Origin of the sequence: Rathayibacter festucae DSM 15932 (assembly GCF_004011135.1) — a bacterium.
Classification (GTDB): Bacteria; Actinomycetota; Actinomycetes; order Actinomycetales; family Microbacteriaceae; genus Rathayibacter; species Rathayibacter festucae.
In genome coordinates this window covers 2256627-2312685 of sequence record NZ_CP028137.1, presented here as the reverse complement: position 1 = coordinate 2312685, position 56059 = coordinate 2256627, and the positions used below count along the sequence as shown (strand labels likewise).

Genomic DNA, 56059 nt, shown 5'->3' with positions numbered 1-56059 from the left:
TCTTCGGCCAGGGTACGGTCGCCTCGGTCGCGGTGGTCGGCGGCATCGTCGTGCTCTTCCCGGCGCTGGTCACGATCGCCTTCGGCCTCAACAACGCCTCGCCGCAGATGCTCGACGTCGTCTCGGTCTACGGCGGTTCCACGCTCACGGCGATCCGCAAGGTCGCCATCCCCGGTGCGCTGCCCTCGCTCTTCGCGGCGATCCGCGTCTCCGTCCCCGGAGCGATCACCGGCGCGCTGCTGGCCGAGTGGCTCTCGACCGGCGACGGCATCGGCGGCGGCATCGCCGGCTGGACCGCGCAGGCCCGCTTCGACGACATCTGGTCGGCCGTCGTCCTCGTGACCGGCGTCTCGCTGATCCTCTACATGGTCGTCCAGGTCATCGAGACGTTCGTCCTGTCCCGGATGTCCCTCTCCCTCTCCTGACGCACGTCCGCTCCCCTCCGCGAGATGCCACTTGGGTACGCGACACGCCGTGTCGTGCGTACCCAAGTGGCAGCTCGCGGGACGGGGGAGGGACGGGTCAGACGGTGACGATCGCGTCGATGCGGCGCGGGGACAGCAGGTCGCGGCCGCCGAGGCCGTCGAGCTCCATCACCACGGCGATGCCCTCGAGGGACCAGCCGGCGCGCTCGATCAGGCGGCAGCTCGCGTCGAGGGTGCCGCCGGTGGCGAGCACGTCGTCGACGAGCAGCAGGCGCGCGCCCTTCGGCACCGCGTCCTCGTGCACCTCGAGCTGCGTGCTGCCGTACTCGAGCGTGGCCTGCTCGCGCAGCACGGTCCGCGGCAGCTTCCCGGGCTTGCGGATCGTCACGACTCCGAGGCCCGCGGAGTAGGCGGCCGCCGCGGCGAGGAGGAAGCCACGCGCCTCGACCCCGGCGATCGCGTCGATCCGGCCGCGATACGGCTCGATCAGTGCGTCGGCGACCGCGCGGAGCGCCTCACCGTCGCCGAAGACCGGCGTGAGGTCGCGGAAGAGGATGCCGGGCTTCGGGAAGTCGGGGACGACCTCGGTGAGGCGCTCGACGAGGGCGGCGGCGGTGCTGGTCACGGGGTCCTCCGGTGGGGCGGGAGCGGATCGGCGGCCGTGCGGCGCGGCTGCCGTCAGGGCCCTGGGAGTCTACCGACGCCTCGCGGACGCCTCCCGTTCCGAGGCGGTCAGTAGACTCCTTCCCGACCGCTCCCGCCCTCCGGGAGCCCACCCGTCAAGAGGAGATAGTTGTGGCCCTTATCGAGGCAGTCGTCGCCCGAGAAATTCTGGACTCCCGTGGCAACCCCACGGTCGAGGTCGAGGTCCTGCTCGAGGACGGCGCGTCCTCGCGAGCGGCCGTCCCCTCCGGTGCCTCCACCGGCGCCTTCGAGGCCTACGAGCTGCGCGACGGCGACGCCGAGCGCTACCTCGGCAAGGGCGTGCAGAAGGCCGTCGACGCCGTCATCGACGAGATCGGCCCGGCCATCGAGGGCTTCGACGCCACCGACCAGCGCCTCGTCGACGCCGAGCTGATCGAGCTCGACGGCACCGAGAACAAGTCGCGCCTGGGCGCGAACGCGATCCTCGGCGTCAGCCTCGCGGTCGCCAAGGCCGCCGCGCAGTCGGCCGACCTCGACCTCTTCCGCTACGTCGGCGGCCCGAACGCGCACACCCTGCCCGTCCCGCTGATGAACATCATCAACGGCGGCGCGCACGCCGACACCGGCGTCGACATCCAGGAGTTCATGGCCGTCCCGCTGGGCGCCGAGTCCTTCTCCGAGGGCCTGCGCTGGGGCGTCGAGATCTACCACGCGCTCAAGGCGCAGCTGAAGAAGGCCGGCTTCGCCACGGGCCTCGGCGACGAGGGCGGCTTCGCCCCCGACCTGCCCACCAACCGCGAGGCGCTCGACTTCATCCTCAAGGCCGTCGAGGCCGCCGGCTTCACCCCCGGCAAGGACATCGGCCTCGCGCTCGACGTCGCCTCCTCCGAGTTCTACGAGGACGGCAAGTACACCTTCGAGGGCAAGAAGCTCTCGGCCGAGGAGCTCTCCGCCTACTACGCCGACCTCGTCGCCAACTACCCGCTGGTCTCGATCGAGGACCCGCTGGACGAGGACGACTGGGCCGGCTGGACCCACCTCACCGCCGAGATCGGCGACAAGGTGCAGCTCGTCGGCGACGACCTCTACGTCACCAACCCGGTGCGCCTGGCCCGCGGCATCGCCGAGAAGGCCGGCAACTCGATCCTGGTCAAGGTGAACCAGATCGGCACGCTCACCGAGACGCTCGACGCGGTGGCCCTCGCCCAGCGCAGCGGCATGACCGCGATCCTCTCGCACCGCTCCGGCGAGACCGAGGACACCACCATCGCCGACCTCGCGGTCGCGGTGGACGGCGGCCAGATCAAGACCGGCGCCCCGGCGCGCTCGGACCGCGTCGCGAAGTACAACCAGCTGCTGCGCATCGAGGAGATCCTGGGAGGCGCCGCGACGTACGCGGGTCGCTCCGCCTTCCCGCGCTTCACCGCGTAGTCTCTTCCCGCCGGAGCGGCCCCGGAGCCCAGCACCTCGGTGCGGGCACCGGGGCCGCTCCCGTTCCGCCCTCATCCGATCCACCGCTCGAGGAGGCACCCGCCCATGGCCCGACCGCCCCGCCGGCCCTCCACTCCCGGGAGCGCGCCCCGCCGCCCGGCCGCCGCCGAGACTCCGGACTCGACCGCCTCGGTGCCCGGGTCGTCGAAGACCGCTGCCGCGAAGCCCGCCGCGTCGAAGCCGAGTGCCTCGAATACGTCCGCATCGAAGAAGCCGGCGTCGAAGCCCGCCGGCTCGTCGTCCGCCGCCTCGAAGCGCCCCGGCGCGAAGCCCGGCTCCTCGGCCCCGAAGTCCTCGCGCACCCCTCGCGCGAAGCAGCCCCCCGTCACGCCGTCCTCCGCCTGGGTCGCCGGCGTCCGCGGCTCCGGCTTCACGCTGCTCGTGATGGGCATCATGATCCTGGCCGTCGTCGTCCTGGCGCCCAGCGTGAAGAACTTCGTCGAGCAGCGCGCCGAGATCGCCGAGCTGCAGCGCTCCGTCGACGCGGCGAAGACCCAGTCGCAGAACCTCGACGAGCAGCGCGTGCGCTGGTCCGACCCCGCCTTCATCCGCGCCCAGGCCCGCGAGCGCCTGTACTTCGTGATGCCGGGCGAGGTCAGCTACCTCGTCCTCGACGACATCGCCGTCGCGCAGCAGGCCGCGCAGCCGGCCTCGAACTCGGTGCAGAAGACCCCGAGCGACTGGGCGGGCTCGCTGCTCTCCTCGATCGCGGTCTCCGGCCTCGGCGACCCGACGACGGCGGAACTCACGCCCACTCCCTGACCCCGGCCCCCCCGCCCGGCCCCCGCCTACACTGGAGAGTTCCCTCCGGTCCCCGCGCCCCCTGGAGTCCTCCGTGACCACGCCCCCGTTCGACCCGCCCACCGAGCACGACATCGCCGTCGTCTCCGCCCAGCTGGGCCGCCCCGCCCGCGACGTGGTCGGCATCAGCGCGCGCTGCATCTGCGGCAACCCGACGGTGGTCTCCACCAGCCCCCGGCTGAGCGACGGCACGCCGTTCCCCACCTTCTACTACCTGACCCACCCCGCCGCGACCGCCGCGATCTCGCAGCTCGAGGCGACCCAGGTCATGGTCGAGTACAACGCGCTCCTGGCCGAGGACGAGGCGCTGCGCGACGCGCACGCGGCGGCCCACCGCGCCTTCCTCGCCGACCGCGAGAGCATCGCCGTCGTCCCCGAGATCGCCGGCATCTCCTCCGGCGGCATGCCGACGCGCGTCAAGTGCCTGCACGCCCTGGCCGGCCACGCGCTCGCCGCGGGCCCCGGAGTGAACCCGATCGGCGACCTGGCGCTCGCCCGCGCCGACTGGTCGCCCGAGCGCTGCGAGTGCCGGCCGCTCGAGGTCTGACCGACTCCGCGGACCGGCGGGTCGACGCGATTCGACGCGCGGTTCGCTAGGCTGATTCACAGTCGGGGTCAGTGCTGCCACCCGCATCGAGAGCGGGCACTTCGCGAGTAGCAGGGTGTTCGCATTGTCCATCCCTCTGGAGTGTTCACCGTGCCCAAAATCCTGATCGTCGGAGGCGGCTACGCCGGCTTCTACACCGCGTGGAAGCTGGAGAAGTACCTCCGCGCCAACGAGGCCGAGGTCACGATCGTCGACCCGCTGCCCTACATGGCGTACCTGCCCTTCCTCCCCGAGGTCGCCGCCGGCTCCATCGAGCCGCGCCACGCGATCGTCTCGCTGCGCCGCCACCTCAAGAAGACCGCGATCCTCGCCGCGAAGGTCACCAAGATCGACCACGCGTCCAGGACCGCGACGATCACCCCCACGGTCGGCGAGCCCTACGAGTTCGTCTACGACCAGATCGTCGTCACCGCGGGCTCCGTCTCGCGTACCTTCCCGATCCCGGGCGTCGCCGACAATGCGATCGGCCTCAAGACGATCGAGGAGGCGACCGCGATCCGCGACCGCATCCTCACCAACTTCGACAAGGCCGCGACCCTGCCGGCCGGCCCCGAGCGCTCGCGCCTGCTGACGGTCACGGTCGTCGGCGGCGGCTTCGCCGGCATCGAGGTCTTCGCCGAGCTGCGCTCCTTCGCGAGCGCGCTGCTCAAGCGCTACCCCGAGATCGACTTCGAGGAGACCAAGTTCCACCTCGTCGAGGCGATGGGGCGGATCATGCCCGAGGTCGCGCTCGAGACGAGCCACTGGGTCCTGAAGAACCTCGACCAGCGCGGCGCGACCGTGCACCTCGACACGCAGCTGAAGTCCGCCGAGGGCGGCGTCATCGAGCTGTCGACGGGCGAGACCTTCGAGTCCGACCTGATCATCTGGACCGCCGGTGTCATGGCGAACCCGTCGATCAAGAACTCCGACCTCCCGATCGAGGAGCGCGGCCGTCTGCGCGTGCGCGCCGACCTTCGCGTCGGCCACGACGACGTCATCGTCGAGGGCGCCTGGGGCGCCGGCGACGTGTCGGCCGTCCCCGACCTCACCGGCGGCGGCGTCGGCGGCTTCTGCGTGCCGAACGCCCAGCACGCCGTCCGCCAGGGCAAGCTCATGGCGACCAACATCATCGCGGTCCTCCGCGGCGAGGCGCCCAAGGACTACTTCCACAAGAACGCGGGAGCGGTCGCCGGTCTCGGCATCGGCATCGGCGTCTTCCAGTCCGGCAAGATCGCGATCAAGGGCTTCCCGGCCTGGGTCATGCACCGCGGCTACCACGGTCTCGCCATGCCCTCGTGGGAGCGCAAGTTCCGCGTGGTCTGGGGCTGGTGGAACAACCTCTGGCTCGGCCGCGACATCGCCTCGATCGAGGCCCGCGAGTACCCGCGTGGCTCCTTCGAGACCTACGCGTCGCGCCCCCGTCCGGCCGCTCCGGCCGCCGAGTCGGCTCCGGCCGGCACCCCCGGCCCGGCCGGCGCGCCGGTGACCGTGGGCGGCGAGCCCGCCAAGGCCTGACAGCACCGTCGGGTGGTGCGCGAGAGCGCGCCGCCCGGTGGTCGCCCCCATAGCCCAATCGGCAGAGGCAGACGACTTAAAATCGTCTCAGTCTGGGTTCGAGTCCCAGTGGGGGCACTCTCTCCGCGGCTGTTACGCCGCGCGCGCGTGCGCGGCCTTCTCGAGCGCCGCAGCCGGCAGCGCCCCTTCGAGGCTCGCTTCGTCGAGCAGGGCCGCCTCGAGGGCGGCGGTGATCTCGCCGGGGGCGCACTCGGCGCAGAGGACGACGAGCTCCTCGGAGCTCACACCCTCGGAGTCCTCGCCGCCGGAGCGGTCCAGGACGACGGCATCGGTTCCGCAGCTTCCGCATTCGATCATGCGGGTACCGTACGTCCGACCTCCGACATCGCCGCGATGCGCGGACGGTGAGTCGCGCGGGAGTGCAGGAGTTCCGATCCGGGCCATCCGGTCGTGTCCGTTCCTGTCAATCGCTACGCCGGCGCCCGCCCTCGCATAGAGTCGTGGCCGGGCGGTCCTCGCCCGGACGGAGCGCCTGCGCCACCGTCCCGGGGGCGGTCGGCCCGGTGGCGCCTCGTGGCGTCTCCTTCTTCTCGTGCCCTCGGGCACTGTCATGCATCACCCGGCGACGGGTGGTCGGGAGGCCTCCATGGGGAAGCTGCTCTACGGAGCCTCGGGTGTCGAGATCGAGTTCGACGACCGCACGCTCACGCACGTCCAGATCGTCATCGCCAACAAGCTGCGCCGCCGCGAGAGCTTCTTCTTCTCCTGGCGCGACGACCCCGCTGTCGGCGACGGCCGCTCCAGCATCTGGCTCGACCCGTCGGTCCCGCTCTACTTCAAGTACTTCGGCGGCCGGGTTCCGTCGATCAACCGCACCTGGATCGACCTGCTGACGGTCTCCGCGAACTCCTCCGGCGGGCTGCAGCTCGTGCAGGAGCCGGACGCCGCTCCCACCCCGCCGCCGAAGGGCGAGCAGGGCGCGTGAAGCGCGACGTCTCCGCCCGGCTGACCCTCGACGTCGCGCGCCCCGCGACGCTCGTCTTCTCGATCGCGGTCGCGGAGGCCTACGGGGCTCCGGAGCGGCTGTCCCTCGAGCTGGACGGGCGCGAGGTCGCCGCACGCGAGGTGCTCGACCAGCACGGCACCCGCCTGCACGTCCTCGAGGCGGGCGTCGGACGCCTCGTCGTCGACTACACCGCGAGCGTCGACGGCGTGCTGGAGCCGCTGCCCGGCGAGGAGGTCGACCGGCTGCGCTACCTGCGACCCAGCCGCTACGCCGAGTCGGACATCCTCTGGGCGACCGCGCGCGCCGAGTTCGCGGGCCTCGAGGGCGCCGCCCTGCTCGCCTCGGTCAGCTCCTGGGTCGGCACCCGGCTCGCCTACGTGACCGGCTCGAGCCTGCCCACCGACGGCGCGGAGCGGACGCTGCTCGCCCGCCGCGGGGTCTGCCGCGACTTCGCCCACCTCGTGGTGGCGCTGCTGCGCGCGCTCGACGTGCCGGCCCGGCTCGTCGCGGTCTATGCACCGGGGCTCGCGCCGATGGACTTCCACGCGGTCGCCGAGGCCTGGATCGAGGGCTCCTGGCGGGTGGTCGACGCGACCACTCTGGCGCCGCGGTCCAGCCTGGTGCGGATCGCCACCGGCCGCGACGCGGCGGACACGGCGTTCCTCAGCGTCTACGACGGCATCGCGACGCTGACCGACATGACCGTCGGCGCCGTGGTCGACGTGCTGCCGGACGACGACGTGCGCGAGCTCGCCGCGATCGGCTGAGCCCGGACCCTGGTCGCCGGGGCGGAGACCGCTCCGGCGCTACTCGCCGACGTCGACGAAGCGCCGCCAGGCCCAGATCGACGTGCAGACGACCGTGAAGGCGACCACGGCGAAGAGCGCCGGACCGCCGCCGCCGTCGGTCGCCCAGGCGGCGATCGTCGGCGTGAGGAGCAGGAAGAGGACGGTGCTCGCCAGCAGCGTCAGCCCGAGCCAGAGCACGGGCGACCAGCGCAGGATGCTCTGCCCCGCGGGCCGGCCGACCGGGAAGAGCAGCACGACGCTCGAGCCGACCGAGAGCAGCGTCGTCGCGCTGAGGATCTCGGTGGTGAGGACCGCGGCGAAGGAGCCGTCGGCGGGGACGGCCGCGGAGGCTCCCCAGGCGACGGCGGCGAGACCGAGCAGGGAGACGACCCGCACGGTCGCGAGCTTGGCGCGTGCGACGGTCGAGGCGCCCTCGGGCAGGACGAGCCCGATCACCACTCCGAAGAGAAAGGCCGGGTCGAGGCCCGCGAAGCGCGACAGGAGTGCGGCGCCGGCCACCAGCAGCAGCGCGCGGGGCGAGGCGACGATGCGGATGCCCGGCAGGCCGAGGCGGTGCCCCACCAGCGCGGGAATACCCGCGGCGACGGCGTTCACGACGGCGACCGCGACGATGACCGCGATCAGCAGGCGGAGGTAGGCGGGCTGCCCGTCGACCCGGCCGGAGAGCAGCACGAGACCTGCGGCGCAGCCGATCATGCCGACGACCATCGTCCGGGCCGAGAGCGGGGCGGGCTCGGGCCGGTCGTCGTACTCCACGCTCGCGCGGTTGCGGCCGGTCAGGCGCCAGGTGCGCGGCTCGCGCGGCACCCGGCCGGCGACGGCCAGGCGGGCGGGGACGACGAGCAGGGCGAGGGAGGCGACCGCCAGGGCGAGGGAGCGCATCCAGTCGGCCATGGTGCCGAGGGGTGCACTGGAGGAGAGCGCGGTGGTCATCCCGGTGGCGGCGCTCCAGCCGCCGGGGACCGAGCCGCCGTCCGGGGCGGGTGCGGCCGGCGGCGGGTCGCTGGGAGCGGCTCCGGGTGCCGGGGCGGCCGTGGCGCCGTCGGTCGGCAGGGGCTCGGGCGCGGGCGCCGTCTGCCCGGGTCGAGTCGGCGCGGCGGTCGCGGTGCTTCCCGGCGTCGTCGGCCGCGCGGTCGGCGAGCCGGGCGCGGTGGTCGGCGTGCTCCCGCCCGGAGTCGCCGCGCTCGTGCCGGGAGCGGTCGCGGTGGGGGAGGCGGAGGGAGTCGTGGTCGCCGCCGAGAAGGTGGCGTCGATCCACGGGCTGCGCGAGCTGTAGTTGCCGGCCGCGTCGCCCGCGATCGCCGACACGCGGTGCGCTCCGGCCGTCACCGTGCCGCCGGTGCAGCTCCAGGCACCGCCGGTGATCAGCGCGTCGCAGGTGTTGACGAGGTCGACGTAGACGTAGACCCGCGTGCCCTCGGTCGCGGTGCCGGAGTAGACGGCGCCGGTGAGCGGCAGTGCGGCGCCCGGGCCGGGGGAGGCGAGGGCAGGCGCGACCGGAGCCGCGGTGTCCACGACGAGCGAGACGGCCGCGCTGGCCGGCGAGACGGTGCTCCCGGCGAAGGAGGCGGACTGGGTCGCGGTCACGCGGTAGCTGCCGGGGGAGGGGGTGGGCGCGAGCTGGCAGAACCAGCGGCCCGCGCCGTCGGCGGTGGCGAGGCAGGAGGCGCCGCCGTCGGAGGTGACCGCGACGCTTGCTCCCGGGTAGGCGGTGCCGCTCACCGATCCGGCGGACGTCGCCGAGCCGTCCACCGACTCGATGACGGGTGCGCTCAGCACGGCGATCTCGGTGCGGGCCGAGGTGGTGCCGCCGGCGGCGAGGAGCTCGACGGCGGTCAGGCGGATCCGGCCGTCGTCGAGGTCGAGCGCGCAGCTCCAGGTGTCGTCGGCGCCGACGGTGGTGATGCAGAGCGGCTCGCTGCTGCCGGTGAGGCCGATCTGGATCTGATCGCCGGCTGTGCCGGTGCCGGTCGCGGTGACCGCGCCGCTCGGCAGTACGGTGCCGGAGGCCGGGGAGGTGATCGCGAGGGGCGCGGCGGCCTGCGCGCTCGGCGCGGTCAGGCCGGCGGCGGCGCCCAGCGCGACGAGCAGCACGAGCAGGAGGGCGGCCGGACGGCGGCGCGACGAACGGGGGGAGCGGCGAAGGCGACCTGACGGCACGGCCGACGGACCCCTCGTCGCGGAACCCCCCGGAACAGACGCGGCGACACTCGGAATCACGGTGCGTCCATTGCACGGGGGCGCACGGGTGGTGTCAAGCGCGGCGCGCACCCGTTGCCGGATGTACACCGAAGGGCGGAGCGGGCCTCCTCCGAGCGGGGGAGTGGCTGGTCGGAGCGGGAGAGCGCTTCCGCGACAATATACCCATCGACGAGTCGGAGGAAAGATGAGCGAGGACGCAGCGCGCGGACGCGATCGGCAGCAGGTGCGCGCCGAGACCGCGCGCTTCGACGACCCGCGGGAGCTCGGGCGGCTGCTGCCTCCGGGACTGCGGATCGGGCTCGCACAGAGCGCCTTCCAGACGGAGGGCTCGCTCGAGGCCGGCGGTCGCGGCCGCTCCGTCTGGGACGACTTCGCCCTGCGGCGCGGCACGATCGCGGAGGAGGCGACGCCCGAGTTCGCCACCGACTTCGTCCTGCGCTGGCGCGAGGACCTCGCCCTGCTGGTCGACCTCGGCGTCGACGAGCTGCGGCTCTCGATCTCCTGGACCCGGCTGCAGCCGGACGGGCGCGGACCGATCGACCGCGGCGGCCTCGGCTTCTACGACCGCCTGCTCGACGAGCTGGCGGGGGTCGGGCTGCGGATCGCGCTCACCCTGCAGCACCGCGACACCCCCTCCGCGCTCAGCGGGGGCTGGATGAATCGCGACACGGCCTTCCGCTTCGGCGACGTCGCCTTTGAGATCGGCTCTCGGCTCGGCGACCGGGTCGCGGACTGGATCACGCTGGATCAGCCGTCGACCGTCTTCCTCGAGGGCTACGCGCTGAAGAACCAGGCCCCGGGAGCGGGGCGGCTGTTCAGTGCGCTGCCCGCTCTGCACCACCAGCTGCTCGGGCACGCCGTCGCGGTCGAGGCGCTCCGCTCCGCCGACCTCGCCGGGCGCATCGGGCTCGTCGACGCGCAGGCCGTGGTCGAGCCGGCGAGCGAATCGGAGCGGGACGGCGCGTGGGCGGCGCTCGCCGACGTCCTGCAGAACCGGGTGGTGGCGGATGCCGTGCTCACCGGCGTCTATCCGTCGGGGCCGGAGGAGCTGCCGCCGTTCCTCGCGCCGCTCGCGGGCGTCGACCCGGTGGACCTCGCCCGCATCAGTGCCCCGCTCGACTTCTACGGGGTCGCGCCGCTGGCCCCGCAGCGGATCGCCGCCGGCCGCGATCCGGCGCTGCCGACCGGGCCGGGTGCTCCGCCGGCTCTGCCGTTCCACGCCCGGCCGTGGCCGGAGCTCGACCGGACCGGTGACGGCTCGCCGTTCGCGCCGTGGGCGCCGGTGGCGGTGCTGCGGAGTCTCGTCGAGCGCTACAGCGACGCGCTGCCGCCGCTGGTGCTGACGGAGCTCGGCGCGAGCTACCCGGATCTGCCGGACCGGCAGGGCGCGATCGTCGACACGGAGCGGATCCGCTGGCTGGGGGCGCACCTCGGGGCGCTCGCCGAGGCCGTGCACGAGGGCCTGCCGCTGGAGGCCGTCCAGCTGTGGACGCTGGTGGACGCCTTCGAGTGGCAGCACGGCTACACCCGGCCGCACGGGCTCGTGGCGCTGGACTCCCGCAGCCGCGACCGCGTGCCGAAGGCCTCGTTCGACTGGCTGCGGCGCGTGCTGGACGAGCGCTCCTGACGGCGACTGCTCACCGAGCGGCGGGGGCGGCCGCATGCTGATCGAGTAGCCCGCGGCGCGGGCGTATCGAGATCCACCACCGTCGGAACGCGAGTCTGCAGACCCGCCCTGCGGGGGATGGTGGGTCTCGATACGCCCCTGCGGGGCTACTCGACCAGCATGGTCTGCACGCTGATCGAGTAGCCCGCGCAGCGGGCGTATCGAGATCCACCACCGTCGGAACGCGAGTCTGCAGACCCGCCCTGCGGGGGATGGTGGGTCTCGATACGCCCCTTCGGGGCTGCTCGACCAGCATGAGGCGGGCCTGCGGGGCTGCTCGACAAGCAGGAGGCGGGGCTGCTTGAGCAGCAGGGGGTCCGGTCCGGCGTGGGAGACTGCCGCGATGCGCAGCCTTCTCGCCCTCGCCTCGATCCTGCACGCGGAGCCCGCCGTGGTGCTCGCCGCGCTCGCCGACGTGCTCGCGGCCGACGACGGGCCGGCGTTCGAGCGCTCGGCGGACGAGCTCGAGCGGCGGCTGCCGGTCGTCGGCGTCGAGCAGTGGCGGGTGCTGGCGGACGAGGAGGGCTCGCGGGTCGAGTGCGAGTTCGTCGCGTCCGGCGCCTCGTCCGCGCTCGCGGGGGTGCTGGCCCGACGCCGGATCCGGGACGCGCCGGAGCGGTTCCGACGCGTCGTCACGGCCGTGGCGGACGCGGTCGAGCCCCGAGCCTGAGTGCCCCCCGCACGGGGAATGTGCGGGCCTCGCGCGCTGTTGTCTTGAACAGCGGGGTGGGGCCCGAGTGCCTCGCCCATCGGATCGCTCGGAGGAGCTCGAGGCAGATGGCAGGAACAGGAATGAGCAAGGGACGGGGAGTGCGCGGCGCCGACGAGGAGATCGTCTACCGCCGTCACGCGAACGGACGCGGCATGGTCGCTCCGGGATCGCGCGTCTCCGCGTCGGCGTACGTCGAGACCGGCGCCTACGTCGAACCCGGCGCCACCGTCGGGGAGCGCGCGTGGATCGGCGCCGGCAGCTGGGTCGACCGCGACGCGATGATCGGGCACAGCGCCTTCATCGGCGCGAACGTCCACGTCGGCCCGGAGGCCATCATCGGCCCCGGTGCCCGCATCGGCAGCTACTCGCGAATCGGCGGCTCGGCCGTCGTCGCGACCGGCGCGCGGGTCGACCGCGACACGGTCATCACCCCGGGCAGCCGGTTCGGCACCGACGACGGCGTCCGCGAGATCGGCCGCCGCGCCGCGTAGGCCCGCACGACCCCACGACCCTGTTCCGCCCGACCTCGGCGCTCCCAGAGCGGCACCGAGGCGGCGGAATAGGGTCGTTCCATGTTCGAACTCCATCACCTCAGCGCCCAGGAGCAGTGGGACTGGCTGCAGCGCGGCGAGATCACACCGCTCGAGCTGACCGAGCACTACCTCGCCCGGATCGAGCGCTGGAACGGGGAGCTCGGCGCCTTCACCACCGTGACCGCGGACGCGGCGCGGGCCCGGGCGGCCGCGATCGACTCCGTGCCGCGCACCGCGCTGCTCTGGGGGCTGCCGAGCGGCGACAAGGACCTCTGGCGCCGGGCCGGCGTCCGGACCACCTTCGGCTCGCGGCTGCGCGAGTCGTTCGTCCCCGACGCCTCCGACGAGATCGTCCAGGTGCTCGACGCGGCGGGGGCGATCAGCCTCGGCAAGACGGCTGCGCCCGAGTTCGGCATGCCCTCCTACACCGAGAACCTCGTCGGATTGCCGACGGTCACGCCCTGGGACACCTCGCGCGGCGCGGGCGGGTCCAGCGGCGGCGCGGCGAGCGCGGTCGCGGCGGGACTGCTCCCGTTCGCACCCGGCTCCGACGGCGGCGGCTCGATCCGCATCCCCGCCGCCGCCTGCGGTCTGGTCGGTCTCAAGCCCTCCCGCGGCCGGGTGCCGGCGCTGTCCGGAGTGGGGGGAGTGGGCGGCCTCGTCGTCGCAGGTCCGCTGACGCGCTCGGTGGCGGACGCCGGGATGCTGCTGGAGGGGATGCTCGAGCGTCGCAACGGCGTCGTCCCGCAGCGCACGGCGCTGACCGCGCCGGGCGACGGCGACGGCTCCTTCCTCGGTGCCGCCGTGCGCGGCGAGGGCCGGTTCCAGATCGGCGTGCTGACGGCCTCGCCGTGGGACGAGGAGTACGACATCGGTCTCGCTCCGGAGGCGCGCGCCGCGCTGGACGAAGGCATCGCCGCGCTCTCGGCGCTCGGCCACGGTCTGGACGACGCGGTGCTGCCGCCGTCCGCCGCCTACCCCGATGCGTTCCGGCTGCTCTGGCAGAGCGGGGCGTCGACGCTCCCGATCGAGGGCGACGAGCTCGACCTTCTCGAGCCGCTGACGCAGTGGCTGATCCGCGAGGGGCGGAAGCGCTCGGCGCGCGAGATCGTGGAGGCGGCGGGCGTGCTGTCGGCCTACGAGCGCGCGGTGATCGCCGCCTTCTCGCCGTTCGACGCGATCCTGACCCCGTCGATGACGATGACGCCGCGGCCGGTCGGCTGGTACGACGCCGAGGATCCGGAGCTCAACTTCGAGCACCAGGTGCGCTACACGCCGTACACCTCGTTCGTGAACGTGAGCGGCCTGCCCGCGATCGCGCTGCCGCTGAGCGTCACGGCGGACGGCCTGCCGATGGGGATCCAGCTGATCGGGCGCCCCGGCGGTGAGGCGGTGCTGCTGTCGATCGGTGCGCAGCTGGAGCGCCGGGCGCACTGGCAGCGGCGGCACCCGCCGCAGTGGTGAGGCAGGGGGAGCCGGGCGCCGCCGACACCCGGCGAACGGGCAGCTCCGCACCCTTGGCCGGTCAGGTTAGGCATGCCTATACTTACTTCCGATGTGCATGTTCGAGGGACGAGACGGCTCGGAGCCGGTCGACGTCAAGCAGTTCCTGATCGCGGGTGACGAGACCGTCGTGCCCTGGATCCAGAGCATGCTCGACGCGCTCCCCGCGAACGCCCGGGGCCAGGTCTTCGTCGAGGTCGACGACGCCCGCGGCCTGCCGCCGCTCTCGGCGCCCGGCCGCGTCTGCGTCACCTGGCTCGGCCGCTCGCAGCGCTCCGGCGCTCCCGGCACCGGCCTCGCCTGCGCGCGCGGCGTCGCGCTCGACCGCGCGGTGCGCGCCTGGATGGGCGAGATGTCCGTCGTCGACGGCGACTACCCGTGGGCGGACGACCGGCACGACTTCTGCGCCTGGATCGGCGGAGAGGGCGCCGTCGTCGCGGAGCTCGCCGCCGATGTCGACGCCCGCCTGCGGGTCTCCGCGGAGCACGCCGCTCGCTGAGAGCCACTCAGGATTAGGTAAGGCTTACCTTCTCTGCGAGACTGGACAGGTGCCTCCGCTGACCGAAGCCCCCGCCCGCCCGGCCTACCGGCCGTATCTCGCGACCGTCGCCCGCGCGACCCGGATCGCGCCGCACTTCATCCGGATCACGCTGACCGGTGACGACCTCGGCTCGGTCGGCTGCACCGGCCCGGACCAGCGGATCAAGCTGGTCGTGCCGACGCCGACCTCGAGCGCGCACGACTTCATGGCTTCGGTCGCGGACGAAGACGGGCCGGACGGCCTCGCCCCCGACTGGTACACCCGCTGGCGCGAGCTGCCGGACGCGCTGAGGAACCCGCTGCGCACCTACACGATCCGCGCGACCCGCCCCGAGCTGGCCGAGGTCGACGTCGACTTCGTCGCGCACGGCGACACCGGCCCCGCCTCCGCCTGGGTCGAGTCGGCCCGCGTCGGCGCGCAGGTCGTCATCATCGCGCCCGACACGCGCTCGGAGCTGGCCGGCGGCGGCGTCGAGTGGCACCCGGGTGCGGCGACGACGCTCCTGATGGCGGGCGACGAGACCGCGGTCCCCGCGATCAGCGCGATCCTCGAGAGCCTCCCGGCCTCGGCGACCGGAGCGGCCTTCCTCGAGGTGCCGAGCGCGGCGGACGTCCTGTCGCTGCAGCACCCCGTCGGCGTCCAGGTGCACTGGCTGGTGCGCACCGGGACGACCCCGGGTGCGCACCTCGGCGACTCCGTCCGCGGCTGGGCGACCCGCTTCCTCACGGCGCATCACCGCGGGGTCGAGGTGTCCGACGTCGACGTCGACAGCGAGATCCTCTGGGAGGTGCCCGCGGAGCGCACCGACCCCGGCCTCTACGCCTGGATCGCGGGCGAGGCCGGCGCGATCAAGCTGATCCGGCGCTGCCTCGTCACCGAGCTCGGCGTCGACCGGACGCGCGTCGCCTTCATGGGCTACTGGCGGACGGGACGCTCCGAGGCCAACTAGCCTCGCGCCGCGTCCCCTCCGCCCTCAGAGCGCGGCGGGGACGCCGACCAGGCGGCTCGAGAGCGTCCAGAGGTCGCGGCCGAGCTGCCGGTTGCGGGCCTGTGCGGCCACCGCGCCGCCGGGCCGGAGCCCGTCGAAGTAGCTGCCGCTCGCCGCGCCGACGTCGGGCTCGGACGCCAGCGTGATCAGCGGGACGGCGCCCGCCTCGGCGGAGATGCCCGGCGACCCGCTCAGCGACAGCAGCGACATCAGCCGCGAATCGGTGCCGAAGCCGGTCGCGACGACGCCCGGGTGGAACGAGTAGGCGTCGACGGCGGTCGGCAGCAGGCGCTCGGCCAGCTCGCGGACGAAGAGGATCGTGGCGAGCTTCGAGGTGCCGTAGGCGCGCCAGCCGCCCAGCCACGGGCCCCGCCGGCGGTCGAGGTCGTCGAGCGAGAGCCGGCCGATCCGATTGGCGGCGCTCGCGGTGGAGACCACGCGGGCACCGGGGCGCTCGCGCCCGGTCTCGATCAGGCGGGGGAGCAGGAGCCGCGTCAGCAGGAACGGCGCCAGGTGGTTGCTCTGGATCGTCCGCTCGTGCCCGTCGACCGTCTCGCCGCGGTGCGAGACGAGCCCGCCCGCGTTGTTCGCGAGCACGTCGATGCCGTCGTAGCGGGCGAGGAGCGCGTCGGCCAGGTCGCGGACGTCGTCGAGACGGTCGAAGTCGGCGAGGAACGGATCGCCGCCGATCTCCGCCGCGACCGTGCGGGTCCGCTCCGGGTTCCTCCCGACGACGGCGACGCGGGCTCCGGCCGAGGCCAGCGCGCCGGCGGCGACCCGTCCGATGCCGGAGCTCGCCCCGGTGAGGACGACGACGCGCCCCGTCTGATCAGCGACCACGGACGTAGCCGCCCTTCTCGAGGCCGGCCTCGATCTCGAAGCGGTTCCGCAGCGGGTCGCGGCCGGCGACGAAGTACATCAGCGGGAACCACATGCCGAAGGTGCGCCACTGCACCTTGTGCACGGCCTCGTGCTCGAGCACGCGGTCGGAGACGTTGCTGTCCGTCAGATAGCTCGTGCCGACGCAGGAGCCGCCGCGGCCGAAGGCCCACGAGGGCAGCCCGGTGAAGACGACGAGCCCGTTGCGGCGCTCGATCGGGCCCGTGCTCCAGAGCGCGCCCCAGGCCAGCCCGACCGCGCAGGCGAAGAGGTAGCCGGGCCGGGTGATCGCCGGGTCGAGGGCGACGACCGCGACCGCGCGCCGCAGGGCGCTCACGCGCTGTCGCGCCCGTAGGTCTCGAGCAGGCGCAGCCAGACCTCGCTGATCGTCGGGTAGGAGGGGACCGCGTGCCAGAGGCGGGACAGCGGGACCTCGCCGACGACGGCGATCGTCGCGGAGTGCACGAGCTCGCCGACCTCCTTGCCGACGAAGGTGACGCCGAGCAGGACCTTGCGGTCCTCGTCGACGACCATCCGGGCTGTGCCCTTGTAGCCGACGGCGGCGAGCGAGGCGCCGGCGACGGAGCCGATCTCGTAGTCGACGACCCTGGTGCGGTAGCCCGCCTTCTCGGCCGCGGCGGCGGTGAGGCCGACGGAGGCGACCTCCGGGTCGGTGAAGACGACCTGCGGCACGGCCTCGTGGTCGGCCGTGGCGACGTGCGCGCCCCAGGGTGCGTCCTTCACCTCGCCGCCGGTGCTGCGGGCGACGATCACGTCGCCGGCGGCGCGGGCCTGGTACTTGCCCTGGTGGGTGAGCAGCGCGCGGTGGTTGACGTCGCCGACTCCGTAGAGCCAGGGCGAGCCGGAGCCGACCGGGGAGCCGTCCTCGCCGAGCACGAGCATCGTGTCGTCGACCTTCAGAGAGTCGCCCGGCTCGAGCCCGACGACCTCGAGGCCGATGTCGCGGGTCTGCGGGGCGCGGCCGGTGGCGGCGAGGATCTCGTCGGCCTCGACGACGTCGCCGCCCTCGAGGGTCACGGCGACGGTGCCGTCGGCGCGGCGCTCGACGGACGCGGGGGAGCCGCCGATCCGCACGTCGACGCCCAGCTCGCGGAGGGCGTCGCCGACCAGCTCGCCGGCGAACGGCTCGAACGGGGCGAGCAGCCCGCTCCGGGCGAGCAGGGTCACGGTGGCGCCCATGCCGGCGTAGGCCGTCGCCATCTCGCAGGCCACGACGCCGCCGCCGATGACGACGAGGCGGTCGGGGACGATCTCGGCGCTGGTCGCCTCGCGGCTGGTCCACGGCGAGGCGGCGCGCAGCCCCGGGATGTCGGGGACGACGGCGCTGGTGCCGGTCGCCACGGCGACGGCGCTCCGGGCGTGCAGGACGCGGACGGAGCCGTCGGGGGCGGTGACGCTGACCTCGCGCACACCGCTGAGCCGGCCGTGGCCGCGGACGAGCTCGATGCCGGCGCCCTCGAGCCACTGGACCTGGCCGTGGTCGTTGAAGCCGCTGGTGACGGAGTCGCGGTGCGCCAGGAGCGCGGCGATGTCGACGCCGCCGGTGACGGCCTGCGCCGCTCCCGGCAGGTCGCGGGCGGCCCGGAGCGCCATCGGGGCGCGCAGCAGCGCCTTGGACGGCATGCAGGCCCAGTAGGAGCACTCACCGCCCACCAGCTCGCTCTCGACGATCGCGGCGGTGAGGCCGCCCTGCACGGCGCGGTCGGCGATGTTCTCGCCGACCGGCCCCGCGCCGATGACGATCAGATCGAAGGTGTCGGTCGCTGCGGTCTCGCTGGCGGCGTCGGTGCTCGGCGTGGTCATGGTGTCTCCGGATCGTTCTCGGGGGCGGATCGCCCGTTCTGTCCTGGACTCCGGCGCCGTGCGGCCCGGAGGTCGTTCTCAGTGCGCGGGCACGATCTCGGCGCGCCAGCCGTCGTAGCGGCCGCCCTCGCGCTCGACGACCTCGATCACCTGGCGGAGGAAGGCGGTCGTCGCCTCCTCGTCCACCGCGGCGTGGTGGCTCGCGACCAGCACGAGGCGCAGCCGCAGGCGCGAGATCGCGATCTCGAAGCCGGAGGCGACGAGCGCCCGGCCGGCCCGGCGCGCCCTCGAGCGGCGGGAGAAAACGGCGAAGTGGTCGACCTCGCGCAGCTCCCAGACCTGGTCGCCGTAGCGCAGGCGGACCTCGAGCTGCTGGGCCGCGCGCTCGCGCTGGGCATCGAGGACGGACAGCTGCCGGGCCGCGGGATCGGCGGTGCCGGTGGTGGTCGGGACGGACGTGGTCACGGGTGCCTGCTCGCTCATCGGCCGGTGAACTCCGCTCGCGTGCGGGATAGGAAGGCCTCCATGCCGATCCGCGCGTCGTCCGACGCGGCGAGGCGTGCCAGCTCGGCGGGCAGCGCAGCGGCGGCCTCGGCGTCGGAGGAGGCGACGGCGAGGCGGGCGCTCGCGAGCGCCGCCTGGACGGCGAGCGGGGCCTGCGCGGCGATCCGCTCGGCGAGCGCTCGGGCCGCCTCGGCGACGGTGCCGTCGGGCACCACCTCCTGGACCAGGCCGATCCGGTGCGCCTCGCGGGCGTCGAACTCGTCTCCGGTGAGGATCCAGCGCATCGCGTCGCCCCAGCCGGCCGCGCGCGGGAAGCGCAGCGTGGCGCCGCCGAAGGGGAGGATGCCGCGCGCGACCTCGATCTGGCCGAAGCGGGCCGACTCCTCGGCGAGGACGACGTCGCTCGCGAGCGCCAGCTCGATGCCGAGGGTGAGGCAGGTGCCCTGCAGGCCGATCACGACGGGCTTGGTCACCGGGCGGGTGCGGATCGCCCACGGGTCCAGGCCGCCCTCGGGCACGAAGTCCAGGCCGTCGCCGCCGAGCCGCGGGCCGATGTCGGCCAGGTCGAGGCCGGCCGTGAAGTGGGCGCCTTCAGCGAGGACGACGCCCGCGCGCAGCTCCGGATCGCGGTCCAGCTCGCCGTAGGCGGCGGCCAGCTCGCTCAGCAGCCGGAAGTCGGCCGCGTTCCGCTTCTCGGGCCGGTCGAGGACGATCTCGAGCACGTGCCCGCGCCGTTCGGTGCGCACACGTCGCCGGTCGTCGCTCATCGGTCCTCCGCTCGGGTCGCGTCCGTCCATCTTGCCCGCTGCCGCCGACACCGGGTCGCGGCGGGGCGCCGATTCGGAGTCGCCGCTCAGGCCGGCGGCGCGCGGGCCGGTGCTCGGACGCCGCGGAGTGCTCAGACGCCGCGGGTCGTCGCGCCGACCAGGCGGAGGATCGTCGGCAGGTCGTCGACCGCGGCGGTCGGCGAGGACGGCGCGAAGGAGGTGAGGCCTGCGCCCGCGAGCGGGAACCGGGCCCGCAGCGCGGCGAGGCACTCGACCAGCCGCGAGGCGGGGACGCCGAACGGCACGGGGTCGAAGAGTCCGGCGACCTCGGCCGGGTCGAGGACGTCGAGGTCGATGTGCACGTAGACCGAGCCGGCACCGGTCGCCTCGACGGCGGCGACGAGCGCCTCCGGATCGAGCGCGTCGACGCCGAGGTGGGTGGCGCCGCGCTCGAGCAGTCCCTCGAGCTCGCCCGGGTCCGAGGCGCGGACGCCGGCGAGCACGACGTGCTCGTCCGCGATGCGGTCCGCGGCCGAGGCGCTGAGCAGTCCGACGCCGCGGCCGAGGACGGCCGACAGCACCATGCCGCAGAACGCGCCGCTCGGCGAGGTCTCCGGGGTGTTCGCGTCCGGGTGCGCGTCGAACCAGACCAGCGCGACCGGCTCGGGGGAGGAGCGGACCGCGTGCCCGATCGCCGCGAACTCCACGCCGCAGTCGCCGCCGATCGTCACGATCGGCCCGGGGCGGCCGACCAGCGCCTCGTGGACCCGCTCGGCGGTCACGGCGACGGACGCGTAGCGACGGACTCCGGTGTCCTGCGCGTCGCCCGCCTCCGGCGGGACGTCGACGACGACCGTGGCGGAGGAGGGCAGATCGCCGCGGATCGCCTCGGCTCCGTCGACGAGGCGCATGGCCCGCGTCGAGGCGGACCCCTGCCACTGGGGGACGACGAGGAAGGAGGCCATGGCTCTCACTATGGCACGCGGCTCGCGGGGGTCGAGGCCTCGCCGGATCAGGCGGCCGGGAGCTCGCCGGGCGCGCCCGCGAGCGGATCCGCGGACGGCGCCTCGGGGCCGTCGAGGTCGAGCAGCGCCTCGTCCAGCGCGGAGCGGGCCCGGTCGTCGGCGGCCCTCGCCTGCTCGAGTGCGGCGGACGGGTCGGCCGCCGCGAGGTGCAGGGCGGCGTCCAGCTGGGAGCGGGTCTCCTCGGCGAGGATGCGCGGCGCGGCGGTGATCCGCTCGCCGTGCACGGCCGCCAGCAGGGCGACCGCGTCCGCCCCGAGCAGGGCGACGGTGCGGGCCCCCTCGACGAGGAGCAGCTGCCGCTCGGCCTGCGCCCGCGGCTCGCGGTAGCCCGCGACCACCGCGTCGAGGGCGGCGTCGGCCTCGAGCAGCAGGGCGAGCACGGCGGAGGGGTCGTGCCGGACGTCCGAGGCGCGCGCGTCGTCGGCGCTGAGCAGCAGGGCGGTCGCGGCGGCGCAGGCGGTCGCGACGTCGGCGGCGGAGGCGAGCTGCGCGGTGGTCCGCACACCGGTCAGGGTGGCTGCGCGGTCGAGGTCGTCGCGCACCGAGCGCTCCAGAGCGCTCAGCTGGGTCTCGGCGCGCTCCAGCAGCACCGTCTGCGCCTCGACGGCGTCGAGCAGCGCGGCCGCGGCGGCGTCGTCGCGCTCGGCGGCCGCCTCGATCGCCTCGCGGAGGGGGCGCACCTGGCGCTCGGAGGTGGTGCCCGCGAGGACGGAGACGTCGGCGCGGGAGCGGTGCAGCCGCTCCGGGAGGGACGGGGTCGGCGAGGTCACTCCGTGATCGTACGGGCCCTGTGTTACCGAGCGTGTCGTCGCGACTCGACCCGCTGCCCGCCCGTGCCCAGGATGGAGGCATGCCAGGAACGCTCGCCATCGTCGAAGTCGCCTCGACGCGCCCCGGACGCGACGAGTACCACGCCTACGTGCAGATGCTCAACGGCCGCATCCTGGGCCTCGCCCGCGAGCTCGGCTGGGAGGCGGAGCGCTTCGCGGCGGAGGACCTCGGCACCGCGCGGCTGCTCGAGCGCACGCTCGGCGCCGACGCGATCGTGCTGGCCGGCGGCGAGGACGTCGCCCCCGAGCGCTACGGCGTCGCCCGCGGCTACGCCGGCGAGGGCCCGCACGCGGAGCAGGCCGACGCCGCCCAGATCGCCCTGGTGCGCCGGGCGCTGACCCGCCGCACCCCGCTGCTCGGCATCTGCCGCGGACTCCAGATCGTCAACGTCGCCCTCGGCGGCACGCTCGTCCCCGACCTCGGCCCGGAGGCCGCGCACCTCAACGCCGACGCGCCGGTGCACGAGCGCATGCACCGCCACGACGTGGTGCTCGCCGCGGACTCGACCCTCGGCGGCCTCTTCGGCGCGGAGGCGCTCGCCGTGCAGAGCGCGCACCACCAGGCGGTCGACGCCCTCGCCCCGGGGCTGCGGGTCGTCGCCCGAGCGGAGGACGGCGTCGTCGAGGCGCTCGAGCACCGCGACGCGCCGATCGTCGGCGTGCAGTGGCACCCGGAGGATCCGGCGGCGCCCGCCGGGCAACTCGCCGTCCTGCTCGAGGGGCTCGCCCGCGCCGTCGCCCGGCAGAACCCGGCCGAGGCCGTCGCCGCCTGAGCGACACCGACCTCGACCCGGATCCGTCCGGATAGGGCCTCAACCGGCCAGCCGCGCCATCCACGCCTCGATGTCGTCGGCGGACCGGGGGATGCCGGCCGACAGGTTCTCGGCGCCGTCGGCGGTCACGAGGACGTCGTCCTCGATCCGCACGCCGATGCCGCGCAGCTCGGCGGGGACGGTGAGGTCGTCGGGCTGGAAGTAGAGGCCCGGCTCGATCGTGAAGACCATGCCGGCCTCGACGATCCCGTCCAGGTACATCTCGCGGCGGGCCTTCGCGCAGTCGTGCACGTCGAGGCCCAGGTGGTGGCTGGTGCCGTGCACCATGTAGCGGCGGTGCTGCTGGTTGTCGGCCTCGAGCGCCTCCTCGGCGCTCACCGGCAGCAGGCCCCACTCCGCGGTGCGCCGGGCGATCACGGCCATGGCGGCGGCGTGCACCTCGCGGAAGCGGATGCCGGGCCGGACGATCGCGAACGCGGCGTCGGCCGCCTCCCGCACCGTCTCGTGCACGCGGCGCTGCGCCTCGGTGTAGCGGCCGTCGACGGGGAAGGTGCGGGTGATGTCGGCGGTGTAGTAGCTCTCCTGCTCCACGCCGGCGTCGAGGAGAACCAGGTCGCCGGGGCGCACCGGCCCGTCGTTGCGGGTCCAGTGCAGGATGCAGGCGTGCGCACCGGCGGCGGCGATGGTGTCGTAGCCGACCGCATTGCCGTCGGCGCGGGCGCGGCCGTTGAAGACGCCCTCGATCAGGCGCTCGCCGCGCTCGTGCCGGACGATGCGGGGCAGGTCGGCGAGGACGTCCTCGAAGCCGCGGGCGGTGGCGTCGACGGCCGCGCGCAGCTCGGCGATCTCGTACTCGTCCTTGACCAGGCGCAGCTCGGAGAGGTCGCGCTCGAGGGCGTCGCCGTCGGACTCCGCATCGGCTGACCGCGCGTCCACGCGCGCGGTGACCACGGGGTCCGCCTCGCGGAGGACCGCGACCGGCGCCTCGCCGGCGTCCAGGACGGCGTCGAGCTCCGCGATGCCACGGGTCTCTAGTCCGAGGTCGGCCGCGACCTGCGCGAGCGAGGGGCGCGGGCCGATCCAGAACTCGCCGATCTCGGAGTTGGCGTAGAACTCGTCGGAGTCGCGGCCGGCCCGCTCGCGGAAGTAGAGCGTCGCGGTGTGGCTCTCGCCCGCGGGTTCGAGCACCAGCACGGCGCCGGGCTCCGAGTCCGAGCCCCAGCCGGTCAGCCAGGTGAAGGCGGAGTGCGCGCGGAACGGGTAGTCGGTGTCGTTGGCCCGCTGCTTCAGCCGCCCGGCCGGCACGATCAGGCGGACGCCGGTGTGCAGGGCCGAGAGGCGCTCGCGGCGGCGCGCGGCGAAGGCGGCCTGCTCGCGCGGCGCGGGGAGGGTCTCCTCGCGCTCGGCCCAGCCGGACGCGATGAAGTCGCGGAACCGGTCGGAGCCGGGGGTCGTGGAGCGGTTCGTGGTCGCGCGCGGTGCGGGGGCGGCGACGGTCTCCGGTGCGGCGGTGGTGGTCTGCTCGTCCGTGTTCGTCATGCCGCCATTCTCCTCCCTGCGCCCGACACGGCGGCCGGGGCAGGGTCAGGGGGCAGGGGTCAGGACGACTCCTTGACCATCCCGCGGACCGAGAGCTGCGCGAGCACGGGGCGGTGGTCGCTGCCGGCGTCGTCCTGGTCGTCCAGCACGTCGAAGCCGGAGACGTCCCAGCGACCGGAGAACAGCACGTGGTCGATCGGAGCGGCGAGGGCCGGCGGGAGGCTCGTCGGCCATGTGCCGACGGCCGCGGCGTTCGCGAGCCGTCCGGCGTCCGTGCAGCCGCCGAGGTCGGCGTCACCCGGGAGGGCCGACCAGTGGTCGAGCGTCGAGTTGAGATCACCCAGGACGACGAGGTCCTCCTCGGCGGTGCAGAGGTCGGCCAGCCTGGCCAGGTCGCTGCGCCACTCGGTCGCGTGGGCGGGCAGCGGGGCGGTGGTGTGCACGGCCGCGATCACCGGGCGCTCCGGGGTGTCGGGGCGGGCGACGAGGGAGGCGCTGGTCGCGGTCGGCGTGCTCGCCGCGTCGACCGAGTAGCCGCCGAGGGCGGGCGAGAGCAGCAGCGCCGTGCCGTCGCTCGGCCCGGTGCCCGGGACCAGGTGCAGGATCATCGGGCGGCCGGCGGCGGCGAGGGCGTCCCCGACCTGCTCGGCGCGCTCCTGCGACACCTCGAGCAGGGCGACCGCGTCGGCGGCGTTCGCGTCCGCGAGCGCGGCGACGGTCTCGGCGGGGACGCCGTCGTGCAGGAGGTTCCAGCTCAGGACGCGCAGGTCGCCGAGGCGGTGCGCGCGGGGCGGGGCGGAGTCGTCGCCGCGGACCGCCTGCAGGCCGCCGAGGACGAGCGCGAGGGCGACGCCGAGGGCGCCGAGGACGAGGGCGAGCCGGCGCACGGGCTCGACGAGCACCGCGACGACGACGAGGACGACGGCTCCGGCGACCCCGGCCAAGGCGGTGGCCGCGCGGAACGAGACCAGCTGCGCGAAGGGCGTCTGACCGGCGAGGCCGAAGAAGCCGGGTGCCGCGACCACCAGCAGCACGATCGCCACTGCGAGCGCCACCGCGAACTTGACCAGTCGTGTCCCCATCCCGGCCCAGGCTAGGGCATCGGTCCCGGGGAGTCCGCAGGACGCGCGTCTACGATGGCCGGATGCATGTCCCCGGAGGCGGGTACGACCTCCACACCCACTCGCTCGTCTCCGACGGCACCGAGCCGCCCGAGGTGCTCGTCCGCGCGGCCGCCTCGGCCGGTCTCGACGGCGTCGCGCTGACCGACCACGACACCACCCGCGGCTGGGCGGCGGCGATCGCCGCGGCCGAGGAGGCGGGCATCGACCTGCTGCCCGGGATGGAGCTCTCCTCGCGGGTCGGCTGGGCGAGCGTGCACGTGCTCGCGTACCTCCCCGATCCGGAGGACCCCGGCCTCGTGGCCGAGACCTCGCGGATCCGCTCGGAGCGCTCCCACCGCGCGCAGGCCATCGTCGCGGCGATAGCGGCCGACTACGACCTCACCTGGGACGACGTGCTGGCGCAGACCAGCCCCGGCACCACGATCGGGCGGCCGCACATCGCCGACGCCCTGGTCGCCCGCGGGCTCGCGACCGACCGCTCGGCGGCGTTCGCGGGGATCCTCGACTGGCGCGGGGGCTACTTCCAGCCGCACTACGCCCCGGACCCGGTCGAGGCGGTGCGGCTCGTGCGGGCCGCGGGCGGCGTGCCCGTGATCGCGCACCCCGCCACGAGCACCCGCGGCATCGCGATCGAGTCGATGCTGCCGGAGCTGGTCGACGCGGGGCTGTTCGGCCTCGAAGTCGAGCACCGGGAGAACACCGCCGCGGGCAAGCGGCGGCTGCGCGAGCTGGCCGCGCGGTACTCCCTCGTCACGACCGGGTCGAGCGACTACCACGGCACCGGCAAGCCGAACCGGCTCGGCGAGAACACGACGGAGCGCGCGACCGTCGACGCGATCCGCGGGGCGGCGCGGGCGGGCTGAGCCCTGCGGTCGGACTGGCGGGGTGGGTCTCGATACGCCGCTGCGCGGCTACTCGACCAGCATGGAGCGGCGCAAGTCAGAGGCGGTCGCGCCCGGCATGCTCCGCGGCGGTCGCTGGCAGTCGCGCCACGTCATGCTGATCGAGTAGCCCGCGGAGCGGGCGTATCGAGATCCGCCGGCGTCAGAAGCTCGCGCTGCTCAAGGCCGGGTCTCGATACGCTCCTGCGGAGCTACTCGACCAGCATGAAGCGGCTGCTACGCCGAGCCGTCCGGGCGGGGGCTGCGGCGGCGCTGGCGGGTGCGGCGGCGGGGCTCGCTGTTGCCGTCGTGGTGCTCCTTGCTCTCGCTCGAGGGGGCCTGGCCGGTCTGCACCGGCTCGCCCTCGGTCGCGGCGGGAGTGGTCTCACCGGAGTCTCCGCGGCTGCGGCGGCGCGGCTCGCGGCCGCCCTCGCGCGGCTCCCGCGGCTCGCGCTGACGGGGAGCGCGCTCGGGGCGGGCGTCCGCCTTCGCCTCGGCGGGGATCGGGGTCGGCTTCAGCCGGCCCTTCGTGCCGACGGGGATCGCCAGGTCCTCGTAGAGGTGCGGCGAGGAGGAGTAGGTCTCGACCGGGTCGGGCTGGCCGAACTCCAGCGCGCGGTTGATGAGGGCCCACTTGTGCAGGTCCTCCCAGTCGACGAAGGTGACGGCGATGCCGGTCTTCCCGGCGCGGCCGGTGCGGCCGACGCGGTGCAGGTAGGTCTGGTCGTCGTCCGGGATCGTGTGGTTGATCACGTGGGTGACGTCGTTGACGTCGATGCCGCGGGCCGCGACGTCGGTCGCGATCAGGATGTCCTTCTTGCCGGCCTTGAACGCGGCCATCGCGCGCTCGCGCTGCTCCTGGTTGAGGTCGCCGTGCACGGCGGCGGCGTTGAAGCCGCGGTCGTTGAGCTCCTCGACGATGCGGGCGGCCGCGCGCTTGGTGCGGGTGAAGATGACGGTCTTGCCGCGGCCCTCGGCCTGCAGGATGCGCGCGATGACCTCGTCCTTGTCGAGCGAGTGCGCCCGGTAGACGATGTGCTTGATGTTCGCCTGCGTGATGCCCTCGTCGGGGTCGGTCGCGCGGATGTGGATCGGCTTGTTCATGAAGCGGCGCGCGAGGGCGACGATCGCGCCGGGCATCGTCGCCGAGAAGAGCATGGTGTGGCGGGTCGCGGGGGTCTGCGCGAAGAGCTTCTCGATGTCCGAGAGGAAGCCGAGGTCGAGCATCTTGTCGGCCTCGTCGAGGACCATCGTCTGCACGCTCGCGAGCGAGAGCAGGCGCTGACCGGCGAGGTCGAGCAGGCGGCCCGGGGTGCCGACGACGATCTGCGCGCCGGCCTTGAGCTGCTCGATCTGACCCTCGTAGGCCTTGCCGCCGTAGATCGAGACGATCTTGGTGGGCCGGTTCGAGGCGGCGAGCTCGATGTCCTCGGTGACCTGCACGGCCAGCTCGCGGGTCGGCACCACGATCAGCGCCTTGACGCCGGGCTCGGGGTCGTTGCCGAGGGCCTGGATGAGGGGGAGGCCGAAGCCGAAGGTCTTGCCGGTGCCGGTCTTGGCCTGCCCGATGATGTCCTGCTTCTGCAGGGCCAGCGGGATGGTCTGCTCCTGGATGGGGAACGGCTCGAGGATGCCCTTGGCGGCGAGTGCGGCGACGATGTCGTCGTCGATGTTGAGGTCGGAGAAAGTCACGGAGTGAAGCGCCTGTCGTGTCGAACGGTCCACGCCCCTGTACGACTCGGGCGCAGGGTCACCGATCCAGCGCCGGTGACATCCCGGCGAGTCTACCGCCACGGGGGTCCTCGGGCCCGGAACCGCGGGCGGTGCGCGCTCTACACTGATCGGATGGCAGCCTGGTTCCGACGTCGACGTCCGCTCGGCGAAGCCCCCCGACTGACCCCGCGCGGAGAGTCGACGAGCAAGCGCGACCGCGTCGATCTCGCCGACCTGAGCCCCCAGCTGCTGCCCTACCTCGGTCAGGTGGCCTACCTCCAGCTCGCCGTCTTCGAGGCGCTGGCCCGCGGGGTGGCGGGCACGGACGACCTCGCCGACAAGGAGGCGATCTCCGCGGCGGCGGGCACGGCGCTCGCGAAGCACCACGCGGTCGTCGCCGAGCTGCGACGCCGCGACGTCGAGCCGAGCGAGGCGATGGCGCCGTTCCGGCCGGCCATCGACACCTTCGAGCACCTCACCCGCGGCGCCGACCTGCACGAGACGCTGCTGTCGGCGTACATCACCGCCGGGCTCCTCGACGACTTCTTCATCCGGCTCACCGGTGGGCTGCCGAACGACGTCGGCCCGCGGATGGCGCAGACGCTGGGCGCCGACACCGGCGTCGACGGACTGGTCGCGATCCTCCGCCGCGAGATCGCCGCGGACGAGCGCCTCGGCTCCCGCCTCGCGGTCTGGGGGCGCCGGCTGGTGGGCGACACGCTGCTCGTCGCGCGCTCGGCGCTGATGGGCTCCGGCAACCCCGACTCGGACGAGTCCCGGATCGAGCCGGTCTTCACCGAGTTGATCGCCTCGCACACCCGCCGGATGGACGCGCTCGGGCTGACGGCCTGAGGCCCCGGCGCCGGTGGGGGCCGGGGCTCCTACGCCTCCGGCTCGCGGAATCGCCTCCGGCTCGCGGGATTCGCCGGTTCCCGCGTGCCCGAGGGAGATCCGCGTGCCGGAGCTCGGCCTGTGCCGCGCCTCATGCTGGTCGAGTAGCCCCGGAGGGGCGTATCGAGACCCGCCGTCGCAAGCAGGGCGGGTCTGCAGAGTCGTCCTGCCGGCGGTGGTGGATCTCGATACGCCCGCTTCGCGGGCTACTCGATCAGCATGGTGTGCCCGCTTCGCGGGCTACTCGATCAGCATGGTCCGGCCGCTGCGTCAGTCGTCGATGAAGCCGGGGACGTGGGCCAGGGTGGCGACGGTGCGGGCGCGGCCCCACTCGACGTGGGCGTGGGCGACGGAGACGGCGAGCGGGGCGTCGCCGGCGGCGATCGCCTCCGCGAGGCGCACGTGCTCGTCGTGCCGGACGCCCGGCTCCGCCTGGATGTTGGCGATGTTCAGGCGGTTGCTGCGCTCGTCGAGCGGCTGCATCGTGGTGATCAGGAGCCGGTTCCCCGCGATCGCCTCGATCGCGCCGTGGATGCGGCCGCTCTCGGAGTGGAAGCGCGCGAGGTCGCCGGCGGCGAGGGCGGCGCTCGCGTCGGCGACGACGGCGGTCAGGGCCGAGGCGTCGGCGCCGCGGGCCACCGCCTCTGCGGCCTTGCGGGCCACGAGCGGCTCGAGCGCCGAGCGGATGTCGTAGAGCTCCTCGACATCGCGCCGCCGGACGATCGAGACGACGGCGGTGCTGCGCGGGCGCACCGTGACCAGGCCGGCCAGCTCGAGCCAGGGTAGCGCCTCGCGGATCGGGACGCGCGAGACGGCGAGCTCGGTGGCGAGATCGCGCTCGCGGATCGGCTCGCCCGCCGGCAGCCGGCCGTCGAGGATGCGCGTGCGCAGCTCCTCGTACACCCGCTGCGACATCGTCTGCGCGGGACTCTTCGTCGGCATCGGTGCTCCTGTCGGTCTACCCGTTCTCCGTCCTCGAAGGGTAGCGGGCGGTGCAGGAGAGACCCGTCGGCCCTTGTAACGCCGTCTTCATCTGCCCGAAACACCCTGGCGCCGGATCGGATCTACCGTGATCGACGTGCCTCGGTATACCGAGCGCCTCCCACGCCACTCCGCCGGAAGGACCCGCCCCATGAGCACCGTCACCAATCCGCCCCCCGCCACGACGATGGGCGACCGCATCGAGGCCGCCTATTCGCGCATCGGAGTCACGAGCGCGCACCTCGGCATCGTCGCGATGATCCTCTTCGGCGTCTTCTTCGACGCGATCGAGCAGAACACGGTCGGCGTCGCCGGCCCGATCCTCGCCGCCGACTGGGGACTCGCGGGCGCGCAGATCGGCCTGCTCAACACGGCGACCTTCACGGCGGTCGCGCTCGGCCGCGTCCTCGCCGGAGTGGTGATGGACCGGATCGGGCGGCGCACCCTCCTCGGCGCGAACCTGATGATCTTCGCGGTCGGCTCGCTGCTCTGCGCCTTCGCGCCCAGCTACGAGATCCTGGTCGCCGCGCGATTCCTCGTCGGCCTCGGTCTCGGCGGCGAGATCGCGACGGCCGTCATCATGCTCGCCGAGTTCTTCTCGGCCAAGCACCGTGGCACCGCCGTGGGCCTGATCAACGTCGCGGCCGCCGGTCTCGGCAACATGCTCGCCCCGCTCTTCGGCGTCATCGTCTTCTCGGTCTTCACCGGCGACGACCGCTGGCGCTGGCTCTTCGGGATCCTGGTGATCCCCGCGCTCGCGGTCGTGGTCTACCGGCGCGCGCTGCCCGAGACTCCCCGCTACCTGGCGGCCCGGGGCCGCGTCGCCGAGGCGAACACCGTGATCAATCGTCTCGCTCAGGGCCGGCTGCACCGCCCCGTGACCGACGAGGTGGACTACCTGGGCGGTGCCGCCGATCAGCCCGTCACCGCCGTCAGCACCCCGCGCTGGACCGAGCTCTTCGGCCGCCGCCACCGCCGGACCACGATCGCCCTGGGCGTCGCGGTCTGCATGTCCTACGCCGCGCAGATCTCGATGCTCACCCTCATCCCGCTGATCCTCACCTCCCGCGGCTTCGACATCACCAGTGCGCTCTGGTATACCCTCGTGATGCAGTCGGGCTCCCTGGTCGGAGCGCTGGTCGCTGCCCTCGCCGCCCGCCGGCTGCCGCGCAAGCTCACGCTCACGGTCGCGGCCCTGCTCGGGATCGGCGCCGGTCTCGGCTTCGGCTTCCTCGGCACCACCGTCGCGCTGGTGCTCGTCTTCGGCTTCCTCTTCAACTTCTCGGTGATCGTGCTCAACACCACCATCTGGCTGTTCGCTCCGGAGCAGTACCCCACGCGGATCCGCGGCCTCGGCACCTCGGTGATCCTCGCCCTCGGCTCGCTCTCCGGCGGACTGTTCCCGCTCCTCGCCGGCGCCGTGCTCGACGCCTCGGGGGTCGGCGGGATGTTCGCCCTGCTCGCCGGCCTGTTCGCGATCTGCGCGATCGCCGTGCAGTTCCCGCGCGAGACCGTCGGCCGCCCGATGGCGGAGGACTGAGCGTGCAGCGCACCGTCGTCGTCGTGAATCCGAACACCTCGGTCGCGACCACCCGGCTCCTCGTCGCGGTCGCCCGCGATGCGGTGCGCGGGGAGGACGTCCGGGTCGTGGGGGAGACGGTGGCGCAGGGGCCGTCGATCATCACGACGCCCTCCGCTCTCTCCGCCGCGGCGGCGCACGTGGTGACCGCGGCTCGACGCGCGGTGCTGCTGCACGCGCCCGACGCGATCGTGGTCGCCGCGTTCGGCGATCCGGGTGCCGCCGAGGCGGCGGAGGCCACGGGGCTGCCGGTCGTGGGCATCGGAGCCGCGGCCGTGCGCGCCGCGAGCGCGGGCGGCCGCCGGTTCGCGATCGCGACGACGACCGGCCGGCTCGAGCCGGTGCTCCGGGCGCTCGTCGCGGACGCGGGGAGCCTGGACGCCTACGCGGGCTGCTTCCTCACGGCGTCGCCGGCGGAGGAGCTCGAGGACCCGGACCGGCTGCACGGCGAACTGCACGCCGCGGTGCTGCGGGCGCAGGCGGGCGGGGCGGAGGCGGTGATCATCGGCGGCGGGCCGCTCAGTGCGGCGGCCGAGCGGCTGGCCGCGGAGTTCGCCGGGGTGCTGCCGATCGTGGAGCCGATCCGCGCGGCGGTGGCGGAGGCGCTCGCCGCGACGACCCCGGTCGGAGCGCTGCCCGCCTGAGGAGGCGGCTAGGGAACGACGAAGGCGCGGGAGTCCGGGACTCCCGCGCCTTCGCGTGGTGGTGGGCGGCGCTCAGGGAGCGACGCGGTCCGGGGCGACGCGGCCGGCGAGCATCGCCTCGAGGGCGGCGTCGTCGCGGCGGGTGCGCGCCCGGCCCAGCGCGACGTCGGCCGCGAGGACCGCGACGGCCGCGAGACCGAGCGCGAGGATCCAGATCAGTCCGCCGTCCCAGGGCAGACCGGCCCAGGTCAGTGCGACCCAGACGACGGCGGCGACGACGCCGCCGAGCGCCGGGATCAGGACCGACCCGTGCAGGTGCCGGTGCGGCAGCCCGTACCGGGCGGCGAGGCCCAGGAGGATCCCGCCGAGCGTGACGAAGAGGAGCTCCACGACGTGACCGTGCGGGAGGGGCTAGGCGACGAAGCCGACGCGGCGCGACTCCTCGGAGCCGACCTCGACGAAGGCGATGGTCTCGGTGGGGACGATGTAGATCTTGCCCTTCTCGTCGCGCAGGCGGAGGACCTTGGCGCCCGCCTCGAGCGCGGTGGTCACCGTCTTCTCGACCTCGGCCACGGACAGCGAGGACTCGAAGTTGAGCTCGCGCGGGGTGTTGACGATTCCGATACGGATTTCCACCAGCAGTGCCTTTCGGGAGGGGACGTGGCTGTCAGGATACGGGACCGCGCGGCGCGGCCGACGCCGGTTTCGCGCTGAGCGGACCCGGCTCGGGAGGGGCCGCCCGAGGGCGCGCGGCAGTGTCGGCGGTCTTCGTTAGCGTGGTCGCGTGAGCGCTCCTCGAACCCCGGCACCCGCCTCCGACGAGGCTCCCGCCCGCGACGGCTCGGCCGGCGGGGGGCTCGTCCTCGACCCGTCGCAGCGCGCGGTCCTCGCCCTGCCGGACGGCCGCAGCGCCGCCGTGCTCGGCGCCCCCGGCTCGGGGAAGACGAGCACGATCGTCGAGCTCGTCGCCGAGCGCGTGCTCGAGCGCGGCTACGAGCCGGAGTCGATCGCCGTGCTCGCCGCCAGCCGCACGGCGGCGACCGCTCTGCGCGACGTGCTCGCGCTGCGCCTGGGCGTCCCGACGCGGGGTCCGCTGGCGCGGACCGCCACCTCGCTGGCCTTCGAGGCCGTGACCGCCGCCGCCAAGGAGCTCGGGATCGACCGGCCGACCCTCCTCACCGGTGGCGAGCAGGACGTCATCCTCTCCGAGCTGCTCGAGGGGCACCTCGAGGAGGGCACCGGGCCGCGCTGGCCCGACGAGTTCAGCCCCGAGGTGCTGCGGCTGCGCACCTTCCGCACCGAGCTGCGCGAGTTCGGGATGCGGGCCACCGAGCACGGCCTCGACACCGCCGCGATCCGCCGGCTGGCCGTGGACGCGGACCGCGGCGAGTGGTCGGCCGCCGCCGCCGTGCTCGAGGAGTTCCGCGACGTCGTCGACTGGATGGCCCCGCAGGCGGGGACGAAGCTCGACGCCGCCGAGTTCGCGGCCTTCGCGGCCGAGACGATCCGCGACGGCGGCGGGGGCGAGCGGATCCGGGCGCTCCGCCTCGTCGTCGTCGACGACATGCAGGAGGCGAGCGAGTCGACGGTCGTGCTGCTGCGTGCTCTCGCCGCGCGCGGCGTCACCGTGCTCGCGTTCGGCGACCCGGACGTCGCGACGAGCGCCTACCGCGGCGCCGCCTCCGACACCCTGGGCCGCTTCGGCCCCGCGATCGGCGTGCGCGACGCCGAGACCCTGGTGCTCGGCCGTGTGCACCGGCACGGCGCCGCCCTGCGCGCCCTCGTCTCCGCGGCGACGCAGCGGATCGGCACCGCTGCGGCCGGTCGGCAGCGCGCCGCCGAGGCCTCCGCCGACGAGGAGGGGGCGCCCGCCCCGCTGCTGGTGCTGCACGCTCCGACGGCGGCGCGCGAGGCGGCGACGGTGGCGCGACTGCTGCGCGAGCGGCGGCTCCGGGACGACGTGCCGTGGCGCCGGATGGCCGTCGTCGTCCGCTCCGGCGCGGCCGTGCAGCCGCTGCTGAAGGCGCTCGCCGTCGCCGAGGTGCCCACGCGCTCCGTGCTGGCCGGCCGTGCCCTGCGCGACGACCACGCCGCCCGGGCGCTGCTCGTGCTGATCGGCGTCGCAGTGGGCGAGCGCCCGCTGGACGCGGAGCTGGCGGCGGAGCTGCTGCTGGGTCCGTTCGGCGGGGTCGACCGGCTCGGCCTGCGGCGGCTGCGGCTCGCTCTGCGCGCGGAGGAGCTCGCAGGCGGGGGCATCCGCGCGAGTGATCCGCTGCTCGTGGAGGCTCTGGAGGCACCGGGCCGCTTCGCCACGATCGACTCGGGGCCGGCCCGACAGGCCGAGCGCCTCGCCGTCACGATCGACCGGGTCCGCCGGCTGCACGCCGAGCAGGGCTCGATCGAGGAGCTGCTCTGGTCGGCCTGGGAGTCGAGCCGCGTCGCCTCCTCCTGGCGCGAGCTGGCGCTCGGCACCGGTCTCACCGCGGCCGAGGCGAACCGCAACCTCGACGGCGTCGTCGCGCTCTTCAGCGCGGCGCGGCGCTTCGTCGAGCGGGCGCCCGGTCACTCGGCGATCGGCTTCGTCACCGAGATCCTCGAGGCGGAGGTGCCGGAGGACACGCTGGCGCCGCGCTCGGTCGAGGACGCGGTGCTGATCGGCACGCCCTCCTCCGTCGTCGGTCTCGAGTTCGACGTGGTCGTGGTCGCGCGGCTGCAGGACGGCGTCTGGCCGAATCTGCGGCAGCGCGGCTCGCTGCTCGACCCGGACGGGCTGATCCGGCACGCGCGCGGCGAGGGCGACCTGCCGCTCGACGGCCGGAAGGCCACCCTCGACGACGAGCTGCGGATGTTCGCGCTCGCCGCCTCCCGCGCCCGGCGCCAGCTCGTGCTCAGTGCCGTCGCGGGCGAGGACGAGACGCCGTCCCTCTTCTTCCGGCTCACGCCGCCCGACGCGCCCCGGCTCGACGCGGCCTCGGCCGTGCCGCTGACCCTGCGCGGGGCGGTCGCGGGGCTCCGCCGGACCGCGACGACGCCGAACTCGGCCGAGGCGCCCGGCGCGATCCGCGGGCTGCGCGCACTCACGCTGGCCGAGGTGGCGGGGGCCGACCCGGCCTCCTGGTACGGCGTCCTCGAGCCCTCCACCACCGAGCCGCTCTTCGACCTCGACGATCCCGAGCGGCCGGTCTCGGTCTCGCCCAGCCGGCTCGAGGCGTTCGAGCGCTCGCCGCTCGACTGGTTCGTCGACGCCGTGTCGGGCTCGACCACGAGCACCGCGATGGGGGTCGGCACGCTCGTGCACTGGGTGCTCGAGAACGCGGCGAGCACCGAGCCGGAGGCGCTCTGGGCCGAGCTGGAGTCGCGCTGGCCCGAGCTGGTCTTCGAGTCGCCCTGGCTCGGCGAGCGGCAGCTGCGGGTGACTCGGCGCCTCGTCGAGGGCCTCGCCGCCTACCTCGCCGACTTCGAGCGCGGCGGCGGAGCAGTGCTCGGGCGCGAGCAGCAGTTCGAGATCGACGTGCCGCCGGCGCGGATCCGCGGCTCGATCGACCGCGTCGAGCGCGCGCCGGACGGCTCGGTCGTTATCGTCGACCTCAAGACCGGCCGGAGCACCCCGCGCCAGGCCGACATCGCCGAGCACGCGCAGCTCGGCAGCTACCAGCTCGCCGTGGCGAGCGGCGCGATCGAGGCGGCCGGCGCGGACGAGGGCGGCGGCGCGAAGCTGCTCTTCGTCGCGAAGGGCGTCCGCGGGTCGCTCTACCGCGAGGTGGTCCAGCCCCGCTTCGGCGAGGAGGAGCTCGAGGCGCTGCGCGAGCGGGTCCGCGCCGCCGCCCGGGGGATGGCGTCGGCCGGCTTCTCGGGGCTGCTCGACGCGGTCCCCTTCTCCCCGGGTGACGCCCTGCGGTACCGGATCCACGCGGTGCCGGAGGTCTCGGGCGACGGACGGCTGGCGCTCGACGAGGTCGAGACGGACGAGGAGGAGACCGCGGCTCCCGAGGACTCCTCCCTGGACGCCGCCGACCCCGACCCCGCCGCCGACCCCGCTCGGGCCGCCGACCCCGCTCCCGACTCCGCCGCGACCCCCGAGGAGGGACCCCGCCCGTGATCGACGCCCTGACCATCGCCGAGGCCCTCGACCTCCGCCCGCCCACCGTCGAGCAGCGCGCCGTCATCGAGGCGCCGCTCGCCCCGGCCCTCGTCGTCGCGGGCGCCGGCAGCGGCAAGACCGAGACGATGGCGAACCGCGTGCTCTGGCTGCTCGCCAACGGGCTCGCCGCTCCCTCCGAGGTCCTCGGCCTCACCTTCACCCGCAAGGCCGCCGCCGAGCTCGGCGAGCGGATAGGCCGCCGCATCGACCAGCTCGGGGCCGCGGGCCTGCTGCCGCTGCGCGAGGGCCAGACCGAGCCCGACCCGTTCGAGGCCGCCACCGTCTCGACCTACAACGCCTTCGCGAACACGATCTTCCGCGACAACGCGGCGCTGATCGGGCGGGAGGGCGATGCGACCGTCCTCTCGGAGGCGTCTGCCTGGCACCTCGCGCGGGGGGTCGTCGCCGACACCGCCGACCCGCGCATCCTCGAGGTCGAGGCGAGCATCGACCGCCTGACCGACCTCACCGTCGCGCTCGCGCACGACCTCGCCGACAACCTCGCCGACCCGGCCGAGGTGGCCGGCTTCGCGGAGGACTTCCTCCGCCTCGGCGAGCTGCCCCGCGGGTCCAGCGGCTCCGGTCTCTACCGCGAGCTCGAGAAGGCGCTGCAGGCCGTCGGCGCGCTGCCGGTGCTGACGGCGCTCGCCGAGCGGTTCCAGGAGGCGAAGGCCGAGCGCGGCTTCGTCGAGTTCTCGGACCAGGTGGCGCTCGCGCTCCGGATCATCGAGCGCGTGCCCCGCGTCGTCGACGAGCACCGCGCCCGCTACCGGGTCGTGCTGCTCGACGAGTACCAGGACACCTCCGTGCTGCAGACCCGCCTGCTCGCCCGGCTCTTCGCCGAGCAGGGCGTGATGGCCGTGGGCGATCCGCACCAGTCGATCTACGGCTGGCGCGGCGCGAGCGCGGAGGGCCTCGGCCGCTTCGCCCTCGACTTCGGCTCCGCGGCCCGCTTCTCGCTGTCGACCAGCTGGCGGAACGGACACGGCGTCCTCGCCGCGGCGAACGCCGTCGTCGCGCCGCTCACCGCGGGCAGCGCCGTCCCGGTCGACCGCCTCGCCGCCGGGCCGGGCGCGTCCGACCACGCCGTCGAGCTCACCTTCCCCGAGACGATCGAGGACGAGGCCGACGACGTCGCGCGCTGGTTCGCCGGCCGGCTCGCCGAGAGCGCCGAGCGCGGGGAGGCGCCGCCGTCGGCCGCGGCGCTCTTCCGCGTCCGCGCGCACATGGACCGCTTCGCCGCCGCGCTCTCCCGGCACGGCGTCCGGTACCACATCCTCGGCATCGGCGGCCTGCTGCGGCAGCCCGAGATCGCCGACCTCGTCGCCGCGCTGACCGTGGTGGAGGACCCGGCGGCGGGCAGCGAGCTGGTCCGCCTCCTGGCCGGAGCGCGCTGGCGCCTCGGCGTCCGCGACCTGCGCGCACTCCGCGATCTCGCCTCCTGGCTCGCCTCGCGCGACCACGCGCACCGGCTGCTGCCCGAGGAGGTGCGCGAGCGGATGCGCGCCTCGGTCACCGAGGGCGAGGGCGGCTCGATCATCGAGGCCCTCGACTTCATCGCCTCGCGACGCCCCGGCGAGGACGGCCGGCTCGACCACTCCGCGCTGTCCTCGTTCAGCGACGAGGGCCTGCGCCGCCTGCACGACGCCGGCACGCTCTTCGCCCGCCTCCGCGCCCGGGCGGGCCTCGACCTCCTCGACTTCGTCACGCTGGTCGAGCAGGAGCTCGGCCTCGACATCGAGGTGGAGGCGAACGAGTCGCGCAGCGACGGCCGCGCCAATCTCGAGGCGTTCCGCGAGGCGGTGTCCGGCTACCTGCAGACCGACGACCGCGGCGCGGGCACCGGCTCGTCGCTCCGCGGCTTCCTCCGCTGGCTCGTGCTGGCGGACAAGCGCGACGGCCTCGCGCCTCGGCCCGAGGACCCGGAGCCCGGCACCGTCCAGCTGCTGACGATCCACGGCTCGAAGGGCTTGGAGTGGGACTTGGTCGCCGTGCCGCGGATGGTCGACGGCGAGCTGCCCGGCACTCCGGTCGAGGGCTTCCGCGGCTGGGTGCGCCTCGGTGCGATGCCGTACGCCTTCCGAGGCGACGCCGCCGAGCTGCCGGACCTCGCCTGGCGCGGCTGCGCGACGCAGAAGGAGGTCGTCGACGCGATCGCCGACTTCGGCGACACCCTGCGCGAGCGCAACGAGTCCGAGGAGCGCCGGCTCGCCTACGTCGCGGTCACCCGGGCCCGGCACCACCTGCTGCTGAGCGGCTCGTGGTGGGCGGGGCAGGCGAAGCCGCGCGGACCCGGCGTCTTCCTCCGCGACCTCGCCGAGGCCCGCACCCTCCCGGAGCTGCCGGTCGAGCCGTCGAACCTCGAGAACCCGCTCGAGCAGGCTCCGCGCACCTTCCACTGGCCGCACGACCCGCTCGGCGCCCGCGGCGACCGGGTGCGCGCGGCGGCCGAGCGCGTGCGCGTCGCCGAGCCGGCGCTGCTCGGCGCCCGGGGCGCGGACATCCGCCTGCTGCTCGCCGAGCGCGCCGTGCGCCTCGCGGGCGGCGAGCGCGTCGGCCTGCCGACCCGCATCCCGGCCTCGCGGTTCAAGGACATCGTCAGCACGCCCGCCGAGGTCGTCGCGCAGCTGCGCCGGCCGATGCCCGAGCGGCCGTACCGGCAGACCCGGCTCGGCACCACGTTCCACTCCTGGGTGGAGAACCGCTTCGGCATCCAGGGCGAGGCGGAGTCGGTCGACACCTTCCCGGACGAGCTCGACGACGGCGGAGCGACCGCGGCCGGAGCGGAGGGCGAGCAGCTCGCCCGACTGATCGAGACGTTCGAGCGCTCGGAGTGGGCCGACCGCCGCCCCGAGGCCGTCGAGATCGAGATCCACCTCCAGCTGGCCGGGCACGTCGTCGTCTGCAAGCTCGACGCGGTCTACCGGACGGAGGACGGCTTCCAGATCGTCGACTGGAAGACCGGCCGCGCCCCGAAGGACGCGGCCGATCTCGAGCTCAAGCAGTTCCAGCTCGCGCTGTACCGGCTCGCCTACTCGCGCTGGAAGGGCGTGCCGCTGGAGAGCGTCGACGCGGTGTTCTACTTCGTCGCCGACGACCTCGTGCTGCGGCCCGAGCGCTTCTACTCGGAGCGCGAGCTCTCGGAGTCGCTCTCCTCGGCGACCGGGGCGAGCCCGCGGCCGTGAGCGGAGGAGCCGGTCCGCGCGCCGGGCGTGCGGTTCAGCAGCTCCTCGACCTCGGAGACCTCGAGCACCGGTCCGGTGTCGGTGGACAGCGGCGCGGACAGATCGCCGAGGACGCTGTCGACCAGGAGGTCGAGCATCCCGACCGCGTCGTCGACGATCGCCGAGTCCTCGGTCTCGGTGCCGTGCAGCAGCCAGCGGGCCAGCTCGAGCTCGGCGTAGAGCTGAGCGCGCTGGCGGAGGGTGCGGTCGACCGCGCCGGCGCGCATCCGCGAGTACGCGGCGAACGCCGTGCCGGCCCCCGGGGCGCTGAGCAGCCAGTGCAGATCGCGGGCCGGGTCGCCCACGCGCAGCGCCGCCCAGCCGAGCACGGCACTGACGGAGTCGCCGGAGCGGAGGAAGGAGTCGGAGGTCATCGAGCCGTTCACGACCGTCGGGTCGAACTGCCAGAGCGCCTCGTCGGAGGAGGCCGACTCCCAGCGTGCGACGAGCGCGGCGGGCACGTGGCCGGTGTCGGCGGCGCGCTCGATGACGGCGACCGTCTCGTTGACGCTGTCGCGGGCCGAGGCGACGGGCAGCCCCGCCTCCTGCACGAACGACGCCGGCAGCGAGTGGATCGCGCCGATCGCGCGCCCGACCGAGTCCGCGAGACCGCTGGAGGCCTCGACGTCGTCGATCAGCACGCGGTCGCCCTCGAGGTACTCGTAGACGACGCCGCGGGTGCCGTCGAACGGCGTCTGCCCGATGCTCTCCTGCAGATCGAACGGCAGGCGGCTGCGGATGCCGGCGGTGAGCGCGCGCAGGGCGACGAGGTCGCCGAGCTGCTCCTGCTCGGCCAGCGGCGAGGTCGGCACGCGCACCACCAGGCGGGCGCCGTCGCGCGTGGTCAGCAGCGCGGAGTCGAAGTCCCCGTGCGTCGAGTGCGTGAATTCGCGCGCGGTCCGGACGTCGAGGCCCTCGACGGCCGAAGTGGCCAGCGCGGCTAGAGTGAGATGGGATCTGGCCATGCTCACCAGGGTAGGTCGCCGGGCGCCCGACCGGCCGGTCGCCACGCGCTGACCAGCCGATGCCGTCGAGGAGCCGCGCTCCTCCCGGCCGCCGCCCGACCCGCCACCTCCTCGGCCCCGCACCGGCCGTCCCCCCGGCACCGCTTCGAAATGAGCCCGCATGATCCCGTCCTTCTCCGACCGCCTCCCGCTCGCCCGTCAGGCGGTCGACCGGGACTACCTCGCCCGGGCGCGCCCCGAGCTCTTCGACGAGCTGGACGCCGATGCGGCGACCCGGGTCGTCCTCCTGCGCGGCGACCGCGCCCTGGTCGACGGCGAGCGCCTCGCCCTGCGCCCCGCGGCCGACGTGCCGGCCGGCGCCCTCCGCCTCTACCTCGGCCGCACCACCGTCGACGCCGAGGGCGAGCCCGCGGGCACTCCTGTCGTCGCCGCGGTGCTGACGGACGAGCAGGCGAGCGCCCTCGAGCCCGACGACGCCGCGTGGGGCGCCCTGCGCACCCTCGCCGAGCACCTCAGCGACCGCGACGCCGGCCTCTTCACCGAGGCGCTCGCGATGGTCAACTGGCACGCCTCGCACGGCTTCTCGCCGCGCAACGGCGAGGCCACCGTGATCGAGCAGGGCGGCTGGGTCCGCCGCTCGCCCGCCGACGGCAGCCAGGTCTTCCCGCGCACCGACCCGGCGATCATCGTCTGCGTCCTCGACGCCGACGACCGCCTGCTGCTCGGCTCGAACGCGATGTGGGGCACCGGCCGCTTCTCGCTGCTGGCCGGCTTCGTCGAGCCGGGGGAGTCGCTCGAGGCGGCGGTCGTCCGCGAGATCTTCGAGGAGTCCGGGATGCGCGTCGTCGACCCGCAGTACCTCGGCTCGCAGCCCTGGCCGTTCCCCGCCTCGCTGATGATCGGCTTCACCGCCCGCCTCGCCGAGGACCAGGCCCCCGCCGACCTGCTCCCGGACGGCGAGGAGATCGTCGCCCTGCGCTGGTTCACCCGCCAGCAGCTGCACGACTCGCTCGAGTCGGTGCTGCTGCCCGGCCGCTCGTCGATCGCCCGCGCGATGATCGAGGACTGGTACGGGGGAGCGCTCGAGAACGGCCCCATCGTCGCGTGACCCTGCTCGACGGACTCGACGAGGGGCAGCGCGAGGCGGCGGAGGCGCTGCTCGGCCCGGTCTGCGTCCTGGCCGGCGCGGGCACCGGCAAGACGCGGACCATCACCCACCGGATCGCGCACGGCGTCGCGACCGGCGTCTACACGCCGGCCCGGGTGATGGCGCTCACCTTCACCAGCCGCTCGGCCGCCGAGCTGCGCTCCCGGCTCCGCGTCCTGGGGGCGGGCGGCGTCATGGCCCGGACGTTCCACGCCGCCGCGCTCTCGCAGCTCGGCTTCTTCTGGCCGCAGCTGGTCGGCGGCACGATGCCGCAGCTGCTCGACGGCAAGGCGCGGCTGCTCGGCCATGCCGCGGAGCGGCTCCGGCTGAAGCTGGACACCGCGACCCTGCGCGACCTCTCCGCCGAGATCGAGTGGCGGAAGGTGTCCGCCCTCTCGCTCGAGCAGTACGCGGTGGCCGCCCGGACCCGTGCGCTGCCCGGACGGCTCACCCTCGAGCAGACCGTCGCGATGGTCGACGAGTACGAGGGGCTGAAGGACCAGCGCCGGCAGATCGACTTCGAGGACGTCCTCCTGGTCACCGCGGGGATGCTCGAGTCCGAGCCGGCGATGGCGATGCAGGTCCGGGAGCAGTACCGCTTCTTCGTCGTCGACGAGTACCAGGACGTGAACCCGCTCCAGCAGCGGCTGCTCGAGCTCTGGCTCGGTGACCGCAGCGACCTCTGCGTGGTCGGCGACGCGAGCCAGACCATCTACTCCTTCGCCGGCGCCCGCGCCGACTACCTGCTCGACTTCGGCTCGCGCTGGCCGGCCGCGACGGTCGTCCGCCTCGAGGAGAACTACCGCTCGGCACCGCCGATCGTGCAGACCGCGAACCGGCTGATGCGCGGCCGGCCCGGCGCCCTCGTGCTGCACTCCGTCGCGAGTGCCCCCGCCGCCGCCGAGAGCCCGGAGCCGGCGATCGACGCCTACCCCGACGACGTCGCGGAGGCCAGGGGAGTGGCTGCCCGCGTCGCCGCCGACATCGAGGCGGGCGTGCGCCCCTCCGCCATCGCGATCCTCTTCCGCACCAACTCGCAGTCCGCGATCCTCGAGCGCGCGCTGCACGAGCGCGGCGTCGCGGCGCACCTGCGCGGCGGCAAGCGCTTCTTCGACCTGCCGGAGGTGAAGCAGGCGGTGATGCAGCTGCGCGCGGCCTCGGTCTCGATCTCCGGCGAGCCGCTGTTCAAGTCGGTCAGCGACGTCCTCCGCTCGCTCGGCTGGAGCGCCGAGCCGCCGTCGGCACCGGGCGCCGTGCGCGAGCGCTGGGAGTCGCTGGACACGCTCGCCCGGCTGGTCGACGAGGCGCCCGCCGGCTGGAGCTTCAAGCAGTTCACCGACGACCTCCTCGCCCGCCAGCAGGTCCACCACGAGCCGGACCGCGCGGCCGTCACCCTGGCCACCTTCCACTCCGCCAAGGGCCTCGAGTGGGAGTCGGTGCACCTGATGGGCCTGACCGAGGGCCTGCTGCCGATCTCCTACGCGAGCGGCCTCGAGGCGATCGACGAGGAGCGCCGGCTGCTCTACGTCGGCATCACCCGCGCGCGTCAGCGGCTGCGGCTCTCCTGGTCGCAGTCCACCGTGGGCCGGGTCACGCGGCGGGAGCCGTCGCGCTTCCTCGCAGAGATCGGCACGCGCACCCGCGGTGCGGCTCCAGTCGCCGCTCGCTGAACGAGCCGGAGGCGTCGGAGTAGGTGCGCTCGACACTGCGCAGCCCGGTCCAGCCGGCGTGCAGCCGCCGGAGCGCCGCGTCGGCCGCCGCGACCGCGATCGCGGCACTGGAGAGGGCGGTGCGCGTCGATGCGGTGGTGCCGAGGACCTGGATCACCAGCCGCGGCCACTCCGGGTCGAGGTCGATCCGGTCGCGGTAGGCGCAGTGCAGGCAGGGCCCGCCGCCCGGCTCGACGAGGGGGCCGATGCGGACCGCCTCGTCGCCGAAGACGACGGCCAGGTGGGGCACGTCGCTCGAGAGCCAGTGCGCGGCGCGCGCCGGAGCGACGGCGTAGTCGGCGACGAGCACCGCGAGAGCGGGCACCGCGTTCTCGGCGACCAGCTCGCAGCCCTCGTCGCGGAGCAGGCTGCGCAGGGCGTCGGCCGCCGAGCCGACACCCTCGACGACCACCCGTGGCGGCGCGGGCGGATCCGGGTCGATGCTCCGCAGGAGCACCGGGCGCAGCGTGGCGAGCAGCTCGTCGACGCGCGCGTCCGAGGCGCCGGCGCGCGTCGCGATCAGCCGCGCCGTGCCCGCGCTGGTGCCCACCCGCAGCGCGTGCACCAGCAGCTCCTCGGCGTAGCCGACGCCCTCCAGCACGACCCGCGGGTGGTCGAGTCCGACCTGCATCGCGGTCGCGGAGCGCCAGACGAGGGGGAAGCGGGGATCGAGCCGGAGGACCATCGGGCGATCATGGCCGAGAGCGGCCGGGCGGCGCGGGAGTTGTCCACAGGTCGTGGACCCCTCCCGCGCGGGGATCAGACCGGTCGGTCGCCGGTGGGAGCGGTGCCGTCGTCGTCCGGTCGGCCGCCGTCGGTGCCTGCCTCGGGCTGCTCGCCCTCCGGCGCCGCGGGCGTCGTCCCGTTCAGCAGCTCCTCGAGCGCGCGGTCCATCTCGTCGGGTTCCGGGGTCTCGCCGCGGGCCTCGGCGCTCAGCCGCGCGACGAGGGCCGACGGGTCGTCGAGGTCGTCCGAGCCGGGCAGCACGTCGGGGTGCGACCAGAGCGCGTCGCGCGCCTCCGGACCGACCGCGTCGGTGACGGCCTGCCACATCGCGGCGGCCTCGCGGAGGCGGCGCGGCCGCAGCTCCAGGCCGACGAGCGTGGCGAAGGCCGACTCGGCGGGCCCGCCGGACGCGCGACGGCGGCGGACGGTCTCGGCGATCGCGCCGGCACTGGGCAGGCGGGTGGTCGCCGCGGCGGTGACCACGTCCACCCAGCCCTCGATCAGCGCGAGCATCGTCTCGAGGCGGCCGTGCGCGGCGAGCTGCTCCTCCGTCTTCGGCGGGATCAGCGCGCCGGAGGTCATCGCGTCGCGCAGCTCCTCGGGGTTGGACGGGTCGAAGTTCTCAGCCAGCTCCTCGAGGCGGGTGGTGTCGATCGTGATGCCCCGGGCGAAGTCGGTGATCTGCGAGATCAGGGCGAGCCGGACCCACTTGCCGTGCCGGAACAGCCGCGCGTGGGCGAGCTCGCGCACCGCGAGGTAGATCTGCACCTGATCGATCGGGATGTCGAGGCCCTCGCCGAACGCGGCGACGTTCTGCGGCAGGATCGCCGCGTCGTTCTCCTCGAGCAGCGGGATGCCGATGTCGCCGCCGGAGACGACCTCGGCGGCCAGCTGGCCGACCACCTGGCCGAGCTGGAGGGCGAAGAGGGTGCCGCCGATGCCGCGCATCATGTCCTCGGCGCCGGCGATCATCGCCATCATCTCCTCGGGGGCCTGGTCGCGCATGACGCCGGTGAGCGCGTCCGAGATGCTGAGGGCGACCGGCTCGGCGAGCTGCGTCCAGACCGGCATGGTGAGCGTGATCCACTCGAGCCGGCTGATGGTGCGCGGCGGACGGCTCAGCTCGGAGACGTAGGCGACCTCGTCGAGCCAGAGCGCCGCGACGCCGAAGGCGCCGTCGAGCGGGGCGCGGACGGCGTCGGTCACCGGGACGGAGTCCGCGCGCGCCAGCTGCTTCGCCTGCTCGAGCGCGAGCGACCAGTTGATCCCGCCGCCCGACTGCTGCATCGCGCTCTGCAGCTGCGAGAGCAGGTTCTGCAGCGCGACCGGGTCGTTCGGCAGACCGGCGGCGCCCGCGAGCTGGCTCGGGTCGATCGGGCCGTTCCCCGAGAGGAACTGCCGGAGCATGTCGCGGAACTCGTCCTCCGAGCCGCCGCCCGGTCGGTCCGCGTTGTCGCCTTCGGCCATTCGGGGAGCCCTCTCTCATCGCACGGAGCCGGCCTCTGCACACCCGGTTCGGGCGACGGATCGTGACACGACTCCCAGTCGTGCAAGCTACGTTAGCCCGAGCGTCCGGAGCCACGACGTGAAGTCGACCGCCCGGCCCCGACCCGCTTCCGCCCGCCGCGAACACGCCGGCGCCGCCGCCCCGCACGTCCCCAGAGAGGCCCCCGTTTGCTGTTCTCCGTCGACCCGCGCCCCTCCTCCCCGCGCGGCCGGCGCGCCTGGGTCGGGCCCGCGGTCCTCTTCTCCGGCGTCGCACTCGTCGTCGGGCTCGGCGTCACCCCCGCCCCCTACGTGATCGAGCAGCCGGGCCCGGTCTTCGACACCCTCGGCACGAGCGGCGAGGACGTTCCGCTGATCTCGATCCCGGACGAGACGACCTATCCCACCGAGGGCACGCTCGACATGCTCACCGTCTCGGTGGTCGGCAACCCGCAGAGCCTGCCGACCTGGATCGAGGTCGCGAGCGCCTGGTTCGACCGCACCAAGGCCGTCGTGCCCGTCGCGCAGATCTTCCCGCCGTCCTCCACGGTCGAGGAGCGGGACCAGGCGAACCAGGCCGAGATGACCGACTCGCAGCAGGAGGCGATCGCCGCGGCGCTCACGGAGCTCGGCTATCCGATCGGGCAGCGGGTCGCGGTCGCGCAGGTCCCGGACGACTCGCCCGCCGCCGGTGCGCTCGAGGCCGGCGACGAGATCCTCGCTGTCGCGGGGGAGCCGGTCGCCGACGTCCCTGCCCTCCGCGCGGCCGTGCAGGCCTCGGGCACGCAGCAGCCGGTGACCCTCTCCATCGAGCGGGACGGGGCCGAGCAGGACGTGCAGGTCACCCCGGTCGACAACGACGGAGCGGCCGTGATCGGCATCGTCGCCGGTGCGGCCTTCGACTTCCCGTTCGAGGTCGACATCCAGCTGGACGACGTCGGCGGGCCGAGCGCCGGGATGATGTTCGCGCTCGGGATCATCGACAAGCTCACCGAGGGCGCGCTGAACGGCGGCGCCTCCGTCGCCGGCACCGGCACCATCGACGCCGCGGGCGAGGTCGGCGCGATCGGCGGCATCCGCCAGAAGATGTTCGGCGCGGTCGACGCGGGGGCGCAGTACTTCCTCGCGCCCGCCGACAACTGCAACGAGGTCGTCGGCCACGTGCCCGACGGCCTCCAGGTCTTCAGCGTCGCCACCCTCGACGACTCCCTCGCCGCGCTGAAGGGCGTCGCCTCGGGCGACACCGACGCCCTGCCGACCTGCGACGGCGCGACCCCCATCAACTGACGGCGGGCGCCGGGCCGGCCGGCGACGGTGGGTCTCGATACGCCCCTGCGGGGCTACTCGACCGGCATGCGGCGGTGCCGGCGTCTCCGAGTCGCATCGAGTCGCGACGCGCCCCCTTCATGCTGATCGAGTAGCCCGCGCAGCGGGCGCATCGAGATCCACCGCCCGCCCGAGCCGCCCTGTCCGCTCAGGGCGGAGCCGCCGAGCCGCTCCCTGAGGGCGACGCTCAGGTCCCCTCGCTGGTCGTCGCCTACCATGGGGAGCCTCCCGTCACATCTCCACATCAAGAGGCTTATCCGTGAGTTCTGCAGCAACCGAAGCCCCGCCGCGCAAGAGACGGAGCGTTCTCGCCGTCACGGTCGTGGTGGTCGCCGTGCTGGTGGTGGCGTTCTTCGTCTTCGCCGGTCTCTACACCGACATCCTCTGGTACGACCAGCTCGGGTTCCTCTCGGTGCTGACGACGCAGTGGTTCGCCGCGGGCGGGCTCTTCGTCATCGGCTTCGTCGCGATGGCCGTCCCCGTGTTCGTGAGCCTGACGCTCGCCTACCGGCTACGCCCGGTCTACGCGAAGCTCAATTCGCAGATCGACCGCTACCAGCAGGTCGTCGAGCCGCTCCGGCGCCTGGCCACCTTCGGCATCCCGGCGGTCCTCGGCCTCTTCGCCGGCGTCTCCTCCTCCACCCGGTGGCAGACGAGCCTGACCTTCTGGAACCGCACGCCCTCGGGCGACGTCGATCCGCTGTTCGGCCTCGACACGTCGTTCTACCTCTTCGAGCTGCCCTTCTACCAGAGCATCGTCGGCTTCGCCTCGGCCGTGCTCATCATCTCGGCGCTCGCCACCCTCGCCACCGGCTACCTCTACGGCGCGATCCGGATCAACGGCCGCGAGATCCGCATCTCGAAGTCGTCGCGCATCCAGCTCGCGATCATCGCGGCGCTCTACCTGCTCGTGCAGGCGGTCAGCCTCTGGCTCGACCAGTACGCGACCCTCAGCCGCCAGGGCACCCGGATCACCGGCGCGACCTACGCCTCCGTGAACGCCACGATCCCCGGCCTGCAGATCCTCGCCGCCATCTCCGCGCTGATCGCCGTCCTCTTCATCATCACGGCCTTCATCGGCCGCTGGCGCCTGCCCGTCATCGGCACCGCGCTCCTCATCGTCGCGAGCCTGCTCGTCGGCTCGCTCTACCCGTGGGTCGTCCAGAAGTTCCAGGTGGAGCCGAACGAGCGCACGCTCGAGTCGACGTACATCCAGGACAACATCGACATGACGCGGCAGGCCTACGGCGTCTCGGACGTCCAGGTCATCCCGTACGACGCGACCACCGACGCCGAGCCGGGCGCGCTCCGCTCCGATGCGGAGACCACGGCGAACATCCGCATCCTCGACCCCGCCGTCGTGACCGACGCGTTCTCGCAGCTGCAGCAGTTCCGCCAGTACTACTCCTTCGGCGACCAGCAGAACGCGCTCGACGTCGACCGCTACTCGATCGACGGCTCGACGCAGGACGCCGTCGTCGGCGTCCGCGAGCTGAACCTCAACGGCCTCGGCACCAACCAGACCTGGTACAACCAGACCCTCGTCTACACCCACGGCTACGGCCTGGTCGCCGCGTACGGCAACCAGCGCTCGTCCGACGGCGAGCCGGTCTTCATCGAGTCCGGCGTCCCGACGACCGGTGACCTCGGCGACTACGAGCCGCGGATCTACTTCGGCGAGAACTCGCCCGGCTACTCGATCGTCGGCGGCGACGGCGACCGCAACATCGAGCTCGACTACCCCTCGGGCACCGAGGGCGAGCAGCAGACCTACACGACCTTCGACGGCAACGGCGGCCCCTCGCTCGACAACGTCTTCAAGAAGCTCGTCTACGCGATCAAGTTCCAGTCCGAGCAGATCTTCCTGTCGGACGGCGTCAACGACCAGTCGCAGATCCTCTACGACCGCGACCCGGTGCAGCGCGTCCAGAAGGTCGCCCCGTACCTGACGCTCGACTCGGACGCCTACCCGACCGTCGTCGACGGCCGCGTCGTCTGGGTGGTCGACGGCTACACCACCTCCGCGGACTACCCGTACTCGGAGGTGCAGAGCCTGTCGCAGGCGATCGCCGACACCAACACGCAGCAGCAGTTCCCGACCGACGACGTCAACTACATCCGCAACTCGGTCAAGGCCACGGTCGACGCCTACGACGGCAGCGTGACGCTCTACGCCTGGGACACCGAGGACCCGATCCTGCAGACCTGGCAGAAGATCTTCCCGAGCACCGTGGAGCCGATCAGCGAGATGTCGGCCGGCCTGCTCAGCCACGTCCGCTACCCGGAGGACCTCTTCAAGGTGCAGCGCGCCGTGCTCGGCACGTACCACGTGACCGACGCCGGCTCGTTCTACTCCCGCGAGGCCGCCTGGTCCACGCCGAACGACCCGACCTCGGGGGGAGCGAGCACGGCCGCCGTCGGCGGCGGGGACACGCTGCAGCCGCCGTACTACCTGACGCTGCAGACCCCCGACGTCGAGACGCCGTCGTACTCGCTGTACTCCACGTACATCCCGGCGAGCACACCCGGCAGCGCGGCGAGCCGCAACGTGCTGACCGGCTACCTCGTCGCCGACTCGGACGCGGGCTCGACGGAGGGCGCGGTGGCCGACGGCTACGGCACGCTCCGGCTGCTCGAGCTGCCGAGCGACGACACGGTGCCCGGCCCCGGCAAGGTGCAGAACGCGTTCAACACCGACCCGACCGTCGCGAACCAGCTGGCACTGCTCCAGCGCGGCGACACCACGGTGACCCGCGGCAACCTGCTGACCCTGCCCGTCGGCGGCGGTCTGCTCTACGTGCAGCCGATCTACGTCAGCTCGAACGGCGACACGAGCTTCCCGCTCCTGCAGAAGGTGCTCGTCGCCTTCGGTGACGACATCGCCTTCGAGGACACCCTCGACGCCGCCCTCGACAGCCTCTTCGGCGGCGACTCGGGAGCGGACGCGGGTGACACCGGCACGGTGGTCACTCCGACCCCGACGCCGACCGACACGGCGGATCCGGGCACGGGCGATACCGGGACCGGCGACGCGGGCACCGGCGGGACGGCTCCGACGGGCGACCAGACCGAGCTCCAGGCCGCGCTGAGCGACGCGAGCACGGCTCTCGCCGCCCGCGAGACCGCCCTGAAGGCCGGCGACCTGACCGCCTTCGCGGCGGCGGACGAGCAGCTCACCGAGGCGCTCCAGCGGGCGCTGGCGGCCGAGGGGCAGCAGTAGGCCGATGGTCCAGGTCGATCGTGGCGAGCACCTGCGCGCAGGGGAGTGGCTCGATCCGAACCGGGAGTACTGGGAGGGGCGTGCCGGTGACGGCGCGCCCCTCCGGGCGTTCGGGGCGGCGGTCCCGGCCGGGGCGCGGGTCCTGCACCTGCAGTGCGGTGCCGGGGGCGACGCGCTCCTGCTCGCCGAGCGGGGCGAGGACGTCATCGGCGTCGACTTCTCGATGCCGGCGATCCGGCTGGCCCGCGAGGCGGCCCGCGAGCGCGGTCTTGCCGAGCGGACCCGCTTCGTCTGCGCCAACCTCTACGAGCTGCGGCACATGCTGCCCGAGCCCGACGCCTTCGACGCCGTCGTGACGACCCTGGACGCGGTCGCCTGGCTCCCCGACCTCGAGGAGTGGGCGCGTGTCGTCGAGTGGTTCGTCGCACCGGGTGGGACCGCGGTGATCGGCGCGCAGGCGCGGCCGCGCGTCGACGACCCGGCGGTGCGCACCTGGGAGCGCTCGGGCGAGGACGTCGCGGAGGCTCTCCGGGCGACCGGTCTCGAGGTCGCCGCGAGCGCTCTCGACGGCGTCGCGTGGACGGCGACGAAGCCCGAATGAGCCGCCGGGCACGGCACTGCCTGCTCCGGGTTCCCACTCGATTTGCATCGCTCCTGATCCCCGTGTAGTGTCTCTTCTTGTGCCGCGGGGTGGAGCAGTTCGGTAGCTCGCTGGGCTCATAACCCAGAGGTCGTAGGTTCAAATCCTGCCCCCGCAACAAGAAGACGGAAGCCGGTCGCGAAAGCGGCCGGCTTTCGTCGTTAACGGCGGCGTCCGACGGCGCTACGAGGCCGCGTCGATGACGCTCAGCACGTTGCCCGACGGGTCGCGGAACCAGGCGATCGTCGGTCCCCGCCCGCGCATCACGCCGTTCTCGTCCGTCGGCATCTCGCTGTCCGAGTAGATCTTGGTGACGACACCGGAGTCGTTGAGTGCCGCGACCGCCGCGTCGACGTCCTCGACGGCGAAGTTGAGGATCGTGAACTCGGCCGGCACGTGGCTCGGCTTCGGGTAGGCGATGGCGCTCCCGCCGCCGGGCAGGGCGATGTCGAGGATCCCCATCGTGTTGACCGACACCTCCAGCCCGAGGACGTCGCCGTAGAACGCCCTCGCCGCCTCGACGTCCCGCACACTGAAGCCGCTGAAGGCCCACTCGCTCCGGATCATGACCGCACTCCCGTCCGCGCAGCGCCGTCGCCGCGTCCTGCGCGCGACGCTACTCCGCCGGTCGGTGGATCTCGATACGCCCGCTGCGCGGCCTACTCGATCAGCATGGCTTCTCCCTGCGCACTGGGTGATCCTTCCCAGGAGGCTCCACCGCCGCCGGACCTCCGGCCCGACGCCGAGTCGCTCGGTGTGTCGGGCCGGGGTGCACGCTATCCTCGTCCGGGATGCGAAGGGTGCTGGTGTGAGCGACGAACAGGTGGACGAGACCGCAGGAGCGACCCGGGACGGGTCTCCGAGCGAGGGGGTCCACCTCACCCGCCGGAGCCGGCGGGACGCCGAATCCGCCGCACAGACTCAGCGTCCGACTCCCCGCACCCGCCCGGTGCCCGTCGCCCCCGTGGCGGTGCGCACGCCCGTCCTCGCGACGGTGGCGCCCGTCCGCCGCCGCCGCGGTCGCGTCCTCCGCACGACGGTCAGCACGGTCGCCGCCGCCGCGATCGCCGGCATGGTCGCCGTGATGGCCCTCCCCGCCTACTCCTTCGACCCCGCGCCCGACTCGCAGGCCGCGATCGAGGCCGCCGCCCGCATCCAGGCGCTCGGCAACCAGAAGCTCACGGTCGCGTCGACCGCCGTGCAGGAGCAGGTCATCCGCGACTCCTTCACCGCCCCCACGCAGGCGCAGCTCGACGAGGCCGCCGCGCAGGCGCGCGCCCTCGCCGCGGCCGCGGAGAAGGCCGCCGCCGATGCCGCGGCTGCCGCCGCCGCAGCCGCCGAGGAAGCCTCCGGCACGTCCTCGGCCGCCGCCTCCCCGAGCCGCTCGGGCGGCACCAGCAGCTCCGTCACCCCCCGCGAGGAGGGCGACGACTACCCCTGGCGTGACGCGCTGACCGACGACCAGGGCGGCGGGCTCTCGCCGCTGCGCTACTACTACCGCGAGTGCGTCGACTTCGTCGCCTGGCGCCTCAACCGCGACCAGGGCTCCACCGGCGCCCCGTTCAAGTGGACCTGGGGCAACCTGACCCCCGGCGGCGGCAGCGCCTACGCCTGGGCCGGCCAGTGGGCCTCGCACGGCTGGGAGACCAGCACCACGCCCGTCCCCGGCGCCGTCGCCTGGTTCAACGGCAACCACGTCGCCTACGTGCAGTCCGTGAACGGCGACGGCACCGTCTCGCTCGAGGAGTACAACTGGGGCAACGACCACGCGTACCACGCGCGGACGATCCCGGCCTCGAGCGTCCCGCTCTTCCTCTACCCGCCGAGCTGATGGCGGCGCAGCGCAGGGCCTCCACGCGCAAGGCCGCCCAGCCCGCGAGCGCGGCGGCCGTCGGCTTCGCCGTCGCGCAGTTCGCTCCGACCGACGACCGCGCGGCGAACCTGGCGGCGATCCGCCGGCTCGCCGGCGTCGCGGCGCAGCGCGGCGCGAGCGTCGTCGTCCTGCCCGAGTACAGCTCGTTCTTCGTCGACCCGCTCGGCCCCGAGCTCGTCGCCGCGGGCGAGGCGCTCGACGGCCCGTTCGTCCAGGGCCTCGGCGAGATCGCGCGCGAGCTCGGCGTCCACCTGGTGGCGGGCATGGTCGAGTCCGTCGACGACGGCGAGCGGATCGCCAACACCCTCGTCGCGGTCGAGCCCGGGGGAGCGGTCGTCGCGACCTACCGCAAGCTGCACCTCTACGACGCCTTCGGCCAGACCGAGTCCGACTGGGTCGCGCCCGGCGAGATCGGCGTGCCGCAGACCTTCGAGGTGGGCGGCCTCGTCGTCGGCCTGCAGACCTGCTACGACCTGCGCTTCCCGGAGGTGACCCGCTGGCTCATCGACGCGGGCGCCGACGTGGTCGCGGCCCCCGCCGAGTGGGTCCGCGGCCCGCTCAAGGAGGCGCACTGGCGCACCCTGGTCACCGCCCGTGCGCTGGAGAACACGATCTACCTCGTCGCCGCCGACCAGACCCCGCCGATCGGCGTCGGGACGAGCATGATCGTCGACCCGATGGGCGTCGAGATCGCCACGCTCGGCGAGGTCGAGGACGTCGCGGTCGCCTGGCTCTCGCAGGAGCGCATCGCCTCGGCGCGCGAGAAGAACCCCGCGCTCGCCCTGCGGCGCTTCGAGGTCCGCCCCGTCCGGGCCGGCCGCCGGTCAGCCGCGGCGCGCGAGTCCCGCTAGCCCCTCGGCCGCGCTGTCGAGCACCTCGAAGCGCTTGCAGAACGCGAACCGCACCAGCGAGCGGTAGGCGTCCGCGTCCTCGGCGCTGCAGAAGGCCGACACCGGCACCGCCACCACCCCGGCGAGCCCGGGCAGCGCCCGGCAGAAGGCGACCCCGTCGTCCCAGCCGAGCGGAGCCGCGTCCGCGACGACGAAGTACGACCCCGCCGACGGCGACACCGTGAAGCCGGCCGCCGCGAGCCCGGCCGCGAGCACGTCGCGCTTGCGCTCCAGCGTCGCCGCGATGCCGGTGAAGAACGCGTCGGGCAGCTCGAGGCCGACGGCGACCGCGCCCTGGAACGGCGACCCGCTGACGTAGGTGAGGAACTGCTTCACCGCGAGCACCGCGGTGATCAGCGCGCGCGGCCCGGTGATCCAGCCGATCTTCCAGCCGGTGGTGCTGAAGGTCTTGCCCGCGGAGGAGACGGTGAGCGTCCGCTCCCGGGCGCCGGGCAGCGTCGCGATCGGCACGTGGCCGCCGTCGAAGCGCAGGTGCTCGTAGACCTCGTCGGTGACGATCAGCGCGTCGTGCCGGTGCGCGAGCCGCACGATCAGCTCCCGGGTCTCGGCGGGCAGCACGGAGCCGGTCGGGTTGTGCGGGTCGTTGACCAGGATGACCCGGGTGCGGTCGGAGACGGCGGCCGTCAGCTCCTCGTGGTCGACGTGGAAGTCCGTCCCCCGCAGCGGGACCGTGCGGTGCACGCCGCCGGCCAGGGCGATCAGCGCGCCGTAGGCGTCGTAGTGCGGAGTGAAGGTGACGACCTCGTCACCGGGCTCGAGGAGCGCGAGCAGTGTCGCCGCGAGCGCCTCCGTGGCGCCGGTGGTGACCAGCACCTCGCCGTCCGGGTCGACGGCGAGGTCGTAGAACCGCCGCTGGTGCGCCGAGACGGCCTCGCGGAGCACCGGGAAGCCCGGCCCCGGCGGGTACTGGTTGAGGCCCGCGGAGATCGCCGCGCGCGCCGCCTCGAGCACCTCCTGCGGCCCGTCCTCGTCAGGGAAGCCCTGGCCGAGGTTGATCGCCCCGGTCCGCGCGGCGAGGGCGCTCATCTCGCTGAAGACGGTGGCGGCGACCTCGCCGCTCGGGCCGAGAAGACCGGCGCCGGCGGCGGCGCGGGTCCAGGATCCGTGGATGCTCACCCCGCCAGTCTGGCGGCTGGAGCCCCCGCGGGCGCACCGGCGGGCATTGGCGTGCCGCTCGCAGGCGCGTCATAAGGAACGCACAGGTTCCCTGGTCAAGCTATCCCCGCTTGGAAGGAGCACCACCCATGACCGAGAGTCACGACGGTCCTCGTCAGCCGGAGGATCCCCGCACGCCGGAGGATCGCCGCCACGAGGCGAACCAGCCCATCTCCGGCGAGCACACCCCCGGACAGCCCACGTACCCCTCGGGCACCGGAGCGCCGTCGTCGTCCACCGGGCCCACCGAGCCCCTCCCGTCCTACACGTCGAACTCGGCGGAGGGGAACCAGGCCCAGCCGGTCCCGCCGACCCCGCGCTACGGCCAGTTCGCCCCTCCCGCCGCGCACACCGTGCAGAGCACCGAGCAGCCGCCCGTCGGCGAGCAGGGCTCGTTCGGCGGCGGCCAGCCCCCGGTCGGCCCGCCCACCGCCACCAAGCGCCGCGCCGGTGTCGGCGTCGTCGCCGCCCTCGCCATCGGCGCGGTCGTCGGCGGAGTCGCCGGGGCCGGCGTCTTCGGACTGTGGTCCGCCTCCAACGGAGCCGGCACCCGCGTCGTCTCCTCGAGCGGCTCGCAGACCATCACGGTGAACAACGCCGAGGACGCGACCACCGCGACCGCCGTCGCCGCGAAGGCCACTCCGAGCGTCGTCACGATCGCCGTCGCCGGCAGCTCCTCGTCCGGCACCGGCTCGGGCATCGTCCTCTCGAAGGACGGCTACGTCCTCACCAACACCCACGTCGTCACCCTCGACGGCCAGATCTCGGACGGAGCGGTCACCGTCACCACCTCGGACGGCCGCATCTTCACCGCGACCATCGTCGGCACCGACCCGACGCTCGACCTCGCCGTGATCAAGCTGGCGGACGCGACCGACCTGGTCCCGATCACCTTCGCCGACTCCTCCGAGGTCAACGTCGGGGACACCGCCGTTGCGATCGGCGCGCCGCTCGGCCTCTCCGGCACCGTCACCGACGGCATCGTGAGCGCGCTCAACCGCAGCATCCAGGTCGCCTCCTCCGCCGCCCCCGACGACTCGGGCGACAGCTCGAGCGGCGGCGCGGAGAGCCCGTTCAACTTCGACATCCCGGGCCAGACCCAGCAGACGCCGGCCACGAGCACCATCTCGCTGCCCGTCATCCAGACGGACGCGGCGATCAACCCCGGCAACTCGGGCGGCGCGCTGCTCGACAGCGACGGCGAGCTGATCGGCGTCAACGTCGCGATCGCCAGTGCGGGGCAGTCCTCGAGCTCGGGAGGGCAGTCCGGCAACATCGGCGTCGGCTTCGCGGTCCCCAGCGCGGTCGCCGAGCGCGTCGCGAAGGAGATCATCGCGAACGGCTCCGCCACCCACGGCCTCCTCGGCGCGAGCGTCTCGGACTCCACCCAGGACGTCCTCGGCGCGAAGATCCAGGAGGTGACCAGCGGCGGTGCCGCGCAGGCCGCCGGTCTCGCCGCGGGCGACATCGTCACCGGAGTGGCCGGGACGCCGATCACGAGCGCCTCGGACCTCACCGCCCAGGTGCGCGCGCAGGCCGCGAACGCCGACGTGAAGCTGACCTACGTGCGCAACGGGAAGACGTTCGAGATCGACGTCACGCTCGGCACCATGGCCACCAGCTGACTCCTTCCGCAACGAGCGGCAGCCCCCGGGGATCCGTCCCCGGGGGCTGCTCCGCGTCCGCGGGGCGGTGCGCGGCCCGCTGGTAGTGTGGGGCGCCCGCGTCCGGCCAGGACGCCCGGCCCCGCCTCACGAACTGGACCCATGCAGCCCGAGACCCCGACGGACGACCTCCCCGATCTGCCCGGCGTCTCCTACGTGATGCCCGTGCTCAACGAGGTCACCCACGTGCGGGCGGCCGTCGACTCGCTGCTCGCCCAGGACTACACCGGGCCCTTCGACGTCGTCCTCGCGCTCGCGCCCAGCATCGACGGCACCGAGCGGCTCGTCGCCGAGCTCAGCGCGGCCGACGAGCGGATCCGCGTCGTGGCGAATCCCGTCGGCTCGACACCGGCCGGACTGAACGCCGCGATCCGCGCCTCGCGGCACCCCGTCGTCGTCCGCGTCGACGCGCACTCCGTCCTGCCGCCTGACTACGCGCGGATCGCCGTCGAGGCGCTGCAGCGCTCGGGTGCCGCGAACGTCGGCGGAGTGA

General features: G+C 74.1%; 52 protein-coding genes and 2 tRNA genes (2 of these 54 only partly in view). 32 read left to right on the top strand and 22 right to left on the bottom strand.

Annotated features, from left to right (window positions below):
* A protein-coding gene (locus C1I64_RS10840) for an ABC transporter permease (protein WP_208110631.1) crosses the window boundary here: on the top strand, positions 1-425 show its final stretch. Its footprint begins 463 nt before the window's first position; 425 of the gene's 888 nt are visible here — the last part of the coding sequence; its start codon lies off the left edge, out of view; the stop codon is at positions 423-425.
* Positions 426-522: 97 nt separating this feature from the next.
* Here the strand turns inward: C1I64_RS10840 and C1I64_RS10835 are convergent, their stop codons facing one another.
* Positions 523-1050, bottom strand: coding sequence for an adenine phosphoribosyltransferase (locus tag C1I64_RS10835; RefSeq protein ID WP_127887205.1), 528 nt, complete (start codon positions 1048-1050; stop codon positions 523-525).
* Between the two features lie 170 nt (positions 1051-1220).
* On the opposite strand from C1I64_RS10835, the gene eno reads away from it, so the two are divergent.
* A complete protein-coding gene (gene eno, locus C1I64_RS10830; protein WP_123447613.1) occupies positions 1221-2501 on the top strand; it encodes a phosphopyruvate hydratase in 1281 nt (426 codons plus the stop codon).
* Positions 2502-2572: 71 nt separating this feature from the next.
* Here eno and C1I64_RS20065 read toward each other — a convergent pair whose 3' ends face one another.
* Positions 2573-2953: a hypothetical protein gene (locus tag C1I64_RS20065; protein ID WP_164874512.1), complete on the bottom strand. Its 381-nt coding sequence runs from the start codon at positions 2951-2953 to the stop codon at positions 2573-2575.
* Here C1I64_RS20065 and C1I64_RS20060 point away from each other — a divergent pair.
* From C1I64_RS20060 to C1I64_RS10810, 4 genes are all read left to right on the top strand, one after another.
* Entirely contained in the window at positions 2946-3323 is a 378-nt protein-coding gene (locus C1I64_RS20060) for an FtsB family cell division protein (protein WP_123447611.1), read from the top strand. The two genes, C1I64_RS20065 and C1I64_RS20060, sit on opposite strands and share 8 nt — an antisense overlap.
* Positions 3324-3396: 73 nt before the next feature.
* The gene (locus tag C1I64_RS10820; RefSeq protein WP_123447610.1) at positions 3397-3909 is read left to right on the top strand and encodes a DUF501 domain-containing protein; all 513 of its coding nucleotides are present in this window, start codon (positions 3397-3399) and stop codon (positions 3907-3909) included.
* A 150-nt stretch (positions 3910-4059) separates the two neighbouring features.
* A complete protein-coding gene (locus C1I64_RS10815) occupies positions 4060-5466 on the top strand; it encodes an NAD(P)/FAD-dependent oxidoreductase (RefSeq protein ID WP_127887203.1) in 1407 nt (468 codons plus the stop codon).
* A gap of 43 nt (positions 5467-5509) precedes the next feature.
* Positions 5510-5583 (top strand) — tRNA-Leu (locus C1I64_RS10810).
* 15 nt (positions 5584-5598) lie between these two features.
* Here the strand turns inward: C1I64_RS10810 and C1I64_RS10805 are convergent.
* Positions 5599-5823 carry a hypothetical protein gene (locus C1I64_RS10805; RefSeq protein WP_127887202.1) on the bottom strand — a complete coding sequence of 75 codons (225 nt, stop codon included), beginning with the start codon at positions 5821-5823 and terminating at the stop codon, positions 5599-5601.
* Positions 5824-6112: 289 nt separating this feature from the next.
* Here C1I64_RS10805 and C1I64_RS10800 point away from each other — a divergent pair, with 289 nt between their 5' ends.
* Both C1I64_RS10800 and C1I64_RS10795 read left to right on the top strand, forming a co-directional pair.
* Entirely contained in the window at positions 6113-6451 is a 339-nt protein-coding gene (locus C1I64_RS10800) for a DUF7882 family protein (RefSeq protein ID WP_068211888.1), read from the top strand.
* Positions 6448-7239, top strand: a complete 792-nt coding sequence (locus C1I64_RS10795; RefSeq protein WP_123447608.1) for a transglutaminase-like domain-containing protein — start codon at positions 6448-6450, stop codon at positions 7237-7239. Before C1I64_RS10800 ends, C1I64_RS10795 begins: the two co-directional genes overlap by 4 nt.
* A gap of 39 nt (positions 7240-7278) precedes the next feature.
* On the opposite strand, the gene C1I64_RS10790 is transcribed toward C1I64_RS10795, so the two are convergent.
* Positions 7279-9441: a hypothetical protein gene (locus C1I64_RS10790; protein ID WP_127887201.1), complete on the bottom strand. Its 2163-nt coding sequence runs from the start codon at positions 9439-9441 to the stop codon at positions 7279-7281.
* 226 nt (positions 9442-9667) lie between these two features.
* Here C1I64_RS10790 and C1I64_RS10785 point away from each other — a divergent pair, with 226 nt between their 5' ends.
* The 6 genes from C1I64_RS10785 (at position 9668) to C1I64_RS10760 (ending at position 15387) form a co-directional block, all read left to right on the top strand.
* Positions 9668-11110 (top strand): glycoside hydrolase family 1 protein, encoded by a 1443-nt coding sequence (locus tag C1I64_RS10785; protein ID WP_164874511.1) that lies wholly within the window; start codon positions 9668-9670, stop codon positions 11108-11110.
* Positions 11111-11492: 382 nt separating this feature from the next.
* Positions 11493-11819 carry a hypothetical protein gene (locus tag C1I64_RS10780; RefSeq protein WP_127887199.1) on the top strand — a complete coding sequence of 109 codons (327 nt, stop codon included), beginning with the start codon at positions 11493-11495 and terminating at the stop codon, positions 11817-11819.
* A gap of 122 nt (positions 11820-11941) precedes the next feature.
* The gene (locus C1I64_RS10775; RefSeq protein ID WP_133963110.1) at positions 11942-12352 is read left to right on the top strand and encodes a transferase; all 411 of its coding nucleotides are present in this window, start codon (positions 11942-11944) and stop codon (positions 12350-12352) included.
* An 81-nt stretch (positions 12353-12433) separates the two neighbouring features.
* Positions 12434-13858: an amidase gene (locus C1I64_RS10770; RefSeq protein WP_127887198.1), complete on the top strand. Its 1425-nt coding sequence runs from the start codon at positions 12434-12436 to the stop codon at positions 13856-13858.
* Between the two features lie 97 nt (positions 13859-13955).
* Positions 13956-14396, top strand: a complete 441-nt coding sequence (locus C1I64_RS10765) for an SIP domain-containing protein (RefSeq protein WP_159422291.1) — start codon at positions 13956-13958, stop codon at positions 14394-14396.
* A gap of 49 nt (positions 14397-14445) precedes the next feature.
* Positions 14446-15387, top strand: coding sequence for a siderophore-interacting protein (locus tag C1I64_RS10760; protein ID WP_244209449.1), 942 nt, complete (start codon positions 14446-14448; stop codon positions 15385-15387).
* Between the two features lie 24 nt (positions 15388-15411).
* Here C1I64_RS10760 and C1I64_RS10755 read toward each other — a convergent pair whose 3' ends face one another.
* The 7 genes from C1I64_RS10755 to C1I64_RS10725 all read right to left on the bottom strand — a co-directional run bounded on the left by C1I64_RS10755 (position 15412) and on the right by C1I64_RS10725 (position 21195).
* On the bottom strand, positions 15412-16266 hold the full coding sequence (locus tag C1I64_RS10755) for an SDR family NAD(P)-dependent oxidoreductase (RefSeq protein ID WP_127887196.1): 855 nt from the start codon (positions 16264-16266) through the stop codon (positions 15412-15414).
* Positions 16256-16642 (bottom strand): Fe-S oxidoreductase, encoded by a 387-nt coding sequence (locus tag C1I64_RS10750; protein ID WP_123447600.1) that lies wholly within the window; start codon positions 16640-16642, stop codon positions 16256-16258. Before C1I64_RS10750 ends, C1I64_RS10755 begins: the two co-directional genes overlap by 11 nt.
* Positions 16639-18129 carry a dihydrolipoyl dehydrogenase family protein gene (locus C1I64_RS10745; RefSeq protein WP_127887195.1) on the bottom strand — a complete coding sequence of 497 codons (1491 nt, stop codon included), beginning with the start codon at positions 18127-18129 and terminating at the stop codon, positions 16639-16641. Before C1I64_RS10745 ends, C1I64_RS10750 begins: the two co-directional genes overlap by 4 nt.
* Before the next feature lie 78 nt (positions 18130-18207).
* Complete coding sequence (locus tag C1I64_RS10740) at positions 18208-18594, bottom strand: ribonuclease E inhibitor RraB (RefSeq protein WP_164874510.1); 387 nt, start codon at positions 18592-18594, stop codon at positions 18208-18210.
* A gap of 14 nt (positions 18595-18608) precedes the next feature.
* Entirely contained in the window at positions 18609-19400 is a 792-nt protein-coding gene (locus C1I64_RS10735; protein ID WP_127887193.1) for a crotonase/enoyl-CoA hydratase family protein, read from the bottom strand.
* Between the two features lie 131 nt (positions 19401-19531).
* Positions 19532-20365: an arginase family protein gene (locus tag C1I64_RS10730; RefSeq protein ID WP_127887192.1), complete on the bottom strand. Its 834-nt coding sequence runs from the start codon at positions 20363-20365 to the stop codon at positions 19532-19534.
* Positions 20366-20412: 47 nt separating this feature from the next.
* Positions 20413-21195, bottom strand: a complete 783-nt coding sequence (locus C1I64_RS10725) for a hypothetical protein (RefSeq protein WP_127887191.1) — start codon at positions 21193-21195, stop codon at positions 20413-20415.
* A gap of 80 nt (positions 21196-21275) precedes the next feature.
* Here C1I64_RS10725 and C1I64_RS10720 point away from each other — a divergent pair, with 80 nt between their 5' ends.
* Complete coding sequence (locus tag C1I64_RS10720) at positions 21276-22028, top strand: gamma-glutamyl-gamma-aminobutyrate hydrolase family protein (protein WP_127887190.1); 753 nt, start codon at positions 21276-21278, stop codon at positions 22026-22028.
* Positions 22029-22067: 39 nt separating this feature from the next.
* Here the strand turns inward: C1I64_RS10720 and C1I64_RS10715 are convergent, their stop codons facing one another.
* A complete protein-coding gene (locus tag C1I64_RS10715) occupies positions 22068-23567 on the bottom strand; it encodes an aminopeptidase P family protein (RefSeq protein ID WP_127887189.1) in 1500 nt (499 codons plus the stop codon).
* A gap of 59 nt (positions 23568-23626) precedes the next feature.
* Positions 23627-24649 carry an endonuclease/exonuclease/phosphatase family protein gene (locus tag C1I64_RS10710; protein ID WP_127887188.1) on the bottom strand — a complete coding sequence of 341 codons (1023 nt, stop codon included), beginning with the start codon at positions 24647-24649 and terminating at the stop codon, positions 23627-23629.
* Positions 24650-24711: 62 nt separating this feature from the next.
* On the opposite strand from C1I64_RS10710, the gene C1I64_RS10705 reads away from it, so the two are divergent.
* Both C1I64_RS10705 and C1I64_RS20750 read left to right on the top strand, forming a co-directional pair.
* Complete coding sequence (locus tag C1I64_RS10705) at positions 24712-25554, top strand: PHP domain-containing protein (RefSeq protein ID WP_127887187.1); 843 nt, start codon at positions 24712-24714, stop codon at positions 25552-25554.
* A gap of 22 nt (positions 25555-25576) precedes the next feature.
* The gene (locus C1I64_RS20750) at positions 25577-25702 is read left to right on the top strand and encodes a hypothetical protein (protein WP_279630166.1); all 126 of its coding nucleotides are present in this window, start codon (positions 25577-25579) and stop codon (positions 25700-25702) included.
* A gap of 107 nt (positions 25703-25809) precedes the next feature.
* Here C1I64_RS20750 and C1I64_RS10700 read toward each other — a convergent pair whose 3' ends face one another.
* On the bottom strand, positions 25810-27264 hold the full coding sequence (locus tag C1I64_RS10700) for a DEAD/DEAH box helicase (RefSeq protein ID WP_127887186.1): 1455 nt from the start codon (positions 27262-27264) through the stop codon (positions 25810-25812).
* Positions 27265-27417: 153 nt separating this feature from the next.
* Between C1I64_RS10700 and C1I64_RS10695 the strand changes: the two genes are divergently transcribed.
* Complete coding sequence (locus C1I64_RS10695) at positions 27418-28137, top strand: ferritin-like fold-containing protein (protein WP_123447589.1); 720 nt, start codon at positions 27418-27420, stop codon at positions 28135-28137.
* Positions 28138-28446: 309 nt separating this feature from the next.
* Here C1I64_RS10695 and C1I64_RS10690 read toward each other — a convergent pair whose 3' ends face one another.
* Entirely contained in the window at positions 28447-29118 is a 672-nt protein-coding gene (locus C1I64_RS10690; RefSeq protein WP_127887185.1) for a GntR family transcriptional regulator, read from the bottom strand.
* 190 nt (positions 29119-29308) lie between these two features.
* Here C1I64_RS10690 and C1I64_RS10685 point away from each other — a divergent pair, with 190 nt between their 5' ends.
* Positions 29309-30697, top strand: coding sequence for an MFS transporter (locus tag C1I64_RS10685; protein WP_244209448.1), 1389 nt, complete (start codon positions 29309-29311; stop codon positions 30695-30697).
* Between the two features lie 2 nt (positions 30698-30699).
* Positions 30700-31380, top strand: coding sequence for an aspartate/glutamate racemase family protein (locus C1I64_RS10680; protein WP_208645115.1), 681 nt, complete (start codon positions 30700-30702; stop codon positions 31378-31380).
* A gap of 72 nt (positions 31381-31452) precedes the next feature.
* On the opposite strand, the gene C1I64_RS10675 is transcribed toward C1I64_RS10680, so the two are convergent.
* Positions 31453-31770, bottom strand: a complete 318-nt coding sequence (locus C1I64_RS10675) for a hypothetical protein (protein ID WP_123447587.1) — start codon at positions 31768-31770, stop codon at positions 31453-31455.
* A 21-nt stretch (positions 31771-31791) separates the two neighbouring features.
* Positions 31792-32016, bottom strand: coding sequence for a DUF3107 domain-containing protein (locus C1I64_RS10670; RefSeq protein ID WP_123447586.1), 225 nt, complete (start codon positions 32014-32016; stop codon positions 31792-31794).
* 148 nt (positions 32017-32164) lie between these two features.
* Between C1I64_RS10670 and C1I64_RS10665 the strand changes: the two genes are divergently transcribed.
* Positions 32165-35479: an ATP-dependent DNA helicase gene (locus C1I64_RS10665; protein WP_127887184.1), complete on the top strand. Its 3315-nt coding sequence runs from the start codon at positions 32165-32167 to the stop codon at positions 35477-35479.
* Positions 35476-38706: an ATP-dependent helicase gene (locus tag C1I64_RS10660; protein ID WP_123447584.1), complete on the top strand. Its 3231-nt coding sequence runs from the start codon at positions 35476-35478 to the stop codon at positions 38704-38706. The genes C1I64_RS10665 and C1I64_RS10660 overlap by 4 nt, the downstream gene beginning before the upstream one ends.
* Here the strand turns inward: C1I64_RS10660 and C1I64_RS10655 are convergent.
* Complete coding sequence (locus C1I64_RS10655; RefSeq protein WP_123705102.1) at positions 38643-39710, bottom strand: phosphotransferase; 1068 nt, start codon at positions 39708-39710, stop codon at positions 38643-38645. The two genes, C1I64_RS10660 and C1I64_RS10655, sit on opposite strands and share 64 nt — an antisense overlap.
* A gap of 160 nt (positions 39711-39870) precedes the next feature.
* Here C1I64_RS10655 and nudC point away from each other — a divergent pair, with 160 nt between their 5' ends.
* Positions 39871-40818 (top strand): NAD(+) diphosphatase, encoded by a 948-nt coding sequence (nudC, locus tag C1I64_RS10650; protein ID WP_123705101.1) that lies wholly within the window; start codon positions 39871-39873, stop codon positions 40816-40818.
* A complete protein-coding gene (locus C1I64_RS10645; protein WP_127887183.1) occupies positions 40815-42527 on the top strand; it encodes an ATP-dependent helicase in 1713 nt (570 codons plus the stop codon). The genes nudC and C1I64_RS10645 overlap by 4 nt, the downstream gene beginning before the upstream one ends.
* On the opposite strand, the gene C1I64_RS10640 is transcribed toward C1I64_RS10645, so the two are convergent.
* Positions 42448-43251 (bottom strand): hypothetical protein, encoded by an 804-nt coding sequence (locus C1I64_RS10640; RefSeq protein ID WP_127887182.1) that lies wholly within the window; start codon positions 43249-43251, stop codon positions 42448-42450. The two genes, C1I64_RS10645 and C1I64_RS10640, sit on opposite strands and share 80 nt — an antisense overlap.
* 74 nt (positions 43252-43325) lie before the next feature.
* Positions 43326-44759: a zinc-dependent metalloprotease gene (locus C1I64_RS10635; protein ID WP_127887181.1), complete on the bottom strand. Its 1434-nt coding sequence runs from the start codon at positions 44757-44759 to the stop codon at positions 43326-43328.
* 207 nt (positions 44760-44966) lie between these two features.
* Between C1I64_RS10635 and C1I64_RS10630 the strand changes: the two genes are divergently transcribed.
* The 4 genes from C1I64_RS10630 to C1I64_RS10615 all read left to right on the top strand — a co-directional run bounded on the left by C1I64_RS10630 (position 44967) and on the right by C1I64_RS10615 (position 50081).
* On the top strand, positions 44967-46064 hold the full coding sequence (locus tag C1I64_RS10630; RefSeq protein WP_123734057.1) for a YlbL family protein: 1098 nt from the start codon (positions 44967-44969) through the stop codon (positions 46062-46064).
* Positions 46065-46362: 298 nt separating this feature from the next.
* Entirely contained in the window at positions 46363-49323 is a 2961-nt protein-coding gene (locus C1I64_RS10625) for a UPF0182 family membrane protein (protein WP_244209447.1), read from the top strand.
* 4 nt (positions 49324-49327) lie between these two features.
* Positions 49328-49924 carry a class I SAM-dependent methyltransferase gene (locus C1I64_RS10620; RefSeq protein WP_123447576.1) on the top strand — a complete coding sequence of 199 codons (597 nt, stop codon included), beginning with the start codon at positions 49328-49330 and terminating at the stop codon, positions 49922-49924.
* 83 nt (positions 49925-50007) lie between these two features.
* Positions 50008-50081: transfer RNA gene (locus C1I64_RS10615), tRNA-Met, on the top strand.
* Positions 50082-50146: 65 nt separating this feature from the next.
* On the opposite strand, the gene C1I64_RS10610 is transcribed toward C1I64_RS10615, so the two are convergent.
* Positions 50147-50530 carry a VOC family protein gene (locus C1I64_RS10610; RefSeq protein WP_127887180.1) on the bottom strand — a complete coding sequence of 128 codons (384 nt, stop codon included), beginning with the start codon at positions 50528-50530 and terminating at the stop codon, positions 50147-50149.
* A 241-nt stretch (positions 50531-50771) separates the two neighbouring features.
* Here C1I64_RS10610 and C1I64_RS10605 point away from each other — a divergent pair, with 241 nt between their 5' ends.
* Positions 50772-51794 (top strand): CHAP domain-containing protein, encoded by a 1023-nt coding sequence (locus C1I64_RS10605; protein WP_127887179.1) that lies wholly within the window; start codon positions 50772-50774, stop codon positions 51792-51794.
* Positions 51794-52687 (top strand): carbon-nitrogen hydrolase family protein, encoded by an 894-nt coding sequence (locus C1I64_RS10600; RefSeq protein WP_127887178.1) that lies wholly within the window; start codon positions 51794-51796, stop codon positions 52685-52687. The genes C1I64_RS10605 and C1I64_RS10600 overlap by 1 nt, the downstream gene beginning before the upstream one ends.
* On the opposite strand, the gene C1I64_RS10595 is transcribed toward C1I64_RS10600, so the two are convergent.
* Entirely contained in the window at positions 52661-53863 is a 1203-nt protein-coding gene (locus C1I64_RS10595; protein ID WP_127887177.1) for an aminotransferase class I/II-fold pyridoxal phosphate-dependent enzyme, read from the bottom strand. The two genes, C1I64_RS10600 and C1I64_RS10595, sit on opposite strands and share 27 nt — an antisense overlap.
* Positions 53864-53991: 128 nt before the next feature.
* Between C1I64_RS10595 and C1I64_RS10590 the strand changes: the two genes are divergently transcribed.
* Both C1I64_RS10590 and C1I64_RS10585 read left to right on the top strand, forming a co-directional pair.
* Entirely contained in the window at positions 53992-55527 is a 1536-nt protein-coding gene (locus C1I64_RS10590; RefSeq protein ID WP_127887176.1) for a S1C family serine protease, read from the top strand.
* A 141-nt stretch (positions 55528-55668) separates the two neighbouring features.
* Positions 55669-56059, top strand: partial view of a glycosyltransferase family 2 protein gene (locus tag C1I64_RS10585; protein ID WP_127887175.1) — the 5' end (the start) only. It continues 704 nt past the right edge of the window; 391 of the gene's 1095 nt are visible here — the first part of the coding sequence; its start codon is at positions 55669-55671; its stop codon lies off the right edge, out of view.

Excerpts from the sequence above, each read along its gene's own strand:
- C1I64_RS10590 (WP_127887176.1), top strand. The coding sequence starts at position 53,992 with ATGACCGAGAGTCACGACGGTCCTCGTCAGCCGGAGGATCCCCGCACG.
- C1I64_RS10610 (WP_127887180.1), bottom strand. The coding sequence starts at position 50,530 with ATGATCCGGAGCGAGTGGGCCTTCAGCGGCTTCAGTGTGCGGGACGTC.
- C1I64_RS20060 (WP_123447611.1), top strand. The coding sequence starts at position 2,946 with ATGGGCATCATGATCCTGGCCGTCGTCGTCCTGGCGCCCAGCGTGAAG.
- C1I64_RS10635 (WP_127887181.1), bottom strand. The coding sequence starts at position 44,759 with ATGGCCGAAGGCGACAACGCGGACCGACCGGGCGGCGGCTCGGAGGAC.
- C1I64_RS10800 (WP_068211888.1), top strand. The coding sequence starts at position 6,113 with ATGGGGAAGCTGCTCTACGGAGCCTCGGGTGTCGAGATCGAGTTCGAC.
- C1I64_RS10745 (WP_127887195.1), bottom strand. The coding sequence starts at position 18,129 with ATGACCACGCCGAGCACCGACGCCGCCAGCGAGACCGCAGCGACCGAC.
- C1I64_RS10685 (WP_244209448.1), top strand. The coding sequence starts at position 29,309 with ATGAGCACCGTCACCAATCCGCCCCCCGCCACGACGATGGGCGACCGC.
- C1I64_RS10655 (WP_123705102.1), bottom strand. The coding sequence starts at position 39,710 with ATGGCCAGATCCCATCTCACTCTAGCCGCGCTGGCCACTTCGGCCGTC.
- C1I64_RS20065 (WP_164874512.1), bottom strand. The coding sequence starts at position 2,953 with ATGCCCATCACGAGCAGCGTGAAGCCGGAGCCGCGGACGCCGGCGACC.
- C1I64_RS10775 (WP_133963110.1), top strand. The coding sequence starts at position 11,942 with ATGAGCAAGGGACGGGGAGTGCGCGGCGCCGACGAGGAGATCGTCTAC.
- C1I64_RS10735 (WP_127887193.1), bottom strand. The coding sequence starts at position 19,400 with ATGAGCGACGACCGGCGACGTGTGCGCACCGAACGGCGCGGGCACGTG.
- C1I64_RS10715 (WP_127887189.1), bottom strand. The coding sequence starts at position 23,567 with ATGACGAACACGGACGAGCAGACCACCACCGCCGCACCGGAGACCGTC.
- C1I64_RS10710 (WP_127887188.1), bottom strand. The coding sequence starts at position 24,649 with ATGGGGACACGACTGGTCAAGTTCGCGGTGGCGCTCGCAGTGGCGATC.
- C1I64_RS10730 (WP_127887192.1), bottom strand. The coding sequence starts at position 20,365 with ATGGCCTCCTTCCTCGTCGTCCCCCAGTGGCAGGGGTCCGCCTCGACG.
- C1I64_RS10770 (WP_127887198.1), top strand. The coding sequence starts at position 12,434 with ATGTTCGAACTCCATCACCTCAGCGCCCAGGAGCAGTGGGACTGGCTG.
- C1I64_RS10705 (WP_127887187.1), top strand. The coding sequence starts at position 24,712 with ATGCATGTCCCCGGAGGCGGGTACGACCTCCACACCCACTCGCTCGTC.
- C1I64_RS10785 (WP_164874511.1), top strand. The coding sequence starts at position 9,668 with ATGAGCGAGGACGCAGCGCGCGGACGCGATCGGCAGCAGGTGCGCGCC.
- C1I64_RS10780 (WP_127887199.1), top strand. The coding sequence starts at position 11,493 with ATGCGCAGCCTTCTCGCCCTCGCCTCGATCCTGCACGCGGAGCCCGCC.
- C1I64_RS10695 (WP_123447589.1), top strand. The coding sequence starts at position 27,418 with ATGGCAGCCTGGTTCCGACGTCGACGTCCGCTCGGCGAAGCCCCCCGA.
- nudC (WP_123705101.1), top strand. The coding sequence starts at position 39,871 with ATGATCCCGTCCTTCTCCGACCGCCTCCCGCTCGCCCGTCAGGCGGTC.
- C1I64_RS10805 (WP_127887202.1), bottom strand. The coding sequence starts at position 5,823 with ATGATCGAATGCGGAAGCTGCGGAACCGATGCCGTCGTCCTGGACCGC.
- C1I64_RS10690 (WP_127887185.1), bottom strand. The coding sequence starts at position 29,118 with ATGCCGACGAAGAGTCCCGCGCAGACGATGTCGCAGCGGGTGTACGAG.
- C1I64_RS10765 (WP_159422291.1), top strand. The coding sequence starts at position 13,956 with ATGTTCGAGGGACGAGACGGCTCGGAGCCGGTCGACGTCAAGCAGTTC.
- C1I64_RS10640 (WP_127887182.1), bottom strand. The coding sequence starts at position 43,251 with ATGGTCCTCCGGCTCGATCCCCGCTTCCCCCTCGTCTGGCGCTCCGCG.
- C1I64_RS10720 (WP_127887190.1), top strand. The coding sequence starts at position 21,276 with ATGCCAGGAACGCTCGCCATCGTCGAAGTCGCCTCGACGCGCCCCGGA.
- C1I64_RS10620 (WP_123447576.1), top strand. The coding sequence starts at position 49,328 with ATGGTCCAGGTCGATCGTGGCGAGCACCTGCGCGCAGGGGAGTGGCTC.
- C1I64_RS10600 (WP_127887178.1), top strand. The coding sequence starts at position 51,794 with ATGGCGGCGCAGCGCAGGGCCTCCACGCGCAAGGCCGCCCAGCCCGCG.